Origin of the sequence: Pseudogulbenkiania subflava DSM 22618, assembly GCF_900177275.1 — a bacterium.
GTDB lineage: Bacteria > Pseudomonadota > Gammaproteobacteria > Burkholderiales > Chromobacteriaceae > Pseudogulbenkiania > Pseudogulbenkiania subflava.
This window is the reverse complement of sequence record NZ_FXAG01000007.1, coordinates 1-56,960: the sequence shown is the minus strand read 5'-3', so window position 1 is coordinate 56,960 and position 56,960 is coordinate 1. Positions and strand designations below refer to the sequence as shown.

Here is a 56,960-nt window from a genome sequence, read left to right as displayed (position 1 = left end):
CCCCCAACGCCACTCTCATGCAACCGCCTTCATGACCACTCCCAGACCCACCGCCAGCGACACCAGGACCACGTTATCGGATGTCCTCCAGCGGTAAACCCTCAACTGTACCCCATCCGGCGCCGGTAACGCCATGGCTTCGGCCATGAGACTGCGCCAGGCACTTCGCGTGCACGGCCGCGTCGCCGCCAGCAACTGCTCCGCATACGAGAGAGTCAAGCATAGGCGCAAGGCAAAGCGTTCCGATGACAGGCCCACCCAGCGCAAGGGACGCAGGAGAAACAGCAGGCCAGCCAGCACCCCATCCCGGCCCACCGCCAACCAGATGCCACGAATCAGCCAGACCAAGATGAGCAACCGCAAGACATGACGCGCACCTTCGGCCAACCCCTCGCACGTCGGCGCCCAAGCGGTATCGAACAAGGCATCACCCGGCACCGACCACCCCATGGTCAGCCACAACGTCAGCAACAGCCAGCGCATCCGGCGCAGCGACTGCCCGACCCCGGTACGCTCTTGCACATAGAGCTGCATCGCAGCGACCAAGGCCAAGAACGACAACGGCACCAGGGGTAGAAACTGCACCACCAGTGCCGCCATCAGCCAACACAACAAGATTGCCGCGGGATGGAACCTCTCGGTCAGATCAAGCCGAATCTTCAGACTCCTTCAACAAGGCCTTGGCCGCCTCAGTATCCCCCATCTCCATGTACAGCCGCGCCAGTTCCTGTTTGTCCGAAGCCGATTGAGATACCTCGGCGGCCAGGGGAGCCTCAGCGGCAAGGGAGGACTGGGTCGGCACAGCCGCTCCATCGCCAGCCACGGCCTCGGGAGCCGCTACTCTCGCCACCGCACCAGCAGCCGGAATAGACGCAGCGGCCGGCACCCCGGCGCCTGCTACGCTCGCGAGTGGCTCCATGTCAAACAATGGATTCCCCGGCAGGGTTACCCGCCCCAGCTCGCAGACACGCTGCCACAAGGTACTATCCTTGCCAAACACGCCTTTCGCTGCCGTCGCCTCGAGGATGAAGGGCTGTTTGTCCGGCAGGGAGGACAAGGCTTCCAGCAATTTGAACCGTACATCCTGCCGCATCGGCTCCCGCGTCAGTCCTTCTCGCAGCAGGGCCAAGGCCTGATCGGTACGGCCGTAAGCAAGATAGACCTCAGCCTCGGCCACCAAGTCAACCGGGCTCAAGTCGATTCCCCCACCCTGCTTGCCGCCCGCCATCAATGTGGTGAGCGGCCCCATCGTCAGCAGGGACGGATTGGCACCAACGCTCAACGCCGTGACAAGCCCGTTCGCACTGTTTGCTTGCCGATTTCGACGACGCCGCAGCCACCACCACCCCCCACCCAACAGCATGACACCCGCGGCGGCGGCGGCAGTGTAGAGATAGGGGGAGTTGTCGCCCAATGCCCTGCCCAGGCTCTCCATTGCCCCGGGCTCTGGGCCGGCAGCGTTTTTGACGGGCTCGGCCTTGGTGGTGGGCGCCTTGACCGGGACTGGATGGGCTGCCTCTTGTTGCAAAGCATTCAGCCGTTGCTGCAGCGCCTGCAGGCGCTGCTCCGCCACCGCGAGCAGCTGGTCCTGCTGCTGGAGTCGGCGTTTTAACTCCCCCTCCCTCCGCGCCTCCTGGCTGGGCGGTACAACCTTATCGCCCGCCGCCGACACCGCCGCTGCCACAGGTGGAGCGGCTACGGTAGCGGTTGCTGACACGGGTGCCGCAAGCTGCGCGGGAGCGGCAGAATGCTCTCTCACGGCAACCTTCTTGCCAGCCGGCGCCGCCTCGGCTATACGCCAATTTGCCGGATAGGCCAGTTGCGCCCCGGCTTTCAGCCTGTCGACATCCCCGGCGATAAAGGCTTGCGGATTGGCGGCATGCAGCCGGCGAATCACCTGCTCCACCGAGTCCGCGCCCTCGGTGCGCTGCGCGATAGCCCCGAGCGTGTCCCCGCGCCCGACCCGATAGACCTTGGTCTTTGCCGCATGATGCCCCACGTCAGCGCTCTCTTCATGAGAAGCGCGGCCAATCTGACGGGCAGTTTCAGGGGGGTCGAACAACAGCGAATAGTTTCTCGCCAGTTTGATGGTACCGACTCCGACCTCAAGCCGCAGCGAGAGCATGGGTTCCTGGACGATTTGACTGGAGAAGAGCCGCAGCACCGTCTTGCCACTCGCTGACTTGACGAACTCGTAGCCTATCGATGCCAGCAACTGAACCTGCTGCGCTCCCACCGCACCACTGGGCAGCACCACGGCAGAAAGCTGCTTGTGTTCGGCAGGAGGCCGCCCCAGCACCTCCACTTCGGCAAGCAAGGGCTCACCGATAAAGGATTGCACCTTGAGCTCACCAAGTCCCAGCGGTGTTAGCCGGGCATGATGATCAGCCGTGACCGCAGCTTTCTTGCCTTCATCATCCGGCATGGGGCTGCGCTTTGGGTGGCGCGGCCCATCGCGGTGGTAATCCACGTCGAATTCGCGCACTAGGCGCCCGGCCGGCCAGCTGATTTCCACAGCAAAATGCAGCGTGGGCTCATCGAAATTGGCCGGGCCGGCAACACGTACTTTCGAGAGCATTCCATCAGCCTGCCGCACCAGGGAGAACTGGAGCTTGCCGACTGATGGCGTATACGGGGAGATCAGAGGGTAGTGATTGCGGTCGGCCAGTCCAATCGACGCGTTGTTGCCAACGGCTTCATCGACCAGGGGAATTTCCGCCTCAAAGGGCTCCCCGTCCGAGGATAGCACCTTGATCGGTCCCAACCCGGCATGGGCCTGCACCGCGACCCCCAACGAGGACAGCAAAGCGGCAATCGCCGTCATTCTGATGACAGAGTCCATTCTGTTCATTCCCTGCCTAGCAAGCCTCCGGGGAGCCGAAACGAACCAGCCCTCGAAGGAGGGCCGGAGTTTCACGATCATGAACCTATTTTGGCCAGCAATTGCTCCGCCTCCACCTTCAGCCCACCCTGGGCTTCAGAAAGCAGATCTTCCAGCACTTCCTTGGCGCCGTCCTTATCCCCCATATCCAGATAAACCTTGGCCAGATCGAGTTTGGTGGACAAGGGATCGTCATTGACCGACAAACCCTCCAGCGAGGCGGCCTCCGGTGCCGACTCGGCCCCCAGCATGCCTTCGTAGAGGGCGTCAAAACCGGCCGAACCAGTCTCTTCCAGTCCCAGATCGGGAGCCCCACCGGCTTTGCCCTGCTGCCCAGCGCTGCCGGACGGCTCGCTCAACATCGAATCGAGGTTGAAGTCGAAATCGAGCAGATTTTCCTGCATCGCCGCCGAGGCTGCCGGGTCATCCTGTGTGGCGTCCGCCTTCGGTTTCTTGGCAGAGAGGTCAAAAGCGGCATCCAGATCGAAATCGAGCATACTCCCCGGACTGGTCTCCTCGGGAACCCCGGAGGATGGCGCTTCGGCAAACAGAGCAGCACGCAACGGGTCGTCGTTTTCGGTCGGAACGGATTGCGTAACAGGGGCGCTCGGCGCCTTTTCTTGCTCCCGGGGCGCAGCGACGCTTTCTGTCTGCCCCGATGGGGAAGCCGGAGCCGAGGGCTGCCCGAACAGTTCGTGATCAAGGTCGATCGTCGTCGCCGGTGCCACAGTCGGAGCGCTCGCCCCCGGGGCAGAGTCAAGCAGCTGATACAGTGGATTACCGGGGTCGAGCACCGCCCCCATCGCCGCCGCCTTGGCCCAATGCGGGCCCTTGCCGTCGAATGCTGCATACAGTTCGCGCGCGAGCGACTCGAAACCTTCTTTGTCCTGCCGCGCGGCGTGGATTTCCATCAATTTCAGACGTACTTCGTGGCGTGACGGATCGCGACTCAGCGCATCCTTGAGAATCTCCTCAGCCTGCGCATCCCTGCCATAGGCGATATACACCTCCGCCTCGGCAATCGGATCAACTTCGGCCGTGTCGATAGCCCCCACCGACTGCGTGAAGTTGGCCATGAAAGAATGCCCAGCACCGATGGCCGATGCCCCGCCCTGGAGGTTGATGTTGGAACTGCTTGCGCCACTACCGAGCACGGCGCCGGCATTGCCGGACGAAAGCTTGAGCGCAGAAGACAAGGACGAAGCCTGACGGCGACGGCGCGCCACCACCACGCCCAAGGCAGCCAACAGTGCAACGGCGGCGCCACCGCCGACCAGAGGCAGATTGTCCAACAGCGAATCGACCCACGACGGCCCAGCCGCCGCATCCCCGGCCTTGGCGGCGCTACCGGCCGCCGGCTTGGCAACCTCATGGCCGTTCTGCAACGCTTTGATTTGAGCCTCGAGTGTAGCGATGCGCTTTTCAGCATCTTTCAATGCTTGCTCACGGCTGGCCACTTGCTGCTCCACCTCGGACAGCTTTTCGTCCGTGGGTGCCGACGTTTCCGGCGCCATCAGTTTCAGCACTTCCCCACCCTTGACCGGCTGAGCCGCCTGCGAGGCAGAGGCAGCCGGCTTGAGCGCGGCTGCCGGCGGCGGCTCGGAACTGGCTTGTGTCGCGGGGGGCGTTGCATTGGCAGCGAGCGCAGAGGCCGGAGCCAGCAGATTACGAGCCTCGGCCGGAGCAATGGCGCGAATCTTGACCGCCGGGGGCACCTTCAGGTTGACGGCAGCCTTGATGCGGTTTGGGTCCCCCGCGATGAAAGCAGAAGGGTTGCTCTTGACCAAGGCCGCCATGGTTTGTTCGAGTGTGGCGCCTTGTGGCCGCACCTGAGCCGCCAGCGTATTCAGCGTCGCCCCCGGCGCCACGTAAAGCGAATCGGCAGGGGCACGCCTTGGTGCTACCGCACCCTCGCGGGCCACGTTGCCACGGTATTGGCTTGCAAGGCTAGGCGCAGCCTTCGGCAAGGACTGAACAAAGGAAGGTTTGTTGCTGACCTGATAATCGATCGGGTCGAGTAAAACGGTGTACTCGCGCACCGAACGCCCGGAACTGGTTCTCGCCTCCACCACAAAGCGCAAATACGGCTCGTTGATAGGGGCAGAAGACGAAACGCGAACGATGGCACCTCTTCCACTCGGCTCCACCGAGAACTTCAGGGAACTCAGAATGCCTGAATAATCGACGTTAAGGTCGCGAAAAGTATCCATTCCGGCCAAGCCGACCCGTGCCGAGGACAGTTCGGCGGCATTAACATCGGTCAGATTGATCTCGGCGCGAAATGTTTCACCCAGATAGGATCTGACATTGATTTTCCCCAGCCCCGCCCAAGCGTTTGCGGAAAAAAGCACCGCAACGGCGAGAGCGCTCAGCTTCATTTTTGCCCGATTTGTCACAGTTCACCTTCCGGCAACAACCTGCTTAGATGTTTTTTTCAACAACTACCCCATAGTGAAGGTAGTCCTTTATCAGTGCCATCTTAGGCTTTAACAAGCTCTTTAGCTAGATTTCATACCAAGAAAAAAGGCGGCAAAAATCTGCCGCCCGGTTTCTTTACCCGAAGTGCCCTGCATTTTGCAAAGCTTCAGCCACGGTAACGCAACTCATTGCCGCAGCCGCTTTGACGTTGTCGGCCGTAAGCCAGAAGCTGAGCGTCTTTCCGGTGCGACGGACACGACTTACCCAGACACGATCGTTGCCGGCAACTTCCATTGGCGTGGCATAGCCATCCGCCTGCTGCGGCTGGTCCACCACGTGCAGCCCGAGCGATGCAAACAGGTTCCGGGCACGCGAAGCCTCCACTTCGGTATCGGTTTCCACCGTAACCGACCACGCATGGCCAAAGAACACCGGCACCCTGACGCAGGTAGCCTCGACGGCAAACTCGTCGCTGCCGAACAGGCGGTGCAGTTCATTGACGATGGACGACTCTTCTTCGGTCGCGCCACTCTCGTCGGCATCGCCGATCTTGGGCAGCAGGTTGTAGGCGATGCGCTTGGCGTAGACTTCGCACTCGGCCTCGCGCTGGGTGAACAGAGCCGTGGTCTGATTGGCCAGTTCCTCGAGCGCGGCCTGGCCGCTTCCGGATACGGATTGGTAGGTGGACACCGTCACCCGTTTCAGACCATGCTCAGCCAGCGCCTTAAGCGCGATGGCCAGCGGCGTGACCGTACAATTGGGAACGGCGATCAGGGCGTTCTCCGGCAGGTCGGCCACCAGGCTGCCGTTCAGAGCAGGAACGAGCAGCGGCACTTCATCATCCTGGCGATAAGCCGAGGTGAAATCGATGACGGTGGCACCGGCCTCGCGCGCCAGCGGCACGTACTGCCGAGAGATTTCACCACCTGCCACGAAAATGGCCAGCGGCGTCACCTCGAAGCCAAACTCGTCGACTGGGTGAACATTCAGCTCAAGGTTACCAAAGGTGACGGTTTCTCCATCGTGATCCTGGGTATCCACGGCGAACACGCGACTGGCCGGAAAGTCACGGCTGGCGAGCAGGTCGAGCACGGCCTGGCCGACGAGACCGGTTGCGCCAACGACGGCGACCTGAATGGGATGAGACATGATGAATTCCTGTTAGAAATGCATAAAGGGCGCAAAGCGCCCTTTGGGAAAAACGGAACCGGCACTCAGGCCGGTTCGAGCGACGAGCGTATTTTAACGCTCAATCAGGATGCGCAGCATGCGGCGCAGAGGCTCGGCAGCCCCCCACAACAGCTGATCGCCGACGGTGAAGGCGGACAGGTAGTCGCCACCCATGGCCAGCTTGCGCAGACGACCCACCGGCGTGGTCAGCGTGCCGGTCACGGCTGCCGGGGTCAGATCACGCATCGAGGCTTCGCGGGTGTTGGGCACGACCTTGGCCCACGGGTTGGCGGCAGCCAGCATCGCTTCGATCTCGTCGAGCGGCACGTCCTTCTTCAGTTTGATGGTCAGGGCCTGGCTGTGGCAGCGCATGGCGCCGACGCGAACGCACAGACCATCCACCGGCACCGGGTTGGCCGAACGGCCGAGTATCTTGTTGGTTTCGACGCCGCCCTTCCACTCTTCCTTGGATTGGCCATTGCCGAGATCCTTGTCGATCCACGGGATCAGGCTGCCAGCCAGCGGCACGCCGAAGTTCTGGCTCGGGTATTCGTCCGAACGCAGGAAATCGGATACCTTGCGATCGATGTCGAGGATGGCGGAGGCCGGATCGGCCAGCTTGTCGGCTACTTGGCCATGGATGGCGCCCATGCCGGAGATCAGCTCGCGCATGTTCTGCGCGCCAGCGCCCGATGCCGCCTGGTAGGTCATCGAGGTGACCCACTCGACCAGGTCGTTCTGGAACAGACCGCCCAGCGCCATCAGCATCAGCGACACGGTACAGTTGCCGCCGACGTAGTTCTTCACGCCATTGGCGAGGCCATCCTTGATCACGTTCATGTTGACCGGATCGAGGATAATGATGGCGTCGTCTTCCATGCGCAGCGTGGAGGCGGCATCGATCCAGTAGCCTTTCCAGCCGGCTGCGCGCAGTTTCGGGAACACCTCGGAGGTGTAATCGCCGCCCTGGCAGGTGACGATGGCGTCCATCGCCAGCAGATCATCAATATTCTTGGCATCTTTCAATGCCGGCACGTCACGGCCGATATCGGGACCCTTGCCGCCGACGTTGGAAGTGGTGAAGAACACCGGCTCGCTGATCTGGGCAAAATCGTTTTCTTCACGCATGCGCTGCATCAGCACGGAACCGACCATGCCGCGCCAGCCAACAAAACCTACTCGCACAATAAATATCTCCTGAATGTCGTCGGATAGTGGAAGCTATTTCGCCGGCCTGCTCATCGAGGCCGGTCTTATCTGGTGATCAACCCCATTGTGCAGGGCAACAGCTGCTCACACAATGGGGTCGGCGCGTTTTATTTGAACCGCATTTACCACATCACTAGAGTCGCCAACAAAACCTAGCGCAGCGGTCTTGCCCAGGCGCGCGGCTGCAGAAAACAAGGCGTAGCCAAAGTTTCTGCGAAGCTACAGTACAACTAGTGCGACAAGAGCTTGCTGAGCGAATCTCTACGAGAGATTCGCACGCGAGCGCAACAACGCCAAGAGGGTTTTGTTAGCGGCTCTTACAGCGCGGCGACCACGGCGTCGCCCATACCCGAGCAGCTGACTTTCTCGCAACCCGCCTCGAAGATATCGGCGGTGCGGTAGCCCTGCTTCAGCACCGTCTTCACCGCGTTCTCGACGCGCAGGGCAGCCTCTTCCTGGGCGAAGGTATAGCGCAGCATCATGGCGGCGGAGAGGATGGTGGCCAGCGGGTTGGCGAGGTTCTTGCCGGCGATGTCCGGGGCGGAACCGTGGGACGGCTCGTACAGACCCTTGTTGTTCTGGTCGAGCGAGGCCGACGGCAGCATGCCGATCGAGCCGGTCAGCATCGAGGCTTCGTCGGACAGGATGTCGCCGAAGATATTGCCGGTGACCATCACGTCGAACTGCTTGGGGTTACGCACCAGCTGCATCGCGGCATTGTCGACGTACATGTGGCTGAGTTCCACTTGCGGGTACTCGCGCGCCACGTCGATGAAGATTTCTTTCCAGAACTCGGTGGTTTCCAGCACGTTGGCCTTGTCCACCGAACACAGCTTCTTGTTGCGCTTCATGGCGATGCCGAATGCCACGTGGGCGATGCGGCGGATTTCGCTCTCGCTGTAGCGCATGGTGTTGTACGCCTCGCGCTCGCCCAATTCGTTGACGGCGATGCCGCGCGGCTGGCCGAAGTAGATGTCGCCGGTCAACTCGCGCACGATCATGATGTCGAGGCCCGACACCACTTCCGGCTTCAGCGTGGAAGCGTTGGCGAGTTCGGGGTAGAGGATGGCCGGACGCAGGTTGGCGAACAGGTTGAGATCCTTGCGGATCGCCAACAGGCCGCGTTCCGGGCGCAGCGGACGGTCGAGGTTGTCGTACTTCGGACCACCGACGGCCCCCAGCAGCACCGCATCGGCGGCACGGCAGAGCTTCTGCGTGGATTCAGGATAAGGCTGACCGAAGGCGTCGTAACCAGCCCCGCCCAGCGGCGCTTCTTCCATTTCGAGCGGCAGGCCATCCTGACGCAATACATCCAGCACGCGGCGCGCCTGGGCGATGATTTCCGGACCGATGCCGTCACCGGGCAATACTGCAATCTTCATAATCGTATCCCTTGCTTTCTCTTGAGCATAGCGGGCGGCCAAGCCGCCCGCTCCGGTTCGGTTCAGATCAGGCCAGAAGCCAGGGCTTCTCAGCCTTGAGTTTTTCTTCGTAGGCGCGAATCTTGTCGGACTGAGCCAGGGTCAGCCCGATTTCGTCCAGACCGTTGAGCAGGCAGTGCTTGCGATGCTCGGTGATGTCGAAGGCGAAGGATTGGCCGGACGGGGTGGTCACGGTCTGTGCCGCCAGATCGATGGTGAGGCGGTAGCCTTCGGCCGCGACGCTTTCCTTGAACAGCTGATCGACCGTCTCGGCCGGCAGCACGATCGGCAGCAGACCGTTCTTGTAGCAGTTGTTGAAGAAGATGTCGGCAAAGCTCGGGGCGATGACAACGCGGAAGCCGTAGTCTTCCAGCGCCCACGGCGCATGCTCTCGGCTGGAACCGCAGCCGAAGTTCTCGCGCGCCAGCAACACCTGGGCACCGGCGTAGCGCGGGTAGTTCAGCACGAAGTCCGGGTTGAGCGGGCGGACGCTGTTGTCCATGCCCGGCTCGCCGTGGTCGAGATAACGCCATTCGTCGAACAGGTTCGGACCGAAACCCGAGCGCTTGATCGATTTGAGAAACTGCTTGGGGATGATCGCATCGGTGTCGACATTGGCGCGATCGAGCGGGCACACGAGCCCGTTCAATGTAGTAAATGCTTTCATTATTCCTGTAAGGGCCAAGCCCTCTCCCAATACGTTAGTTGCCTTGCGACGTCGTGCCGTTGACCACCGGGGCCGGCGGACTCGGACGCGTCGCATCGTCTATCTTGTTGCCCACGCGCTTGGCGGTATCCGATACCGCTTCACCGCCGCGCTGCACGGCGTGGCCGACCGCCTCGCCACTGCGATGCAGCGCCTGCCCGACGGCCTCGCCACCCTGGTGGATGTCCTGGCCCAGGCCGTGCACGGTGTTGCAAGCGCCAAGCAGCAAGACGCTGGTCAGCGGTAGCAAACGGCGCAGCGCGCGCTTAGAAATGGCGAACATCGACGAAGTGGCCTGCAATCGCGGCGGCCGCGGCCATGGCCGGGCTCACCAGGTGGGTACGTCCGCCCTGTCCCTGGCGGCCCTCGAAGTTGCGGTTGGAGGTCGAGGCGCAACGCTCGCCCGGCTCCAGACGGTCGGCGTTCATCGCCAGACACATCGAGCAACCCGGCTCGCGCCATTCGAACCCCGCCGCAGTGAACACCTTGTCCAGTCCCTCGGCTTCGGCCTGCGCCTTCACCAGACCGGAACCCGGCACCACCATCACCAGCTTCACGTTACCGGCCTTCTGGCGGCCCTTGATCACAGCGGCGGCGGCGCGCAGGTCTTCGATGCGCGAGTTGGTACAGGAACCGATGAACACCTTGTCGATGGCGATCTGTTCGATCGGAGTGTTGGCTTCAAGCCCCATGTAGGCCAGGGCGCGCTCGATGCCTTCGCGCTTGACCGGGTCCTTCACCTGAGCCGGGTCCGGCACGATGCCGGCGATTTCGGTCACCATTTCCGGCGACGTACCCCAGGTCACTTGCGGCTGGATGTCGGCGGCGGCGAGTTCCACCACGGAGTCGAACTGCGCGCCCTCGTCGGACACCAGCGTCTTCCAGTACGCCACGGCCTTGTCCCAGTTCTCACCCTTCGGCGCAAACGGACGGCCCTGAACGTAGTCGATGGTTTTCTGGTCGACCGCCACCAGGCCGGAACGGGCACCGCCCTCGATCGCCATATTGCACAGAGTCATACGGCCTTCGATCGACAGATCGCGGATCGCCGAACCGCCGAACTCGATGGCGTAGCCGGTACCGCCGGCGGTGCCGATCTTGCCAATGATCGCCAGTGCCACGTCCTTGGCGGTGACGCCCTCACCCAATTGCCCTTCGACCTTCACCAGCATGGACTTGGACTTCTTCGCCACCAGACACTGCGTAGCCATCACGTGCTCGACCTCGGAGGTGCCGATGCCGTGCGCCAGCGCACCGAAGGCGCCATGAGTGGAGGTGTGGCTGTCACCACACACCACGGTCATGCCCGGCAGCGTGGCGCCTTGCTCCGGCCCCATCACGTGGACGATGCCCTGGCCTTTGTCCTTGAACGGGAAGTAGGCCAGCGCGCCGAATTCCTTGATGTTGGCATCCAGCGTCTCGACCTGCTGGCGCGAGATCGGGTCCTTGATGCCTTCGTCCCAATGGTCGGTCGGGGTGTTGTGATCGGCGGTCGCCACGATGGACGACACTCGCCACGGTTTGCGGCCAGCCAGTTTCAGGCCTTCGAACGCCTGCGGGCTGGTGACTTCGTGCACCAGGTGGCGATCGATATAAAGCAGCACGGTGCCGTCGGCTTCTTCAGTCACTACATGGCTGGACCAGAGCTTGTCGTAAAGGGTCTGCGCGGTCATGTCTCTCTGTCTTATCCTGTCGAAATCTAGCGATGGCGAAATAGCGTAAAATCCATTCTGGCATAGCGTTTACCCCTGATTCAAGCAAACCCTGCCGCAATGCAAAAACGCCAGTTTTAAACGATCGAAGAAGCGGAAAAGCACCTTGGCGCCCTTAGCCTCCGCCACTTTCAGGACAGTCATCGACACGGGGAGTTTCATTACCCCCAACTCACGGCAGCCAACCAAGGGCCCTGAAGACTGCCTGCTGACCATCCTCTGAGTGACAGAATAAGAAGCGATGGATACTGGAACAAGACCCTGTTTTATCCTAGTATAAATACCTACCAGTCTTCTCCACCACGCCTTCATGCCACCCCACAATCTAGGTCAGTTCATCCGCAAACATCGTGAACGTTTGCAACCCGAAGAAACCGGCTTGCGCACCACCGGCCGCCGCCGGACACCCGGCCTGCGGCGCGAGGAATTGGCGCAACTCTGTGCAGTGAGCCCCACCTGGATTACCTGGCTGGAACAGGGACGGCCGGTGTCGGCCTCGACGGAGGTATTGGCACGCCTGGCCGAGGTGCTGCAGCTGACGGCGGCGGAACGGCATTATCTGTTCACCCTGGCGGGCAAGCTGGATCTGGCCACAGAGCAAAGCGACGCGAGTGCGGCCGACGCCATCGTGGCCAGCGTGGCACACATCACTTCACCGGCATACGTGCTGGACCGCCAATGGAACGCCCGCGCCTGGAACCCGGCGGCACAGCAGTTGTTCCATGGCTGGTTGGATACCGAAGAGGCCGGGCCGCGCAACCTGTTGCGTTTCACCTTCCTGACCCCTCAGGCCCGGGAGTTGATCGACAACTGGTCATACCGGGCCAAACGGCTGGTGGCCGAGTTTCGCGCCGACTGCGGCCGCAGCGTGGACGATGCGGAAATGCAGCCCTTGATTACCGAGCTGTGCCAGAACAGCACCGAGTTCGCCGCTTTCTGGCAAGACTATGAGGTAACGGGGCGAGAGGGCGGAATACGCGTGTTCCAGCACCCGCAACGCGGACAACTGGTGTACGAACAAGTCACGTTCTACCCCGCCACCCGGCGTGACCTGAAACTGGTGATGCTGTTGCCGGCACCGGCCGACCTTTGACACCGCCCGCCATCATCACGAGCCGTTCTTGAAGCGCTGGATCTCGCGGCGATCCTTCTTGGTCGGACGCCCGGCACCGTGCGGGTAGGAGACCCGTTCGGCCTTGAGCAGCGCCTGCTTTTCCTCCCGCGCCACGCGTGACTCCTCGCTTTCCCGATAGAGCAGCTGCGCCTCGCTGGCCGAGCGGCGCTGCGACGTCAAGGCGAGCACTTCGATATCGTAGTCGAGCTGGTTGATCCGCAAGTGCAGGCGGTCGCCCACCTTGACCACGCGCGACGCCTTGACCCGCTCGCCACCCACCTCCACGCGCCCCAGCTCCAGCGCTTCGTGCGCCAGTTGCCGGGTTTTGTAGAAACGCGCAGCCCACAGCCATTTATCCAGCCGGACCTTGCCCTCATCCTCGCCGACTGCTGCGCTTTGACGGCTCATTCGGCCACACTCCACTCGGCCGATACCAGGCCATGCAGATCCAGCTGCAGGCGATCGCCGGGTTTAACGGCCGCCACACCTTCCGGTGTGCCGGTATAGATCAGATCCCCTTCGCTCAAGCCGTAGACCGTCGACAGGTAATGGATGATGGCGGGTACCGGGAACAGCATCAGGCGGGTATCGCCCTGCTGATGCGTCTCGCCGTTGACCTGCAGGGAAAACTCGAGGAGCCCCGGGTCTGCCACCCGTTCTGCGGGAACGAAGGCCGAGACTGTTGCCGCACCGCGGAAGCCCTTGGCCTTGGTCCAAGGCAGACCCTTTTGCTTGGCAATGCTCTGGACGTCGCGCGCGGTCATATCGAGGCCGATGGCATAACCTGCCACATGCTGTAGCGCCGCAGATTCAGGGATGTCATGCCCACCCCTGCCGATCAGCAGTACCAGTTCACATTCGTGGTGGACATCGCGGGAATAGGCAGGCAGGTGTAACGGCTCGCCTGCGCCGGCCAGTGCCGACGTTGGCTTCAGAAACACCAGCGGCTCCGCCTCCACGGCATTGCCGAGTTCCGCCGCGTGCGCGGCGTAGTTCCGGCCGATGCAGAACACATTGCCCACGCGGATGTTCTGTCCGTTCAGTTGAACTACCGCCATACCTTGACACCCCTCTGGTTAAACGCCGCTATCGGCAGCCCTCAACTATAGCGCCGAAGCCCTACGGGCGGCAGTACCCCCATACGCGTCGCCGTCCGCAGATTGCACGTGACAACGACCACGGCGTCATATATTATTTTGCTGCACTGCAACAATTGCTGGTCTGCAACAAAACCTCTGGCGTGAATGACCGTTTCGTGTGAAATTGTCATTTGCCACTGTTAGAGTTTGCCAAAACCAGCAGCACCCTCAGGGGGCCCGCGCGTCAGGACAAGCTGATCGGCGGACTGCCCCGACAGATACGCGCAAGGAGAGTACATTGAGCCAGGAAGCACCCATCTCGCTTGAGAAGTTTTTTGCCAGCCTCTCCGAGGCCAATCAACAGTGGATGCAGCAGTTCGTCAATTCCCTGACGCTGGGAGGCACCATGGGCGCTCCTGTCGATGGTGCGGCCAACCCGTGGGCAGGCATGATGAACCATGCCAACCAACTGTTTGCCATGCAGAGCCATCTCTACCAGCAACAGATGGGCCTCTGGATGAAATTCCTCGGCCAGGGCAACGCCTCTGGCGACGAAGCCCCCGCCCAGAGCAGCGACCGCCGCTTTGCCGCGCCGGAGTGGAACGATCACCCGTTCTACAGCCTGCTCAAGCAAAGCTACCTGGCCACCTCGAAGTGGATGACTGAACTGGTCGACCAGGCCCAGCTGGACGCGGAGGCCAAGGACAAGCTGACCTTCATCACCCGGCAATACATCGACGCCATGGCGCCGACCAACTTCATGCTGACCAACCCTGAGGTGATCAAGCGCGCCATCGAGACCAAGGGCGAGAGCCTGTCCGAAGGCATGAAGAACATGATGGAGGACATCAAGAAGGGCCACATCTCGATGTCCGACGAAAGCAAGTTCGAGATCGGCGTCAACATCGTGACCACTCCCGGCGAGGTGGTCTTCCGTAATGAACTGATCGAGCTGATCCAGTACACCCCGACCACGGAAAAGGTCTACGAAAAGCCGCTCTTGATCGTTCCGCCCTGCATCAACAAGTATTACCTGATGGATCTGCAGCCGGACAACTCGATGGTGCGCCATTTCGTGGCCCAGGGTTACCGCGTGTTCCTGATTTCCTGGCGCTCGGCCACCCCGGAGATGAAGCAGTTCACCTGGGAAACCTACATCGAGAAGGGCGTCATCGCCGCCGCCGAGGCGGTCAAGAAGATCACCCGCCAGACCTCGATGAATGCACTGGGCTTCTGCATCGGTGGCGTCATCCTCACCACGGCGCTGTGCGTGATGCAGGCCAAGGGCATGAACTGGATCGATTCCGCCACCTTCATGACCTCGCTGCTCGACCATACCGATCCGGGCGAGATCAAGGTCTTCATCGACGAGAACGTGGTGCGCAGCCGCGAACAGAAGCTGGCCAGCGGCGGCATTATCAGCGGCAAGGAGCTGGGACGCACCTTCGCCTCGCTGCGCGCCAACGATCTGGTGTGGAACTACGTGGTGAACAACTACCTGCTGGGCAAGACCCCGGCGCCGTTCGACCTGCTTCACTGGAACAACGACGCGGTCGACCTGCCGTTGCCGATGCACACGTTCTTCCTGCGCGAGATCAACCTCAAGAACTCGCTCACCAAGCCGGGTGCCATCACCCTGTGCGGCGTGCCGATCGACGTGTCGAAGATCAACATCCCGGTGTACATCTTCGCCGCCCGCGAAGATCACATCGTGCTGTGGACCTCGGCCTACTCCGGCGTGAAATACCTGACCGGCACACCGAGCCGCCGCTTCGTGCTGGGCGCTTCCGGCCACATCGCCGGTTCGATCAACCCGGTGACCAAGGACAAGCGCAACTACTGGGTCAACGAAGCCCTCCCGGAAGACCCGGAAGACTGGCTGGAGACCGCAGAGAGCCGTCCGGGCAGTTGGTGGAAGGACTGGGACGCGTGGCTCGCCCCGCAATCGGGCAAGCAAGTGGCCACCCCCAAGACCATGGGCAACAAGGAGCTGCCCCCGCTCGAGCCGGCACCGGGGACTTACGTTCGCGCCAAGGCCCTGCCGGCGGTGGTGGCCTCGCTGCAATGATCCGTACCCGGTCCCGAGCGACTCGGGACCGTTTTCAACATGCCATTGTCGGCCCAAGATGCTGACAATTTTAGTCCAATGAACGGAGAAGACTGATGGAAGAGATCGTTATCGTCGCTGCTGGTCGTACCGCTGTCGGCAACTTTGGTGGCTCGCTCGCGAAGATTCCTGCTACGGAACTGGGCGCCACGGTAATCAAGGCCCTGCTGGAAAAGACCGGCATCGCCCCGGAACAGGTCTCCGAAGTGATCATGGGTCAGGTGCTGACCGCCGGCGTCGGCCAGAACCCGGCGCGTCAGGCGCTGATCAAGGCCGGCATCCCGGTCCACGTACCGGCCATGACCATCAACCAGGTGTGCGGTTCCGGCCTGAAAGTGACTCACCTGGCCGCTCAAGCCATCGCCTGCGGCGATGCCGAGATCGTGATTGCCGGTGGCCAGGAAAGCATGAGCCTGTCCCCGCACATTCTGCCGGGTTCGCGCGACGGCTTCCGCATGGGGCCCGCCACCCTGGTCGACACCATGGTGTACGACGGTCTGACCGACGTCTACAACCAGTACCACATGGGGGTCACTGCCGAGAACATCGCCGCCAAGTACGGCATCTCGCGTGAAGAGCAGGACGCCTTCTCCGCAGCCTCGCAGAACAAGGCAGAAGCCGCCCAGGCCGCAGGCAAGTTCGCCGAAGAGATCATCCCGGTGATGGTGCCGCAACGCAAGGGCGACCCGGTCGCTTTCGCCACCGATGAATTCATCAAGGCCGGCGCCACCGCCGAAGGCCTGGGCAAGCTGCGCCCGGCCTTCAAGAAGGATGGCACCGTGACCGCCGGCAACGCATCCGGTGTCAACGACGGCGCCGCCGCAGTGATCATGATGACTGCCAAGAAGGCTGCCGAACTGGGCCTTAAGCCGCTGGCCCGTATCAAGGCCTACGCCTCGGCCGGCGTCGAGCCGTCGATCATGGGCATGGGCCCGGTACCGGCAACCCAGCGTGTGCTGGAACGCGCCGGCTGGTCTCTGGGTGAAGTCGACCTGATCGAAGCCAACGAAGCCTTCGCTGCCCAGGCGCTGGGCGTGGCTCGCGAACTGCAGTGGGATGCCGACAAGGTAAACGTGAACGGTGGCGCCATCGCCATCGGCCACCCGATCGGCGCTTCCGGCTGCCGCATTCTGGTCAGCCTGCTGCACGAAATGCAGCGCCGTGACGCCAAGAAGGGCCTGGCCACGCTGTGCATCGGCGGCGGCATGGGCGTGGCGCTGGCAGTCGAGCGCGATTAAGCCCTCTGCAAGATCGAAACACAAGCCGGGAAGCTTTCCCGGCTTTTTTCATGCTTGCGTAACACTGCACCGGTGCTGTACTACCCGACAGCAACATTATCATTCTCGAGGGAGCTGGAATTATACTTGGGCCAAACCAGACTGGATGGCCATGATTCTTGCTGCATTTCCTCTTCGCTTCGTTCCCACTTCCCTCCCCCGCCAGAGAAGGCTGGCCCGCTACATCGCCACTGTCGGCGTGTTGCTGATAGCGGCCGGCGCCATGGCGGCCCCGAAGCTGAGCTTGTACACGGAGGAATGGCCTCCGATGACCTTCACCAGCGGCAAGGGAACGCCTGACGGCATGGCGGTCGAGGTGGTGAACGAGCTTCTGCACCGTACCGGACAGAGCAACAGCATTGCCGTGGTACCGTGGATGCGCGGCTACAAGCTGTTGCTGACCCGCCCCAACGTGATGCTGTTCACCGTCGGCCGTAACGCCGAACGCGAGCGCAACATGACCCTGCTGGGGCCGATCGCCATGTCGAGCACCGTGCTGCTGGCGCGCAGCGAAGACGTCCTGGCATTGCAGGCACTCGGCAGCGACATCCTGAAACGGGAAGTGGCCGCCTACCAGGGCAGCATCTTCGAGAGTACTGCGCGCAACAAGGGCTTTTCCAGCACCCGGGAGACCGGGAGCAGCGAGGAAGGCGCGCGCATGCTGCTCGCCAAGCGGGTGGATCTATGGGTGGAAGGGAATATCGCCGTCGCCCAGACCCTGCAACGGCTCGGCATTGCGCCGGACCGCGTGAGCCGGGTGATGACGCTCGACTCGCTCGATCTCTACCTCGCCTTTTCTCGCGGCACCGACCGCAACACTATCCTGCAATGGCAGACCGCCTTGCGCGACATGAAGAAGGACGGGACCTTCCAGGCGATTCATCAGCGCTGGTTCCCCGGCGAACCGGCCCCTCCTCAGGTAGTGCGCATCGGGCTGGAGCCCTGACGGACGCAAAAAAGCCCAACGCACGATTGGGCTTTCTGTTGCAACGGGCGGGGCCGATTACATTGCGTCCAGTACTTCGATACCCAGAAGACCCAGGCCGCTCTTGAGAGTCTTGGCGGTGAGGGCCGCCAGTTGCAGGCGGCTGGCGCGCACTTCGCCTTCGCTCTTGAGGATCGGGCAGGCCTCGTAGAAGCGCGAGAACAGGGTGGCCACATTGTACAGATAGCCGCACAGGTGGTGCGGCTGGCTGCTGTCGGCCACGGCGAACACCATGTCCTCGAACTGCGCCAGCGCGACCGCCAGCTGCTTTTCCGCCGCCTCGGTAATCACTACCTTGGCCGCCGGGTCGAAGTCCTCGGCCTTGCGGAACACGCTCTGCACACGGGTGTAGGCGTACTGCAGGTATGGCGCGGTGTTGCCCTCGAAGCTAAGCATGGCATCCCAGTCGAAGATGTAGTCGGTATTGCGGCTCTTGCTGAGGTCGGCGTATTTCAGCGCGCCGATGCCCACCACCGCGGCAATCTGACGGCGCTCGGCTTCCGGCAGCTCCGGGTTCTTGCTGGTGACCAACTGGAAAGCGCGTTCCACCGCCTCGTCCAGCAGTTCGACCAGTTTGACGTTCTCGCCGGAACGGGTTTTCAGCGGCTTGCCGTCCGGCCCCATGATGGTGCCATGGCCGATGTGCTGGAAGTCGGCGCTTTCCGGCAGCCAGCTCGCCTTGCGTGCGGTGCTGAACAGCTGCTGGAAGTGCAGGCTCTGGCGCGAATCGACCACGTACAGGCAGCGATCCAGCTCCAGCTTGTTCACACGGAAGCGAATGGCGCCGAGGTCGGTGGTGGCGTACAGGTAGCCACCGCCCTGCTTCTGGACGATGAAGGCAGCCGGCTCGCCTTCCTTGTTCTTGAATTCGTCGAGGAAGACGACTTGCGCGCCCTGGTCTTCGACGAGCAGGCCTTTCTGGCGCAGCTCTTCCACCAGTACCGGTAGGTCGTCGTTGTAGAAGCTTTCGCCGCGCACGTCGTCGTCATTCAACTGCAAGCCGAGCTTCTGGTAGATGGCGTTGCAGTGGGTCAGCGACAGCTTGACGAACTGCTGCCACAGTTTCAGCACCTCGGCATCGCCGGACTGCAGTTTCACCACGTAATCGCGGGCGGTGTCGGCAAAAGCCGTATCTTCGTCAAACCGCTTCTTGGAGTGCTTGTAGAACGTGTCGAGGTCTTTGAGCTCGAGGTCGGCCTGTCCGCTCTTGCTGATTTCCACCATGTAGGCCACCAGCATGCCGAACTGGGTACCCCAGTCTCCCACATGGTTCTGGCGCACCACATTGTGGCCGATGAAACTGTTCACACGGACCAGCGCGTCGCCGATGATGCCGCCGCGCAGGTGACCAATGTGCATTTCCTTGGCGAGGTTGACCGAGGAATACTCTACCATGACCTTCTTGGCGTCGACCTTGGCGATGCCCAAGGCCTCATCGGCCAGCGCCGTTTCGGCGCGGCGGGCGAGGAAGGCCGGGTCGAGGTGGATATTGATGAAGCCGGGGCCGGCGATTTCCAGCTTGCTGGCGATGCCGTCGAGATCGAGCACGGCCAGTACTTTCTGGGCCAGTTCGCGCGGGTTGGTCTTGAGCTGCTTGGCGGCGGCCATCACGCCGTTGGCCTGGTAGTCGCCGAATTCCGGCTTGCTGGCCGGCTGGACGTTGGCCGAAGCGTCAGGCGCGCCGGCGGCGGCGAGTGCAGCCTGCACCCGCGCGGAAATCAGTTGCAAAATGGTCATGTCGGTCCCGAAAGGTCTGGCGCAAGCGGCTCGCGGCCCCTGCGTGATATCAGGGTGAAATTGTAAGCGCTCGCCGCTGGCCAGGGCAAACTTTGCCGCAGTGCAGCGTGCGGAGTTCAAAGCAAAGCGCGGCGTCCCATCAAAAGAACGCCGCGCCTTCGGTCAAGCTACGCTGCCGGCTCAGATCAAACGAGCGATCAGTGCCTTCTCCATCCCGGCCATGCCCGGAATCTTGACCTTGACGCCATTGCCCGGCGCCACCTCGGTGGCCGCGCCGTCACGGGTCATGGTGGTGAGATCGACGATGCGGTTGCCGCTCGGGTGGATGATTTCCAGCTTGTCGCCGACGGCGAAGCGGTTCTTCACGTCAATCAGCGCCCAGCCCTCGGCATCGACCTCCAGCACTTCGCCGACGTACTGGCTGCGCTTGGCCTGGGAGTGGCCGGTAAGGTAGTTCTGGTATTCCTGAGTCTGGTGACGCTCGAGGAAGCCCGGGGTGTAGCCGCGGTTGGCCAGGCCTTCGAGATCGGCCAGCAGGCTGTAGTCGAACGGGCGGCCGGCGACGGCATCGTCGATCGCCTTGCGGTAAGCCTGAGCCGTGCGCGACACGTAGTAGATGGACTTGGTCCGTCCTTCGATCTTCAGCGAGTCAACACCGATCTTCACCAGTTTCTCCACCTGCTCGATGGCGCGCAGGTCCTTCGAGTTCATGATGTAGGTGCCGTGCTCGTCCTCGATGATCGGCATCAGTTCGCCCGGACGGCTGCCCTCTTCGATCAGGTAGGTCTTGTCGGCCAGCGGGTGGCGCTCGGCTCCGCCACAGGCGGCGAAGCTCTGGTTGGCTTCTTCCAGCGCCTTGTTGAAGTCGAACTTGATGGTCTGCACGTCACCAGCGTCGTCGCCCTGGGTGTCGTGCATCTTGTAGTCCCAACGGCAGGCGTTGGTGCAAGTGCCCTGGTTCGGGTCGCGGTGGTTGAAATAGCCGGACAACAGACAGCGGCCGGAGTAGGCAATGCACAGCGCGCCGTGCACGAACACTTCGAGCTCCATGTCCGGGCATTCCTGACGAATCTCGGCGATCTCGTCGAGGGAGAGTTCGCGCGACAGGATGATGCGGGTCAGCCCGATCTTCTGCCAGAACTTCACGCCCATCAGGTTAGTGGTGTTGGCCTGCACCGAGAGGTGGATATTCACCTCCGGCCACTTCTCGCGCACCATCATGATCAGGCCGGGATCGGCCATGATCAGCGCGTCCGGCTTCATGGCGATCACCGGCTCCATGTCGGCGAGATAGGTCTTGAGCTTGGCGTTGTGCGGCAGGATGTTGCTGGCTACGAAGAACTGCTTGCCGCGCGCGTGCGCCTCTTCGATACCCTGGCGCAGTTCTTCCAGCTTGAATTCGTTGTTGCGGGCGCGCAGCGAGTAACGCGGCTGGCCGGCGTAGACGGCGTCGGCGCCATAGTCGTAGGCGGCGCGCATCTTGTCGAGCGAGCCGGCGGGGAGCAGCAGTTCCGGGGCTTTCATCAGGCTTTTGGTTCCAATTTTTCAGTGCAGCATGGCGCTGGCGGGCAGCGGCTTGAGGTCCGGCGCGACAAAGGCTTTGCGGGCGGTCTCGTCATGCAGTTTTTCTTCGGAATAGTGTTGCCGCAGCAGGTTTGGCAGGTCGTTCTTCAGGTCGGGACAGGAGGCCAGGAAGGCAGGCCAGTCGTCCAGCAGTTCCGGCTTGGCGTCGAGGCGGCTGTACAGGATGGCCAGCGCCGCCATGGTCAGCGTGTGGTGGTACTTGTGCGCCGCTCCCTTGGCCATGGCGTAGCGCGACAGGGTGCGGGCGCACCGCGCCGCCGCCTCGCGTGCCGGGTACTGGCGCCGGTAGGCCCAGGCCGCCAGCAGATGGGCTTCGTGGTTGAAGTCGGCTTCAGGCAGCGCCAACGTTTCCAGCTGTCGCAGCAACCCGTGGTGGTCCATGACGAGGAACACTCCTGAAGAGAGAAAAAAGAACAAGGCCCCACCGGCAGTGGAGCCTTGTTTTCGATCTATTGTGCGGCGCGATTATGCGCCCCGCCCTGGCCACAGTCAACTGTGATCAACCCCAACCCACGGGGTTTAAGATGCTGTTTTGAATGCCATTTTTACTTCATGGTTTTTTCATCAGCGCCACCAGCGCGGTGAACTGCCCCACCACGCCGACCACCATCAGCGCGGACCAGAGCAGCGACGGCAGCAGGCCGTTCGCCGAGGACGACTGCATGCCGGCGCCGGCCAGCGCCAGCAACAGGGTGGACAACAACAGCACCAGGATCGCGAGGCGGCGGTCCTGACGCAGGCGGCGGAAAAACAGTTGAAGCATGGCATGGCACCTTGTGATGAAACGGTCTCGGCCCGACCACCATGGGGAGGCGGCGCGCCTTGTACAGCCCCCGATTGTAATACGACGGCCGGCCTTGTCGCGCCTTGGCACCCCGTACGGATTTTGCCCGCCGGGCGATCACCCATCGGGCATAATGAGCAACCAGGCCCCCGTTAGGCGCCAACCATGCTATTCAGATCGAGCTTGCTGGGCGAAGTCGAGGTGAACGAAGCCACCACCCTGCTCTTCCCCCATGGCATTCCCGCATTTGAAAACTGCACCCGCTTCCAGTTGTTTCACGATCAGGACAAGGCCGAGCCCAGCGTGTTCTGGATGCAGTCGCTCGACAACCCCGACGTCCTGTTCAGCGTGGTGCCGCCCACTGAATTGGGACTGCGCTACGAAATCGAGCTGAGTGAAGACGACGCGACCGCACTCGAATTGAGCCGCCCGGAGGATGCGGCCATCCTGCTGATGGTGTACAAACCGCAGGAGCAGGCGGACGAGGCACACCCGGTACTGGCCCCGCTCTGGGCCAACGTGCGCAACCCGCTGGTGATCAACCTGGCGGCGCGCCGTGGTTTGCAGAAGGGCGGACTGGGGTGTGACATCCTGTTCCACAACCACGGCTGAAGGCCTGCTTCATTAGCCGGCTGCGCCTTCGCATCTTGAGTTCCGGCGGTACTGCCTGCCAATCCATCGCTGGGCAAATTCCTGCGTGCCAATCTTCGATTGGCTCAGCGATGGATTGGCACGCAGAGATTGGCTCGGCGATACGGAATTCTCATGTACTTCATGTACATTCCGCTTCCTGTGCGCTGGCGGCACTCAACCTGCCTTGGCTCGCTCGGCTACTGAACTAGGCCCAATCCAACCATTCACTATACAAAACGGCCGTCCTATTACGGGCGGCCGTTTTCATGGTCATGGGGAGCGGATCGTTAGCCCTTCAGCACCTCGGCCATGGCATCCGCCACATACTCGACGTTGCGGGTGTTGAGGCCGGCCACACACATGCGGCCGGAGCGCACCAGGTAAACCGCGAATTCTTCGCGCAGGCGGTCGACCTGTTCCGGGGTCAGCCCGGTGTAGCTGAACATGCCACGCTGCTTGATGAAGTAGCTAAAATCGCGGCCCGGCACCTTGGCGGCCAGCACCTCGTACAGCTTCTGGCGCATGGCCTTGATGCGCTCGCGCATTTCGGTGACCTCGCCCTCCCATTCCTGGCGCAGCACTGCGTCGTTCATCACCATGGCGGTGACCTGGCCGCCGTGGGTCGGCGGGCTGGAATAATTGCGGCGCACCGTGGCCTTCATCTGGCCCAGCACGCGCCCGGCTTCTTCGGCGTCCTGGCACACCACCGACAGACCGCCGCAGCGCTCGCCGTAGAACGACAGGTTTTTGGAGAACGAGTTGCTGACGAAGAAGCTGATACCGGCGTCGGCCATGGTGCGGATGGCGTAGGCGTCTTCGTTCAGCCCGTCGCCGAAGCCCTGGTAGGCGATGTCGAGGAAGGGGATCAGCTCGCGCTCTTTGACCACGGCGATCACCTCGCGCCACTGCGCGTTGGAGAGATCGACACCGGTCGGGTTATGGCAGCAGGGGTGCAGCAGCACCACGGTCTTGGCCGGCAGTTGCTTGAAGCAGGTGATCATCTCGTCGAATTTCACGCCGCCGCTGACTGCGTCGTAGTAGGGATAGTCGCGCACCACGAAGCCGGCGCCTTCGAACATGGCGCGGTGGTTGTCCCAGGTCGGGCTGCTGACCCAGACTTCGCTCTCGGGGAAGTAGCGCTTCAACAGATCGGCGCCGATCTTCAGCGCACCGGAGCCGCCGATGGTCTGAATGGTGGCGATGCGGCCGGACGTGACGGCCTCGTGTCCGGCACCGAACAGCAGCTCCTGCACCGCCTGACGGTAGTTGGCGGCGCCTTCCATCGGCAGGTAGGAGCGCGGGCCGGCGGTTTGCACACGCGCCACCTCGGCCTTCTGCACCGACGGCAACAGCGGGATACGGCCTTGTTCGTCATAGTAGAGGCCGATGCCGAGGTTGACCTTGTTCGGGCGCGGGTCGTTATTGAAGGTTTCGACGAGGGTGAGGATCGGGTCGCCGGCGTAGGCGTCAACGTGTTCGAACATGGTGCGGGCCACAGTCTCGTAGTGTTGGTTGATGAGCGAAACAAGCAGGCGCTAACCGTACCATGAAACGGCCGCCGAGGCGTAGTGCGGGACGGCGCGCTTCGAGATCGAACCGCTCTCCCCGCCTGGGCCCCATGAATGAAAAAACCGCCGGCGACCGACGGTCGCAGGCGGTGGGGAGAGACGAGGATGTCCGCTTAGAACGAGTGCTTCAGGCCAACACCGAAGCCGGTCGGGTTGGAACCGGCACCGACGCCGATGGCTTTACCAGTGTTATCGTAGTTTGTCAGACCCGCGTTACCGAAGGTGCGGGTACCGTTGTCGTCGTTGGCGATGCGGGTGTAGTAGGCGTAGGTCTGAGTGCGCTTGGACAGGTCGTAGGTCGCGCCCAGGGTCCACTGCTTGGCACCGTCCTTGGCGTCGGACTTGGACTCTTGCAGCTTGGCGTAGGCCAGGCTCACGCCGAAGTTGCCGAATTTCTGCTCGGCGCCGACGGTCCAGGCATTCTGCTTGGTATCGCCGGTGGACTTGTCGTTACGTTCCTGCTCGAAGCCGGCGCCGATCTTGGTGTCGCCGAACTTGTAGCTGGCGGCTACTTTCCAGAAGGACTGGTTCAGGTTGGTATCGCCGGCCACGGCGTTCTTGTCGTTGCGACGGTCGTAGCCCACGCCGACATTGAAGCCGTCGATCGAGTAGGCCGCGGCCAGGCTCCAGACGTCCATGTTGGTACGGTCACTGCCGTCGGCGCTGAGTGCCTTGCGAGTTTCGTCGGTGCCGTAGGACACGCCAGCCTGGAAGCCGGCGAAGTTCGGGGTGTAGTAATGCACCGAGTTGGCCAGACGCGCGTCGCCATGGCAGAACACCGACTTGTCGGTGCAGATTTCGGCGATGGTGTCAGCCATCGGGTTGACCAGGATCGGCTTGAGCAGCGCCTTGTAGGCGCTGTCGTTGTAGCCCATGAAGGCCTTACCGAAGGCGCCGTCCAGGCCGACGAAGCTGTTGCGGGTCGCGAAGGTGCCCTTGCGGGTGCCGCCATCGTCAACGGAGATTTCCTGCTCGACCTGCCAGATGGCTTTCAGGCCGTCGCCCAGGTCTTCATTGCCCTTGAAGCCCAGCTTAGACACGTTGGAGCTGATGCGGGTGGTGGACTTGATGTCGTTGGCGGAATTGGTCGAACCGGTGGCCTTGACTGACTCGATCGACTCGCTGATGGTGCCGTAAAGGGTGACGTCGGCCAGGGCGGCCGGGGCGATCAGGGCGGAGGCGACCGCCAGGGCAAGCAGATTCTTCTTCATTGCGATAACTCACTAGGGTTGTTGTATTTCACGCTTCGTCGGGTGAAACGTGTGGCGGAATATAGACACTCAATGTGTCTTGCCTATTACGGTGATGTTAAATCGCTACACCCACTGGCGCAATGTTGTGTTTAGGAAGCACTGGATGCCACCTGGGTTCAAGCCCTTCGAAGACCCGCCCTACCCCGACGTCTGGGTAGGCGAGCCCCCTGGACAATGCTTGCTGGCTAATTGCGGAACACCCGGAATAAACGGGAAACCTCACTCGTTTTATACAACGAAGCCGCTTCCAAGATGGGGCCTGTGTACCGTGCAGCACCCCAGGGGAGGCTTTGTGCTTCCGCCATTCCATTCATCGGAATCAGGAAGCCCTTTCGATATGGCAGGCCATTTCGCGACGCCAGAAAGTGAGTAATGCCATGACCCCACTCACATCCCATGCGGGAAAGAAGATCGTTCCAACACAATCAGCAAGCTTGATTGGAGCCCTGTTCGCCGTAGCACTTGGTTTTCCCTGCGCTGTCTACGCACGACAGCCCCAGCCCCCGGCTCCGTGCCACCCCAACTCTCACGCAGCGGAGGATATGTCGACGACCCTGAGTCGCGGCGACATCCGCCAGTTGCCAGCTCCGCTACGCAATCGGCTCGGGGAGCTAGCCGCCCGGCCGCACAGCCAGTTGCCGACGCAGGCTTACGCGGAGGCCGACGGGCCAAGCCAGCTGTTTCAGTATTATCTGCTCGATACCGGCGGCTTCGAACCCAACGCATTCACCAGCCTGATCCCGGGTATCAACGACACGGCCATGTTGACGGCGACGGGGCCTGACTGCGGCTTGCCGACGCTCGGCTCTGTCCGCGTCGTGCTGGAACCGAAACCCGGCCTACCCACTGACCCGAACGATGTTCGGGCGTTCATCGACATCTTTACCGACGTTGCCGGCTTGTTCGTGATCAATAACGAGAGCGGCTGGTATGAGGGGTGGATGATCCATGACCTGCGTGTCGCCCCGCCCGCCGCACCTAACCCCGACGGCGGCCCACAGTTTGGCACGATCACCGCGGCCGATGCGGCAGCACTTCAAGCCATGGGAGATCATCACAACGTGGCTGGAGTACGCTTCACCACTGACGGGAAGACGGAGCATTTCCCTGCCAGCACCGATCATTTCCCCGATCACCAGACCAACCTGGTACCGATTCAACTGAGCATGGGGGCATGGAACACGCTGCAGCAGAGCGACGGCCATGCCTACTGGGAATTCAACTACACCACCAACTGGATACACCCCTTGTATGAGCTGCCGTTCACCGGGGGCATACCCGGCAGCTTCGAGGCCGGGCAGGTAGGGGCGCTCTCGTCGATCGTTCCGGGCTCGGGGCCATCGGGGGTGAAGAACGATCCGGTGCGCTACGGCGACAATCCGAACACCCAAGGCGTGATCCAGGCCTCCGGCCCACGCGACCCGGACAAGTTCGACGCCGAAGACGACTCGCAGCGCGAGTTCCGCCAGCGCTTCATTCCCAGCGGCCTTGCCAAGGAAATTTACCTGGACGTGTATGAGCGGGTGACGTCTTTTGAAGCGGGCATTACCGACTTCACGCAGCGCCTGTTTGACGCCTACGCTGCCGAAGTGGCGCGAGTGGATGCTAACGGCGACGGCGTGATTTCCGCTGCCGAGGGCGATGTGGATTCTGCATCGGATGGCTTTGCGGACAATAGCCGCCTGTTTATCCCGGCAACGGAGTTTGACCGCTTCGCGGTGACCCGCGAGATCAACGATGGTTTGCTGGCACCCCGTTTCGCACCCAGCCAGAAAGCCTGGGTACTATCCGGGTTCCTGGCACCAGTGAGCCCGGCGGTACCGGCTTCTGCAGGTCGGGATAGCGACGACCGTTAAGCAAGGGGGGGGCTGATCGCCGTGCTCGTCGATCAGGGAGGGGGCGGACCACCGTGAAGGAGTTAAGTGATCCGCCCTTATTTCGTGGCGCGCACTTTGCTCCTCGGGAGTCCCCTCTCGGCGAAGGGCCAGGTTCAGGGCGGGGGCCACGCCCATACCGCCCTGCTTCATGGTCTGCCTGGCTAAGCTACCTTACAGGCCTGCTCCAGCTGCGGCTGCAGTGCAGCCAGGCTGGCCACTTCGCCCAGCACGATGACGGCCGGGCTGGCCAAGCGCGCAGCACGTACGTCGTCGGCCAGACGCGAAATAGTGGTGACGATGGCGCGCTGTTCGGGACAGCCGACACGGTGCACTACCGCCACCGGCAGGTCGGCAGCGAAACCGGCCGCGCGCCATTCGGCGGTCAGTGTCGGCAGATCGCTCATGCCCATGTAACACACCACGGTGAGGCCGGATTGCGCCAGTGCGGCCCACGGCAACGAGCTGCCGTCCTGGGTGTGCGCGGTGACCAGCGTCACGCCGCGGCTGAGGCCGCGATGGGTCAGCGGCAGGCCTAGCGCCGGGCCGACCGCGAGACCGGCGGTGAGGCCGCCGACGGCTTCGACCGCAACGCCACGTTCGGCCAGCCACTGCCATTCTTCACCGCCGCGACCGAAGATGAAGGGGTCGCCTCCCTTGACACGTGCCACCACTTTGCCCTGGCGGGCGTAGCGCAGCATCAGGCGGTGGATGAAGTCCTGCGGCGTGGAGCGGCAGCCACCGCGCTTGCCGACGTGCACGATGCGCGCGTCGGCGCGGGCAAAGCCCAGCACCTCGCGGCTGACCAGGTCGTCCACCAGCCAGACGTCGGCAGCCTGAAGGGCCTTCACCGCCTTGAGCGTCAGCAGTTCCGGATCGCCCGGGCCCGCCCCGATCAGATAGACCTTGCCTGTATGCATCTCATGCTCCCTGGGCCGCCTGAGCAGCAGCCACCATCCTCGTCAATTCTGGTACACAGGAACCGCAGCCACTGCCGCAGCCGAGTCCCGATTTCAGCCCTTCAACATCGCAACCGGCGGCGATCGCCTGGACGATGGCGTCCTCGCGTACCCCGGTGCAGGCGCATACTACACGCGAACGGTGGACCAGAGTGCCTCCGCCCATCAAGAGCCGCGCCAGGCTGTCCGGTGTTTCGCCATCGTCGAACCAGTCGGACAGGGCCTCCTCGGCACGCACATCGCCCGCCAGAAGGTAGGCGCATGGTGTCTTGCCGTTCAGCCACACTCTTCTAAGCACACTTCGTGCCGGGTCGTCGAAAGCGGCGAGCATGGCATCGGCCGGCGTCACCGAGTCTGCCAGTGCCTCAAGCAAGCTGGCCTCGGGAGCGGATTCCGCCGCGAGCTTGAGCCGCACCGCGGCGCCGCCAGCGACCACCGACAGCAGCACGGCGTAGGGGAAGCGCGCCAGCCATGGGGTCAGCCGCTGGCGCAGCTCGGCCACGTCGCCCTTGACCAGCAGCGTCAGCCGCCACGGCAGGCGCGCCGGCTCCAGCGTGATGGCGGCGTGCTTCAGCTCGGGCTGGCGCGACACCGGGTCAACCTTGCCCAAAGTCAGGGCATTGACGCCGTTGCCTGCCATGTACGCACCACCCCAGTGCATCGGCAGGAAGGCCATGCCAGGACGCAGATTGTCGTCGGCTTCCACCGGCAGCACGATGGCGCCGCGCCGCGACTTGATGCGGGCCAGGTCGCCGTTCTTGAGATGGAAGCGGTCGAGGTCGCGCTGGTTGAGCGACAGCACCGGTTCTTCGACGTGACGGGTCAACCCCGGCACCAGCGCGGTGCGGCTCATGGTGTGCCAGTGGTCGCGCAAGCGGCCGGTGGTCAGGCGCAGCGGGTATTGTGCCGAGACGTTTTCGGCCACCGGACGGTAGCCGATGTCGACGAAGCGGGCGCGGCCGGACGGTGTAGCGAAGCGGCCGTCCTGATAGAGCCGCGCCTTGCCGCTGGTGGCGCCGGCCGGGAACGGCCATTGCTGCGGGCCGATCTCGTCGAGTACGGCGTAGCTGAGGCCAGTGATGTCGAGATCGCGCCCGGCCGTGGTGACAACGTGCTCGGCGAACACCTGGGAGCCATCGTCGTAGGGGAACAGGGTTGGCCGAAGCGGCCGCAGGCGCGCTTCCAGCGCCTGTGCCACGTCGCGCGCGATGATCCAGTCGTGACGCGCTTCCCCCGGTGCCGGCAGAGCAGCGCGCACGCGGCTGATGCGGCGTTCGGAGTTGGTGACGGTGCCGTCCTTCTCAGGCCAGGTGCTGGCCGGCAGCACGAGGTCGGCATATGGCAGGGTTTCGGAGCCGGCGAAGGCTTCCTGCACGATGACGAAGTCGACCTTTTCCAGCGCGCGGCGTACCAGCGCCTGATCCGGCAGCGATTGCGCCGGGTTGGTGCAGACCACCCACAGCACCTTGATCTGGCCTTTGGCCGCCGCCTCGAACAGTTCGATAGCAGGCAGACCGGGCTCGGCCGGGATGCTGTCCACACCCCAGATCGCCGCCACTTCGGCGCGGTGCTCGGGGTTGGCGAGGTCGCGGTGCGCCGACAGCAGGTTGGATAGTCCCCCTACTTCGCGCCCGCCCATGGCGTTGGGCTGGCCGGTGAGCGAGAACGGGCCGGCGCCGGGCTTGCCGATCTGGCCGGTGGCCAGGTGCAGGTGGATCAGCGCGGCGTTCTTGTCGGTGCCGGCGGCCGATTGGTTGAGGCCCATGGTGTAGAACGACAGCGCCGCGCCGGCGCGGCCGAACCAGCGTGCGGCGGTGACGATGTCTTCTTCGCTGATGCCGCAGATGTCGGCGGCGGCGCGCGGGGTGAATTCGCGCAGCCGGTCCTTGAGCTTGGCGAAGCCTTCGGTGTGCTGCTCGATGTAGTCGCGGTCGAGCAGGTCGTCCCACACCAGCACGTTGAGCATGGCATGGAACAGCGCCACGTCGGTGCCGGGCAGGATCGGCAGGAAGAGGTCGGCGAGGCTGGCGGTGTCGGTGCGGCGCGGGTCGATCACGATGACCTTCATCGCCGGATTGGCCGCCTTGGCCGCTTCGAGCCGGCGGAACAGCACCGGGTGGGCGTAGGCCATGTTGGAGCCGGCGATCAGCACCACGTCGGCCTGGTCGATGTCTTCATAGCAGGCCGGCGGCGCATCGGCGCCGAGCGTGGCCTTGTAGCCGGCCACGGCGCTCGACATGCACAGCCGCGAGTTGGTGTCGACGTTGTTGGTGCCGACGACGGCGCGCGTCAGCTTGTTGAAGACGTAGTAGTCCTCGGTCAGGAGCTGGCCGGAGAGGTAGAACGCTACCGAGTTGGGGCCATGTTGGGCCACCGCTGCCGCGATGCGGTCGGCAGCGGTTTCGATGGCGTCGTCCCAGGCGACGCGCTGGCGCGGTGCATCCTTGGCGAGCCGCTGTTCCGGGTACAGCAGGCGCGCTCCCGGCTTGCCGGTGGTGTCGGCCAGGGTGCGGCCCTTGCTGCACAGCCGGCCGAGGTTGGCGGGGTGCGTCGGGTCGCCTTCCACCGAGGTCAGGCGCTGGCCGTCGGACTGGATCAGGACGCCGCAGCCGGTGCCGCAGTAACAGCAGATCGAGGAGACAGTCTTGTTGCGTCCCGTGGTTTCTGTCATGTGATGTCTCCCAATGCGATCAATCTTGATGGAGCCTTGTCGTAGGGCGGAAGCCCTGACTGAGCGAGGCAAGCGTGACTGAGCAAGGTAGCGCAAGCGTTGCGAAGGAATACGTCGCGAAGGAATAACAGGGCGTTCTGAGTGAGCGCGGCACACCCACTTCGGCGGAACGCCCCGCTAGACGGGGCTTCCGCCCTACGTCAGTTCGTTTCGGCCAGGCTTCGGCGGAACGCCCCGTTACGGCTCATTTCAGTTCCAGCGATACCTTGCCGTCTTCGATGCGCACCGGGATGTGACCGGTACAGCCGACATCGGGGGCGCAGGCTTCCCCGGTCTTGAGGTCGATCACCCAGTTGTGCAGCGGGCAGGCGACGGTGTGGCCGGAGACGATGCCTTGCGACAGCGGGCCGCCCTTGTGCGGGCAGCGATCGACCAGGGCGAACACGTAGTCGTCCTCGGCGCGGAAGATGGCGATGTCGTCCTGTCCTTCGCGCTTGAGCACACGGGCGCCCTGCTTGGGGATGTCATTGATGGTGCAAACGGTTTTCCAGTTCATGCTGATCTCCTTGTCCTTTCGTGCGGGGAGCGAGCGTGGCGGCGTTCAGGGCCTGGTGCTCGCTCCCGCTGCGGTCTGGAATTACACGGTGAGCGGTTCGAATTCGTGACGGGCGACACCTTCCTTGACGCGCTCGGTCCACGGGTCCTTCTCGAAGGACAGGGCGAAGCGCAACCGCTCGTACAGTGCCTTGCGGTTTTCGAGGTTGTCGACCACCTGGGTCTTGATGAAGTCTAGGCCGACGCGGTGCAGGTAGTGCACGGTGCGCTCCAGGTAGAAGGCTTCCTCACGGTAGAGCTGCAGGAAGGCGCCGGTGAGTTCCAGCACTTCTTCGCGCGTCTTCACCTTGGCGAGGAACTCCGCCACCTCGGTCTTGATACCGCCGTTGCCGCCGACATACAGCTCCCAGCCGGAATCGACACCGATGATGCCGACGTCCTTGATGCCTGATTCGGCGCAGTTGCGCGGGCAGCCTGAGACCGCCAGCTTGACCTTGGCCGGGCTCCACATGCCGGTCAGGTCCTTTTCCAGGTCGATGCCCATCTGGGTGGAGTCCTGCGTGCCGAAACGGCAAAACTCGGAACCGACGCAGGTCTTCACGGTACGCAGGCTCTTGCCGTAGGCATGGCCGGACGGCATGTCGAGGTCGGCCCAGACCTTGGGCAGGTCTTCCTTCTTTACGCCCAACAGGTCGATACGCTGGCCGCCGGTGACCTTCACCATCGGGATGGCGTACTTGTCGGCCACATCGGCGATGCGGCGCAGTTCGGAGGCGTTGGTGACGCCGCCCCACATGCGCGGGATCACCGAGTAGGTGCCGTCCTTCTGGATGTTGGCGTGCACACGCTCGTTGATGAAGCGCGACTGCGGATCGTCCTTCGCCTCGCCCGGCCAGGTCGAGATCAGGTAGTAGTTCAGCGCCGGGCGGCAGGTGGCGCAGCCGTCCGGGGTGCGCCATTCGAGGAAGTCCATCACCTGGCGCAGGCTGGTCAGGTGCTGTTCGCGGATCACCTTGCGCACGCCGCCGTGGTTGTGGTCGGTACAGCCGCACACCGGCTTCTCGGACTTGGGTTTGACGTCGGCGGCGCCGCCGACGCAGTTGATCAGAATCTGCTCGACCAGGCCGGTGCACGAGCCGCAGGAGCTGGCGGCCTTGGTGTGCTTCTTGATCTCATCGACGGTGAACAGGCCCTTCTCCTGGATCGCCTTGACGATGGTGCCCTTGCACACGCCGTTACAGCCGCACACTTCGGCGTCGTCCGGCATGCCCACGACCTTGCTCTGGCCGGAGTGGCCGACATCGCCCTGACCGCCTTCACCCAGCATCAGCACGTCGCGCATCTCGGCCACCGACTTGCCTTCGCGGATCAGGCGGAAGTACCAGGCACCGTCGGCGGTGTCGCCGTACAGGCAGGCGCCGACCAGCTTGTTGTTCTTCAGCACCAGCTTCTTGTAGATGCCGCCCATCGGGTCGGACAGGGTGATCGCCTCGGTGTCGTCGCTGCCCATGAAGTCGCCGGCGGAGAACAGGTCGATGCCGGTGACCTTGAGCTTGGTCGAGGTGGCGGCCGGCACGTAGCGGCCGATGCCGTAGTGCGCCAGGTGGTTGGCGGCGACCTTGGCCATGTCGAACAGCGGGGCGACCAGGCCGTAGGCCACGCCGCGGTGGCTGACGCATTCGCCGACGGCGTAGACGCGCGGGTCGTAGGTCTGCATGGTGTCGTTCACCACCACGCCGCGGTTGCAGTACAGGCCGGATTTTTCGGCCAGTTCGTAGTTCGGGCGGATACCAACGGCCATCACCACCAGCTCGGCCGGGATTTCCTCGCCGTCGGCGAAGCGCAGGCCGGCGACGCGGCCGGAACCGCCGTCGAGCAGCGCGGCGGTCTGCTTCTGCAGGTGGAAGGTGATGCCGCGGTCCTCCAGGCTCTGCTGCAGCAGCTTGGCGGCGGCGCGGTCGAGCTGGCGGTCGAGCAGCCATTCGCCGAGGTGCACCACGCTCACGTCCATGCCGCGCGCCATCAGGCCGTTGGCGGCTTCCAGGCCCAGCAGGCCGCCGCCGATCACCACCGCCTTCTTGTACTTCTGGCTGGCTTCGATCATCAGGTTGACGTCGCGGATGTCGCGGAAGGTCACCACGCCGTCGAGGTCCTTGCCCGGCACCGGCAGGATAAAGGGGTTGGAGCCGGTGGCCAGCAGCAGGCGGTCGTACGGGGCCTCGGTGCCGTCGGCGGCGCGCACCACGCGCTTGACTCGGTCGATCTCGGTGATTTCCTTGCTCATATGCAGAGTGATGCCGTGCTCGGCATACCACTCCACCTCGTTGAGCATGATTTCCTTGATCGTCTGTTCCCCCGTCAGCACCGGCGACAGCAGGATGCGGTTGTAGTTGGGGTGCGGCTCGGCGCCGAACACGGTGATGTCGTAGAAATCGGGCATCAGCTTGAGCAGTTCTTCCAGCGTGCGCACGCCGGCCATGCCGTTGCCTACCATGACGAGTTTCGGTTTGTTCATCGGGATCTCCTTAGCATCGTGGCTACGCCGCATTCACCCTTGCCGCAGCGAGACCAAATAAAAAAAGTCCGTTCCCATGGATTCCCCCATGCTGAACGGACCTCTTTGTCCTTACCCGCTTCACCGCCATTGGCAAACCGGGCAACATTGTCTGCTGCCTTACTAGCAAGTGCCGTGCCAGCCTTTTTCCGCCCTTCCGATGCGGTTTACCGCCTTTTTCGACGTCTCCCTTCTTGTTTGCAGTGCACAACCGCACCAAGACCGTGCATGGCACCCATGGGCATTACTTCTGCACCATCAGCCACAACCCGGTAAGACTCACCATGGCCCCACCCAGACGCAGCAGCGAGGGCTGTTCGCGAAACAGCAGGAAGCCCAGCGGCAGCAGCACCAGGGTGCTGATCACGTTGGCGCTGAGCGAGGCCACGCCCATCTGCCAGCCGGCGCGGTAGGCCAGCAGAAAACCCAGCTCGATGCCGAGGATGCCGAGCGCGACACCGCTGCTGCTCCAGTTCACGGCCAGCAGGCTGCGGCTGCCCGGGCTGAACAGCATGCCGACGAGGCACAGCAACATGGCCAGGCCGTAGCTCACGGCCAGGGTCAGGAACGGATTCACCGCCTGCGGCACGTGCTTGAGCGACAAGTGGTAGATCACCGAGCCGGCGACCGCCAGCAGCAAGGCAGATAGATACATGATGGACTCCCGAAAAGTGGATGCCTCCATGCTATCGACCCGTGCCAGATATAGGTAGACTGTCGTTTACTATGCCGGCTATAAGAGATGTTTATGACTATGGACCTGGACACCGCACTGCTGCGCGCCTTCGTCAGCGTGGTACGCAATGGCAGCATCAACCGCGCAGCCACCTTGCTGCAGCGTACCCAGCCTGCCGTCAGCCTGCAGATCCGCAAGCTGGAGCAGCAGCTGGGCCAGCCCCTGCTGGAGCGTTCACCACGCGGCATCCGGCTGACCGGGGCCGGAGAAGCCCTGCTGCCCTACGCCGAGCGCTTGCTGACGCTGACCGACCAATTGGTGCCGGGTCTGGGCGGCCTGCCGGCCTGCGAGCAGCACCGCCGCATTGGCATCATGGAGGACTTCACCGGCACCCGGCTGCCTCGCGTGCTGGCGGATTTCGCCAGCGTGCATCCGGGGTTGCGCCTGTCGGTCACGGTGGGGATGAAGGTGGAGTTGTTCACCGCGATGAACGCGGGCGAGCTCGACGTGATGGTGAGTTCACCACTGGCCGACAGCAGCCTGCTGCCGAAGCCAGACGCCCAGTTTATGTGCCCGCTGGCCTGGTTTGCCGCACGCGGCAAAGTGCTGACGACGTCCCCCTCCTTGCCGCTGGTGATTTTCAGCGCGCCATGCTCGTGGCGCGAGCAGACGCTGGCGACCCTGAACCGGGCCGGGCAGCCTTGGCATATCGTGTTCGAAAGCGCCAGCCTGACCGCCATCCAGGCGGCGGTGGAGGCCGGCCTGGGGGTGGCGGCGATGCTGGCGGACACGCCGCCCGCCCACAGCCGCTGCGTCAACGACGGCAGCCTGCCGCCACTGCCCGGCATGCCGGTCGGCGTCTACCGGCAAAGCGGCGACAACGACCCGCTGACCCGGCGGCTGGCGGAATTGTTCTGCCGCGAGCTGGATGCGCCGATAGCGACGGCAGCCTGAGCCGCTTAGAACCTGTTTACGATCACGCGAGCTAGAGCGAGACAAGGCGAAAACGCCTGAGGAAGCGGAGTTTACAAGCGGTAAATGAGCATTCCGAAGTCGTTTTTAACGCCGTATCGCCGAAGCGCAGCAGATCGTAAACAGGTTCTCACCGCTCACAACACCAGCAGCAAGTACACCAGCACCAGGTTGAGCAACAGCGATACCAGCGCGATGGCACGCCACAGCTTGAGCGGAGCGCGCTCGGCCCACGGCACGCGGCGGCGCACGGAAACCGGCTGCGCGTCGCCCTTCTCCAGCGCCAGCAGCAGTTCTTCCGCGGTCTCGAAACGGCGCGCCGGGTCGCGCTCGACTGCCTTCAGCAGCACGTTCTCCAACCACAACGGCAGGTCCGGGCGGTAGCGCGTCGGCAGTTCGGGGGCGCCGAAGCGCGGGTGCTGGAACGGTTCCACCTCGCCGTAGGGGTAGTGGCCGGTCAGCAGCCAGTACAGTGTCACGCCGGCGGCGTAGAGATCGGTCTGCACGCTGGCAAAGGCGCCGTCGAACAGTTCCGGCGCCATGTAGCTCGGCGTGCCCGGCATCGCCCCGTCCTTGTCGACGGTCAGCCCCGGGCAGTACGCCACGCCCAGGTCCAACAGGCGCAGCTTGTCGTCGTGGTCGATGTGGACGTTTTCCGGCTTGACGTCGCGGTGCAGGATATTGAGCCGGTGCAGCGCCGCCAGCGCACGCGTCAGCCGGAGGCCGATCTTGACCACCTCGCTCGGGCTGATGCTGGCGCCCTCGCGCCGGCGCCGTTCGGCCAGGTTTTCGCCGTTGTACCAGCGCAGCAGGTAGTAGAGGTGCTGGCGCGCCGGCAGCGGCTTGATCTCGGCAAAGTAGTGTGCGGTCAGGCGCTTCTGCAGCCATTCTTCGACCAACAGCGCCTGCTCGGCCTGGCTGTCGCCGGCCAGCGTCGGCGGCAGCGTCTTCATCACCCAGCGCCGTCCGGTGGCGTCCAACACGCGGTAGGCGAGCCCGGACGGCCCGTCGTTCAGTACCGCCTCGACGGTCAGGCCGTCGAACTCCTGCCCCGGCTTGAGGCGCGGTGGCAGCGACTGGAAGGCGCCGCGCGCCAGCTCGTCGCCGAGGTTGGCCGAAGGCAGGTCGTCGACGCGCAATACGATGGCCGACAGATTGTCACCGGAACCAGCGGCGATGGCCTCGTCCACCAGCACCTGGGCCGCGCGCTGCGGGTCGACGTGCAGCCGCAGCACTTCGTCCAGGCGCTTGTCGCCCAGCGGCCCCCACACGCCATCGCTGACCAGCAGGAACACGTCGCCCTCGGCCACGTCGCCGTCGAGGAAGTCGGCCATCACGTGTTCGTCCAGCCCCATCGCCCGCTTGAGCACGTGGCGCATCGACGGCTCGTCCCACACATGGTCGGTGGTGAGGCAGAACAGCCGGCCGCCGGTCAGGCGATAAAGCCGGCTGTCACCGACGTGCGCCACGGTAAAGCGCCGGCCACGCAATACCAGCGCGGTCAGCGTCGCCACCAGCGTCTTGCCTTGCGAGCGCAGCCAGCGGTTGTGCGCGGTTAGCAGGCGGTCGAGCGCGGTGCCGACCTCCCAGGTTTCCGGCGTGGCGTAGTAGTCCGCCGCCACCGCGCGCACGCTGGACTGGGCGGCGAGCTTGCCGTCGGCGCAGCTCGACACCCCGTCGGCCAGCACGAACAGCGCCCCCTTGCTGGTCAGCAGTTCGGCTTCCGGCGTCACGCAGGCCAGCGCGTCCTCGTTGCGCGGCTTGGGGCCGGTTTCGGTGACGTGGCCGACGGACAAGGCAAGCGCCATGATCTCTCCTAAGAACCTGTCCACGATCTTGCTGCGCGTCCCTGATTGGGGCTCATGTGCTGCTCGAAATCCTCATGTACTACTTGTACATTCCGGTTTCTGTGCTGCTCTTCACCCCGCTGAGGGCCGCTCGCGACAGATCGTGAACAGGTTCTAAGCCTGTTTACCATCGTGCGACGAGCCCCGGATCGGGGCTCAGACGCTGTTACAAACATAGGATGAACGGGGCGCTGCCGGCTCATCGCGCCGAACAACACCCCGCGTCATCCCTCTCACGATCCGCTTGCGACAGATCGTAAACCGTTGTTACACCCGTGCCGAGGTGGCGTTGGCCGAGCCCCAGGTGGTGCGCCAGCGCAGCTTCACGCTGTGCAGGCCGAACCAGGCCAGCAGGCCAAGGCTGGCGAACAGCCACAGGCCGATCTGGTAGTTGCCGGTGGTCTGCTTGACGAAGCCCAGGCCCGCCGCGAGCAGGAAGCCGCCGATGCCGCCGGCCATGCCGACCAGGCCGGTCATCACGCCGATCTCCTTGCGGAAACGCTGCGGCACCAGCTGGAACACCGCACCGTTGCCGCAACCGAGCGCCAGCATGGCGCCGATGAACAAGGCCAGCGCGGCGTAGGCCTGCGGCAGGTTGAAGCCGACCACGCCCAGCAGCAGCGCGGCGACGGTGTACATCACCAGCAGGGTGCGGATGCCGCCGATGCGGTCGGCCAGCGCGCCGCCCAACGGACGCATCATCGAACCGGCGAACACGCAGGCCGCGGTGTAGTAGCCGGCGGTCACGGCGTTCAGGCCGTACTGGTCGTGGAAGTAGCCCGGCAAGGCGCCGGCCAGGCCGACGAAGCCGCCGAAGGTCATGCTGTAGAAGAACATGAACCACCAGCTATCCTTGTCGCCCAGCACCTTCAGGTAGTCGGCCATCGACTTGGCCGGCGCGCGGTTCGGCGCGTTCTTGGCCAGCAGACAGAACACCACGAACACGATGGACAGCGGGATCAGCGCGAAGCCGAACACGTTCTCCCAGCCGAAGGCGGCGGCCAGGCCGGGCGCCAGCAAGGCGGCGAACACCGTGCCGGAGTTGCCGGCGCCGGCGATGCCCATCGCCTTGCCCTGGTGCTCGGGCGGATACCACTGCGACGCCAGCGGCAGCGACACCGCGAACGAGGCACCGGCCACGCCGAGGAACAGGCCCAGCAGCAGCGCCTGGTGGAAGGAGTGGATGCCGAAGTGCCAGGCCACGCCCAGCGCGGCGATTACCACCACCTGACCGATGATGCCGGCGGTCTTGGGCGACAGGCGGTCCACCATCAGACCGATGGCGAAGCGCAGCACCGCGCCGGCCAGGATCGGCGTGGCCACCATCATGCCGCGCTGCTGCGCGGACAGAGACAAGCTGTCGGCGATCTGGATCGCCAGCGGCCCGAGGATGTACCAGACCATGAAGCTCAAGTCGAAGTAGAGAAACGCGGCCAGCAGAGTGGGCCAGTGCCCGGCCTTCCAGAAACTCTTGTTCATGTACCTTCTCCCGATATCGATGCGAACGAGTCGCCGCGCAAAAAAAAAGCGTCCGCTGCCGCGCAGTGTTCACTGCGGGTAGCGGACGCCGTTGTCCGAGTCAGGCGAAGACCTGCGTCGGCCTCCCCTGCGCCCCGGCAAGCGTGGCCGTCGTTGGCCGGGCTCGCCGGGTTTAAATTGTTCAAAGGGGATATAGCAACTAGCGTGCCAGCCCTGCTAGTCGTCTCTGGAGGCCCTGGGAGCCTCATCCGGCCTGGCGCGCGGCGCTGACGCACTGCACAAGTGCGCCGATGCACCAGCCAGGAACATCGCCCCGTCCGGGGCATGAAAAAAGCGGGGAAGACTCGCGTCTTCCCCGCCTTGCGTTACCACCACGTACCACATAGATAGAACCTGTTTCAGTAGGCCAGCGAGCCAAAGCAGGTTGAGTACCGCCAGCGCACAGGAACCGGAATGGTCATGGAGTACATGAGGATTCCTGATCGCTGAGCAAATCCCTGCGTGCCAATCTTCGATTGGCTCAGCGATGGATTTGCACGCAGTACTGCCGGCGCTCAAGATGCGCAGGCACAGCGGCCTAATGAAATAGGTTTACGCCGCCGGTCGCAAATGCTTCTGATACAAAAACTCCAGCACCGCGCTGCGATAGCCGTGGTAGGCGCTGTCGTTGGCCAGCGCCAGCCGGTCACGCGGACGCGGCAGCGCCACCTCGAGGATCTCGCCCACGGTGGCGGCCGGGCCGTTGGTCATCATCACGATGCGGTCGGAAAGCAGTACCGCCTCGTCCACGTCGTGCGTCACCATCACCACGGTAGCCTGGGTGGCCTCGACGATCTTCACCAGCTCGTCCTGCAGGTTGGCGCGGGTGAGCGCGTCGAGCGCACCGAAGGGCTCGTCCATCAGCAGCACCTTGGGCTCCATCGCCAGCGCACGGGCGATGCCGACGCGCTGCTTCATGCCGCCCGACACCTCGTGCGGGTACTTGTCGCTGGCGTGGCTCAGGTTGACCAGCGCCAGCGCCGCCTCGCAGCGCGCCTTGAGCTGGGCCTTGTTCTCGCGTTGGCCGAACACCTTCTCCACCGCGAGGTAGATGTTGCCGTAACAGGTCAGCCATGGCAGCAGGCTGTGGTTCTGGAACACCACGGCACGCTCCGGCCCCGGGCCATCGATCTCACGCCCGCCGCACAAGGCGATGCCGGCGTTCGGGTCGTACAGCCCGGCGACGATGTTGAGCACGGTGGACTTGCCGCAGCCGGAGTGGCCGATCAGCGACACGAACTCGCCCTGGCGGATGGTCAGGTTGACGTCGCGCAGCGCCACAAAACGGCCCTTGCGGCTATCGAAGCTCTTGCCCACGCCTTGCAATTCGACGAATTTTTCCATGACTCACACTCCCTGACCGAAGCTGAAGCGGCGGGCCAGCAGGATCAGCGCCTGTTCCAGCAACAGCCCCACCAGACCGACGACGAAGATGGCGATGATGATGTGCTCGACGTTCAGGTTGTTCCACTCGTCCCACACCCAGAAACCGATACCGACGCCGCCTGTCAGCATCTCGGCCGCCACGATCACCAGCCAGGCCACGCCGATCGACAGGCGCACCCCGGTCAACACATGCGGCAGCACCGACGGGAACAGGATGGTGGTGAACACCTTGAGCTCGGAAAGCCGCAACACACGCGCCACGTTGAGGTAATCCTGCGGCACCGCGCGCACCCCGGCAGCGGTGTTGAGGATCATCGGCCACACGCTGGAGATGAAGATCACCCAGATCGACGCCGGGTTGGCGGCCTTGAACACCAGAAGGCCGATCGGCAGCCAGGCGAGCGGCGAAACCGGGCGCAGCAGGCTGATCACCGGCGCGAACATCGCCGAGACGAAGGCGAAGCGGCCGAGGATAAAGCCGGCAGGGATACCCACCAGCGCCGCCATGCCGAAGCCGATGCCGACGCGGCCGAGCGAGTTGAGGATGTTCCAGCCCACGCCCTGATCGTTCGGACCGTTCTGGTAGAACGGATCGGCGAACAGCAGCTTGGCCGACTCCCAGGTGGACAGCGGCCCCGGCAGGCCGCCGCGCGACTTGGCGACCACCGCCCAGACCAGCACCAGCAGCGCCAGCCCCAACAGCGGCGGCACCACGGTCTTGATCGCCTGCACCAGAAGGCGTACGGCGGGCGAGGTATCGGCCGATTCCAGCGACGGGAAACGGCGTTTGGACGCGGCACGTGCCGCCAGTTTCTGTTCCACGGTCTTGCCCTCCGTGCCGCTCACGACACTGGCTTCATGCTTGATGGCTTGCATGATGGTTCTCCCCTAGCCCGGCACTCAGGCGCGAATCTTGAACGAAGCGGCGTAGCCTTTCGGGTCTTTGCCGTCCCACACCACGCCGTCGATCAGCTTGGCCGAACGCAGGTCCGAGCGCGGCACGGCCACCTTGGCCAGCGCGGCGGCTTCCTTGTAGAGCGCGATCTGGTTCACCTGCTTGGCCACGCCCAGGTAGTCCGGGTCGGTCTTCAGCAAGCCCCAGCGCTTGTGCTGGGTCAGGAACCACATACCGTCGGAGAGATACGGGAAGTTGACCTTGCCCTCGTCGAAGAACTTCATCAGGTTCGGGTCTTGCCACTTCTTGCCCAGACCGTCTTCGTAGGCGCCGAGGAAGCGACCCTCGATGACCGGTTCCGGTGCGTTGACGTAGGCCTTGTCGGAGATCAGCTTGGCCACACTGGCGCGGTTTTTGACGTCGTCGATGTAGCGCGAGGCTTCCAACAGTGCCGCGGTCAGCGCACGCGCGGTGTTGGGGTTCTGCTTCACCCAGTCGCCGGTGGTGCCCAGCACCTTTTCCGGGTGGCCGGCCCAGATCTGCTGGGTGGTGGCCACAGTGAAACCGACGTTGTCGGCGATGGCGCGGGCGTTCCACGGTTCTCCAACGCAGTAGCCATCCATGTTGTCGACGCGCATATTGGCCACCATCTGCGGCGGCGGTACCACGATGGTCTTGACGTCGCTCATCGGGTTGACGCCGTGCGCGGCCAGCCAGTAGTAGAGCCACATGGCGTGGGTGCCGGTGGGGAAGGTCTGGGCGAAGGTGTATTCGCGCGGTTCGGCCTTGATCAGCTTGGCGAGCGCCGGGCCGGTGGTCACCCCCTTGGCCTTGAGCTGGTTGGATAGCGTGATGCCCTGGCCGTTCTGGTTCAGCGTCATCAGCACCGCCATGTCCTTCTTCGGCCCGCCGATGCCAAGGTGCACGCCGTACATCAGGCCATAAAGCACATGCGCGGCATCCAGTTCGCCGTTGACCATCTTATCGCGCACGGCGGCCCAGCTCGCCTCCTTGGATGGCACGATGGTGATACCGTATTTCTTGTCGAAGCCCATCTTGGAGGCCACGATCACCGAGGCGCAGTCGGTGAGCGGAATGAAGCCGACCCTGACTTCGGTTTTTTCCGGCTTGTCACTGCCGGCAGCCCAGGCGCTGGTGGCGATACCAGCCGGCAAGGCGGCCAGCAAGGTGGTGGACCCCATGACGGACAGTGCTCCCTTGAGAAAATCACGACGTTCCGGCACAGCCGGCAAACTGGTATTGATCGATGTGCGCTTGCTATCCATTTCCTTCTCCCTCATTGCAGAAAAAAACAGTCGAAAAACAAAAAGCGCCTGTCGTCCCGCTCCATTGATAGGAGCCAGGTCGACAGGCGCCGTTGCCCGTCTGGGTAGCGCCGCCGCCATTGGCGACTTACCCGGTGATTGCGTCAACGCAACTACCGTGCCAGTCGCCAACTTTCTGATTTAAAAGGAAAAGTAACTTACCCCCATCATTTTTGTGCACTGCACACGTGCAACTTGCACCATCGCACGCTCAACCTTTGAGCCAGTTTGCCAGCTCCACCACCTCGCGCGCCACGTCGCCCAGCTTCTTCTGCGACTTCATCGCGCGCTCGCGCAATTGACGGTAGGCCTCGTCCTCGCCGATACCCTTCATCTGCATCAGCAGGCCCTTGGCCTTCTCCACCACCTGACGGTCGGCCAGGCGCTGGCGCATGTCGTCCATCTCCTCGCGCCGCTCCTTGTCCAGCGAATAGCGCTCTATCGCCACTTCGAGCAGGGGCTGGATGCGCTCGGGCACCACATCCCCCACCACGTAGGCGGCCACCCCGGCCGCGAGCGCGGCGCGGATGGTGTCGCGGCGGGTGTCATCGGTGAACATCACTACCGGCCGCTCGCTATGCGCGCTGACGACACAGACATGCTCCAGCATGTCACGCGATGGGGCATCGGAGTCGATCAGCACGATGTCGGGACGGATGCTGTCGATCATCTCGCCCAGCCGCAGCGACACCTCCACCTCCGCGATCACGCGCACGCCAGCCTGCGTCAGCGCCTCCTTGAGCGCGGCCGCCTTGCCCGACCCATCGTTAACCAGCATTACCGTCAGCACTGTCATCTCCCTATTGCACAGAAAAGGTGAAGCAAGCACCATGCCGGGTCGACACACTTTTCATGCAAACTACCTGTCCACGATCTGCGCGCAGCCCGTTTCGGGCCAAAAAAACGGCAAACGGCTCGGTGCCGGGAAGGCACAACGCAGCGTGGGCTTACTTTAAGGTTGGCCGAAGACCATGATTACTGCAACGCGCTGTCCGTGGTGCGGCGATGACCCGCTCTACGTGGCCTACCACGACCTAGAATGGGGCGTGCCGGTACACGACGACCGCAAGCTATTCGAAATGCTGGTGCTGGAAGGCGCCCAGGCCGGGCTATCGTGGATCACCATCCTCCGAAAGCGCGAAGGCTACCGCGCGGCGTTCCACGGCTTCGACCCGGCACGCGTCGCGGCGATGGACGAGGCCGACGTCGAGCGGCTGCTGCAGGACCCGGCCATCGTGCGCAACCGGCTGAAGATCAACAGCGCCATCCGCAACGCCCGGGTATTTCTGGAACTACAGCGCCGGCACGGCAGCTTCGCCGCCTGGCTGTGGGCCAAGGTGGACGGGAAACCGGTGGTCAACCGCTGGGCCGCCCTCGCCGAGTGCCCGGCCTCCACCCCCTTGTCCGACACCATCAGCAAGGAGCTGAAGAAGGCCGGCATGAACTTCGTCGGCAGCACGGTGATCTACGCCTTCCTGCAGGCCACCGGCGTGGTCAACGACCACCTGATCAGCTGCCATCGCCATCCAGAACAGCACGGCTGAGCGCAGCAAAAAGCCGGTGCCGGGAACCCCGGACACCGGCTTCGCGCCTTGCTGACACAAGCGATTCGATGCGGCTTTTTAGCTCTTAATCGTCGTAACGATGGTGGTGGTGGCGGTGTCCCCGCTTCCAGCCGCGCTCTTCGACATAACGATGTTCTACGATGGTGCGACGCGGTTCGGGCCGGGTCGCAACACCGGTACCGATGGCGGCACCGGCCGCCGCGCCGATCATCGCGCCATCCCGCCCACCCAACGCCGAACCGACCGCCGCGCCGGCACCACCACCCAGCGCACCGCCGAGCACGGCGTTGCTGTCCATGGCGTAGGCCGAGCCGGTCAGCAACAGGCTGCCGGCCAGCAGGGCGACCATCCAACGATTCTTGTTCATGGCTGTATTCCTCAGGCTAGTGCAGTAATCATCAACGGCGGCATCATAACCAAGATCGCGGCGGGGTGCTGTCAAGAAGTACTAACAATTGTTAAGCCTGATGTTTAGAGCCTGTTCAAGGTCTTTTCCCGGCTGCGCTGGCCCGGTAAACGGTCAGCTGCTAGGCGGACGGCGCAGACCTTAGTCATTCTAAGGTCAAGTCGTCCAACGCCGCAGATGGCCGTTTACCGGGCCAGCCCTTCGGGGCCGGCTCGGCCGAAGGTCTCTCGCCTGACCCCCTGGCGCACGGCGTCATCGTCAGACCAGTCCTTCCAGTTTGATGTCGCAACACAGCACCCGCAGTCCCTGCGCCAACGGCACCGTCAGCGACAGCGTCACGCACAAGCTGGAGTTGGCGACCGACAGGTAGGGGCTGCTGACTTGCAACTGGCCCGGGTGGGCCAGGGCACGGTAGTGGTAAGGTTTGCGCGCCCAGTTGGCGCCCTGCGCCTCCTCCAGCGGGGCGAAGCGTGAGGACGCCGGCTCGTGGTCGGCACGCAGCACACTGGCGCCGATCTGCACCCCGTCCACACCGATCAGATAACAGCGGTCCACTTGCGGCATCGCCAGCAGCTCGGCACAGGCCGGGGCCAGGCCCTGCTCGGTCCACAGCCGCTGCGCCACACGCTGGAAGGCGCTGGCGTAGACCTGCAACTCCTGGCGCTGACGCGCCGAGGCCTGTGCCGCGGCGTGCCGGGCGGACAGCGCAGCGATGCCGCCGTCGCCCTGGCGCAGCGGCTGCGATGCCGGCCGCGCAAAGTGAAAGCCCTGCACCAGGTCGGCATCGCTATCCAGCGCAATGGCGGCCTGCTCCTCGTTCTCGACCCCCTCGATCAGCGCCAGGCTGCCCGCCTCGTGGATCAGCGCCACCGTGGCCGGCAGCACGCGCCGTGCCCGCAGCGAGTGCTCGGCGGCGGCGATCAGTTTGCGGTCGAGCTTGACGATGTCGGGCGCGGCACGCCAGATGCGTTCGATGTTGGAGGCATCGGCACCGAAATCGTCCAGCGCCACCAGGCAGCCCATACGGCGGTAATTGGCCACCGCCTCGCTCAGCAGCGACTGGTCGGAAATGGTGCCCTCGAGGATTTCCACCACCACGCGCCGGGCGGGAAAACCGCTGTGCGCCAGCAACTCGGCGAAGAACGGCTCGGACTGGCCGGTACGCACCACCACCTGGGTCGACACATTGAGGAACAGCCAGGTCTGAGCGTCGTCCCGTTCCCCGGCGCTCTGATAGTTGGCGAGGTGCAGGGCACGGCACAGCCGGTCGAGAAAGACCCGCTCCTCGTCACCCCGCGCGCTGGCCAGCGCCTGCAGCGGCCCCACCGGACTGCCGTCGGACTGCCGCGCCCGCAGCAGCGCCTCGTGGCCGACGATGCGGCTGTGCGCCAGGCTGTAGATCGGCTGGAAGTGGCTGTCCAGGCTCAGCTCACGGAAACGGCCGATGGCACGGCCGGCTTCGGGGAGGATGGCGCGCGTGATGTCGCCCAGCGGCAGGCACAGGCTGGACGACGACAGCGGCAAAGCGGAGAGTGATTGCATAGTGGCAAAAAAAGGCGCCCCCGGGCCGGTCAGCCCCGGGGACGCCGTTGTCCCTTTCAAGTGCGGACCGCCGTTGATCCGCCCGCCGGTTATTTAGCAATCGCTGTGCCAGCGCCCCGCACCACCATGCCATCAAAATGGCGGGATAGCACCCTCCACTCGCCCGGCATTGGCGCACATTGCACTGCAACAGTGCATTCCCCCCACCTGCGCCAGGATGCAAAAGACCCCCGGCCCTGACGACACGTCGAGAAACACGTCGCCGAACCGGGGGTCCACACCACCCGCCTTCAGGCGGGTGGTCGCATGCTCACTCGAACACGATCTGGCCCGCGCGGGCGTCCACCAGCACCGTCGCCTTGGGCTCGTAGCGGCCCGCCAGGATGGCCTTGGCCAAGGGGTTCTCGATGTCGGACTGGATCGCCCGCTTCAGCGGCCGCGCCCCGTACACCGGGTCGAAACCGGCCTCGGCGATGGCATCCAGTGCCGCGTCGGTGACCTGTAGCGACAGCTCCAGCTTGGCCAGCCGCCGCTCCAGCGACTTGAGCTGGATGCGGGCGATGGAGCGGATCTGCTGGCTCGCCAGCGCGTGGAACACCACCACCTCGTCGATGCGGTTGATGAACTCGGGGCGGAAGTAGCCCTTCACCTCGGCCATCACCGCCAGCTTGATCACCTGGTAGTCGTCGCTGCCCATGGCCTGGATGTGCTGGCTGCCGATGTTCGAGGTCATCACCACCACGGTGTTCTTGAAGTCCACGGTACGGCCCTGGCCGTCGGTCAGACGGCCGTCGTCCAGCACCTGCAGCAGAATGTTGAACACCTCGGGATGCGCCTTCTCCACCTCATCCAGCAGGATCACGCTATAGGGCTTGCGCCTCACCTGCTCGGTCAGCTGACCGCCCTCCTCGTAACCGACGTAGCCCGGAGGCGCGCCGATCAGCCGCGCCACCGAATGCTTCTCCATGTACTCCGACATGTCGATGCGGATCAGGTGGTCTTCGCTATCGAACAGGAAACCGGCCAGCGTCTTGCACAGTTCGGTCTTGCCCACCCCGGTCGGGCCGAGGAACAGGAAGGAACCGTACGGCCGGTTCGGGTCGGACAGGCCGGAGCGGCTGCGACGGATGGCGTCGGACACGGCGCGTACCGCCTCGTCCTGCCCCACCAGGCGCTCGTGCAGCACCTCTTCCATCTTGAGCAGCTTCTCGCGCTCGCCCGCCAGCATCTTCGACACCGGTATACCGGTCATACGCGACACCACCTCGGCGATCTCCTCGGCGCCGACCTGGGTGCGCAGCAGACGGTTCGGTTTCTGGGTGCCAGCACCCGCCGCCTCCGCCTCCTTCAGACGCGCTTCCAGCTGCGGCAGCTTGCCGTACTGCAATTCGGCCAGCTTCTGCCAGTCACCCTGGCGCTTGAGGTCTTCCATCTCCACCTTGAGGCGGTCGATCTCCTCCTTGATGCTCTGGCTGCCCTGCGCCGTCGCCTTTTCGGCCTTCCAGATTTCCTCCAGGTCGGCGTATTCGCGCGACAGCCGGTCGATCTCGTCCTCGATCAGGCCCAGCCGCTTCTGCGAGGCCTCGTCGCTCTCCTTCTTCACCGCCTCGCGCTCGATCTTGAGCTGGATCAGGCGGCGGTCGAGCTTGTCCATTTCTTCCGGCTTGGAATCCAGCTCCATCTTGATGCGGCTGGCGGCCTCGTCGATCAGGTCGATCGCCTTGTCCGGCAGGAAGCGGTCGGTGATGTAGCGGTGGCTCAACTCCGCCGCGGCGACGATGGCCGGGTCGGTGATGTCGACGCCGTGGTGAATCTCGTATTTCTCCTGCAGTCCACGCAGGATGGCGATGGTGTCCTCCACCGAGGGCTCGTCCACCAGCACCTTCTGGAAGCGGCGCTCGAGCGCGGCGTCCTTCTCGATATACTTGCGGTATTCGTCCAGCGTGGTGGCGCCCAGGCAGTGCAGCTCGCCGCGAGCCAGCGCCGGTTTCAGCATGTTGCCCGCGTCCATCGCCCCTTCTGCCTTGCCGGCACCCACCAGGGTGTGGATTTCATCGATGAAGATCAGCGTATTGCCTTCGTCCTTGGCCAGGTCGCTCAGCACCGCCTTCAGGCGCTCCTCGAAATCGCCACGGTACTTGGCACCCGCCAACAGCGCCGCCAGGTCGAGCACCAGCAGTTTCTTGTGCTTCAGGCTTTCCGGCACCTCACCGTTGACGATGCGCTGCGCCAGTCCCTCGACGATGGCGGTCTTGCCGACGCCGGGCTCGCCGATCAGCACCGGGTTGTTCTTGGTGCGGCGCTGCAGCACCTGGATGGCGCGACGAATCTCGTCGTCGCGGCCGATGACCGGGTCGAGCTTGCCCTGACGGGCGCGCTCAGTCAGGTCCAGCGTGTATTTTTTGAGCGCCTCGCGCTGGCTCTCGGCGTCCGGGCTCTCCACGTTGGCGCCACCGCGCACCGCATCGATGGCGGCGTTCAGCGCGTTGGCGGAACCCCCGTTTTCCTTGAGGAGACGGCCGGTCTCGCCCTTGTCGTCGAGCAGCGCCAGCAGGAACAGCTCGCTAGCGATGAAGGCGTCGCCGCGTTTCATTGCCGCCTTGTCGGTCAGATTGAGCAGGTTGCCCAGGTCGCGCGACACCGTGATTTCGCCCCCGGTGCCCTGCACCTTGGGCAGGCGATCGATGGCGGACTTGAGCCCGCCACGCAAACCCGCCACGTTGACGCCGGCGCGCGCCAGCAGGCTGCCGACACCGCTATCGGCGTCGTCCAGCATCGCCGCCAAGAGATGCTGCGGCTCGATGTAGGCATGATCGTGAGAGAGCGCCAGGCTCTGTGCATCGGCCAGGGCCTGCTGGAATTTGGTGGTCAGTTTGTCGAATCGCATGAGGGACTCCTGAATCGCTGTTAATCCCTATTTTGGGCGGGGTTTTGGCGATTTCAAGAGCGCATGCCCACCTCTTTGATATGGCTTCGGCTTCTCATCAGCATTTTCCAGTCACCAGGAAGCCCGTCGTCCCCCCCACCTTGCATCACCGTCTTCTCCCACCGTTATCGGCATAAATTTATTTAATACATTTGCCATTATCAGAATGAAATGTGTATTGAAATAACTTAAACAAATTCAGATAACTAAAAAAAGAGGAGGACCCAAATGAACGCACCCCACCTTGCCCTGCTCGCCCTACTTGCTAGCGGTGTTGCTGCCGCCGAAGAGTTCTCGGTACTGAGCTATGGAACGGCCAACCCGGGTTACTGTGAAGCGAGCCCGGTCTACTGCAGAACGCTTAAAGCCTCGACACCGGGGCTGGGTTTGGAATGGACCTACCCGGACCAAGAGGGGGAGAGCAACTGGATCAGCCGGGTGAGCAGTTACCCTGGTGCGCTCGATAAAACGATCTACTTTGCAGGTGCGGGCTGGCGCAAGGAATGGCCGGTTGGAGGGCCGATATCCGGCGGCGTCACCCTGCTGACCGGCTACCTTAACGGCCCGTCCGGAAGCGAATTGATGACTCTGCCACTGCTCTCGCTGGGTTCCAAGGAAGTCAAGCTGGAAGTAGGCTATCTGCCGGGGCTGAACCTGATGGAAGTGCTGATGAATTCGAAGAATGTCTCCATGGCCATGAGCTGGATACCCAACATCAGCGCCGGACAAAACAAGGGGAAGACCACGATTACGACATTCAGCCTGCGCGGAGCCTTCTGACGGCGGCCCCGTGATGTGACGGGCCGGGCACTTCAAAAGTGCCGACGTCAGCCCTTTGGTTTATGTAGCGAACGCACCACCGCCGTGACCACGCCCCACACGTCGAAACCGGCCTCCAGGTTGGCGCGCAGCGCCGGATAATCGGGATGTTCCGGCACCAGCCAGGGGCCATCCGCACGCAGCTCCAGCCGCTTCACCGTGAGTTCGCCCGCCACCACCGCGATCACCACGTCGCGGTGACGCGGCCGCAGCAGGCGGTCGACCACCAGCATGTCGCCGTCGAAGATGCCGGCGCCGCTCATCGATTCACCGGACACCCTGACGAAGAAGGTCGATTCGGGGTGGCGAATCAGGTAATCGTTGAGATTGAGCGAGGCTTCCAGGTAGTCGTCGGCCGGCGACGGGAAGCCCGCCGGCACGTGCGAGGCGTAGAGCGGCAGCTCGGTCCCGGAGAGTACCGCCGCCGCCCGGAACACCTGGAGCGGAAAGCGCGCAATCAAGGCATCCAGCGCCTCGCGCCCTGGCGGCACAACCCGGATGCCGTCAGCGCTGCCGCAGGAGCGTGGCTCGGCCATGACTCAGCGCACGTCGATCAGCGGCTCGCCCTGACGCAGCGAACCGATCACCGCGGCGTAACCGAAGCCGCGCTCCTTGAAACGGGCCAGCACCGCGTCGGCCTGCTCCGGCGCCACCGCCACCAGCAGCCCGCCGCTGGTCTGGGGGTCCGCCAGCAGGCGCCGCTGCCACTCCGGCACCGCGTCGGCGAAACGGACGTGGGCGCCGAAACTCGCCCAATTGCGCTCGATGGCACCGGGACCATAGCCCTGTTCGGCCAGCGGACGCGCCTCGGCGATCACCGGCACCGTGGCCATCTCGACCTCGGCCGTCAAACCCGAGCCCTTGCAGATTTCAAGCAGATGGCCCAAGAGGCCGAAGCCGGTGACGTCGGTCAGCGCGTGCACCCCGGACAAGGCCGCGAGCTCCGCGCCGACGGTATTGAGCTGGGTGGTGGAGCCGATCAGCGCGGCATAGCCGGCGTCGTCCAGCACACCCTTCTTCATCGCCTGCGCCAGCACGCCCACCCCTAGCCCCTTGCCGAGGATCAGCACGTCGCCGTCGCGCGCGTCGCAGTTGCGCTTGAGCTGGTCCGGGTGCACCACACCCAGCGCCACCAGGCCGTAGATCGGCTCCGGGGCGTCGATGGAGTGGCCGCCGGCGAGCGGAATGCCGGCCTCGCGGCACACCGATTCGCCACCGTCGAGGATGTCGCGGATGGTCTCGAGCGGCAGCGAGTTCACCGGCATGCCGACGATGGCCAGCGCCATGATCGGCGTGGCGCCCATGGCGTAGATGTCCGACAGCGCGTTGGTGGCGGCGATGCGGCCGAAATCGCGCGCATCGTCGACGATAGGCATGAAGAAGTCGGTGGTGGCGACGATGGCCTGGCTGTCGTTGAGCTTGTACACCGCCGCGTCGTCGCTGGTTTCGGCGCCCACCAGCAGGTTGGGGAACGGCATTTTTTCCTTGGCGCCGGACAGGATGGATTCCAGCACCGACGGGGCAATTTTGCAGCCGCAGCCGCCGCCATGAGACAATTGGGTCAATCGTATTTCAGCCATCGGCTCTCACCACATACCATGTATTTCAAGGTCGCGAACGTATCACAGCTCACCGGGTTTGACGAGATCATCGACGTGCGCACCCCGGCGGAATTCGCCGAGGACCACATCCCCGGCGCCATCAACTGCCCCGTGCTGGACGACGAGGAGCGCATCCGCGTCGGCACGCTGTACAAGCAGGAATCGCCGTTCGCCGCGCGCAAGGTCGGCGCCGCGCTGGTAGCGAAGAACATCGCCCGCCACATCGAGGAACGCTTCCACGACCGCCCCAAGTCGTGGAAACCGCTGATCTACTGCTGGCGCGGCGGGCAACGTTCCGGGGCGATGGCCATCGTGCTCGCCCAGGTGGGCTGGAACGCCCACCAGTTGGGGGGCGGCTACAAGACCTACCGGCACCAGGTGCTGGAGGAACTGGCCGAGCGCCCGGCAGCATTCAACTTCCGCGTGCTGTGCGGCCCGACCGGCTCGGGCAAGAGCCGTCTGCTGGAGGCGCTGGAGGCGGCCGGCCACCAAGTGCTCGATCTGGAGAGTCTGGCCCGCCATCGCGGCTCGGTGCTCGGCCTGCTGCCGCGCCAGTCCCAGCCTTCGCAGAAAGGCTTCGACAGCCAGTTGGCGCTGCAGTTGCGCCAGCTCGACCCGGAACGCCCGGTCTACATCGAGGCGGAGAGCAAGAAGATCGGCCAGATCGCCCTGCCCGATGCGCTGTTCAAGGCGATGCACCAGGGCGAGTGCCTGCGCCTCGAGGTGCCGCTCGCCGAGCGCGTGCGCTTCCTGCTGGAAGATTACGACTTCTACGTCGCCGAACCGGAGCGCCTGCTGGAGCAACTGAACTTCTTGAAGAACGTGCACTCGCGTGCCCAGCTGGACAGTTGGGCCGAGCTGGTGCGTGGGGGCCGCTTCGACCAGCTGGTCCAGGAACTGCTGGAGCAGCACTACGACCCGCTCTACCACCGCTCGCAGGGCAATCATTACCAGCGCCTCGACCAGGCGCTCGACATCCGGCTGCCGAACCTGTCGCCGGCCGTGCTGGCGACGACCGCCCGTGCCCTGCCCCACTGAGCCGCTCTTCGGCCAACCTTGAACGCCTGACCCGTACTTGAAGAACCGGATGACGCACCACGCCCAACTCGACTGGCACGACGGCCAGCCCTTTTCCCGCGCTTTCGGCGACGTCTACTTCTCCCGCGCCTCGGGGCTGGAGGAGACGCGCCACGTCTTTTTGCAGCACAACGCGCTGGCCGAGCGCTTCGCCGCCCTGTCCGAGCACGGTCAGTTCTGCATCGGCGAGACGGGTTTCGGCACCGGCCTCAACTTCCTGTGCGCCTGGCAATGCTTCGAGCAGCACGCTCCGGCCACGGCGCGGCTGCACTTTGTCAGCACCGAAAAATTCCCGCTGGCGCCCGCCGACCTGCAGCAGGCGCTGGCGCTGTGGCCCGAGCTGGCGTCGTATTCCGGCGAGTTGCTGGCCCAGTACGACATCCTGACGCCAGGCTGGCATCGCTTCGTGCTGCGCGGCGGGCGGCTGACGCTGACCCTGCTGGTCGGCGACGCGCTCGACACCCTGCCCGAGCTGGACGCCCGCATCGACGCCTGGTGCCTCGACGGCTTCGCCCCGGCCAAGAACCCCGAGATGTGGCAACCGGCGCTGTTCGAGCAGATGGCCCGGCTGTCAGCCCCCGGCGCCACCTTCGCCACCTTCACCAGCGCGGGCGCGGTGCGTCGCGGCCTGATCGCCGCCGGTTTCGTCGTGGAAAAAGTGCCGGGCTACGGCCATAAGCGCGAGATGTGCCGCGGCCACCTGGAGAACGCGCCGGAACGCGGCTGGCAGGCACCATGGTTCGCCCGGCCGGCCATTCCACCGTCGGAACGCAGCGCCATCGTCATCGGCGGCGGCATCGCCGGCGCCGCGAGCGCCGCCAGCCTGGCGCGCCGCGGCTGGCAGGTCACCCTGCTGGAACGCCACGGACAACTGGCGCAGGAAGCCTCCGGCAATCCCCAAGGCGTGCTGTACACCAAGCTGTCGCCACACTTTCCGCCGCTGACGCGGCTGGTGCTGGCGGGCTACGGCTATAGCCTGCGTACCCTGCACACGGAACTGCCGCAGGGCGAAACCACCTGGCAGGCCTGCGGCGTGCTGCAGCTGCCGCACGAGGGCGACAGCCCGCAAAAGCAGGCCGAACTGGCCGCGGCCGGCTGGCCGGACGGCTTCCTGCGCACGCTCGGCCAGCGTGAAGCCAGCGAGCTGGCCGGGCTCGACCTGCCCAGCGGCGGCCTGTTCTTTCCGCAGGCGGGCTGGCTCAATCCGGCACAGCTGATCGCCCGTCTGGCCAGCCACCCCAACATCCGCCAGGTGCTCGGCGCGCAGGTCACCGAGCTGGACTGGAACCCGGTCGAGCGGCTGTGGACGGCCTACGGGCAGGATGGCCCGCTCGCCATCGGCGCGGTGGTGGTGATCGCCGGCGGCGCCGAAGCGGCCGCCTTCGATCTCACCCAACACCTGCCGCTCAAGCGTATCCGCGGCCAGGTCACGGTGGCGCCGGCCACGGCGGAGAGCCGCAGGCTCAAGACCGTGCTGTGCGGCGAGGGCTACATCTCGCCGGCACGCCACGACAGCCACTGCTTCGGCGCCACCTTCAAGTTCAACACCGACGATCTCAGCGTCCAGCCGGACGAGCACCGCGAGAACCTCGCCATGCTCTCCGGCCTGAGCCCGTCGCTGTACCGGGCCTTGGGCGGCGATGGCCTGGCCGAGCAGCCCCTGGGAGGGCGTGCCGCGTTCCGCTGCACCAGCCCGGACTACCTGCCCATCATTGGCCCGGTGGTCGACCGTGCCGCCTTCCTCGAACGCTACCGGGCGCTGGGGCAGGATGCCACGCGCCGGCTCGACAGCCCGGCGCCGTGGGTGGAGGGACTGTATGTCAACACGGCGCACGGCTCGCGCGGCATGATCACCGCGCCGCTCTCAGGTGAAATCCTCGCTGCTTACCTGGAGGGCGAGCCCTCACCGCTGCCCAAGCCGCTGCTCGACGCCATCCACCCCAGCCGCTTCCTGTTGCGCGGTCTGATCCGGCAGAAGCTCAAGGCCTGAGCCCCCGGCCCGCCCGGCCGCTCGCTACGCCGTGCGCGGCCGCCGCCTCCCGCGCGCCTCTGGACGAGGCAACGGCCGATCCGCCGCTTGGCTCAGGTCGCCACACCCTCGCCACTGATCGCGGCGCGGATCGGTTCCGGGATGCGCACCGTCTGTCCGCTGCGGTAATCCACCCACACCAGCGCCGCCTCGGCCTCGGCATACACCGTCTCGTCATCATCGTCGCGGAAGAAGCGATGGCGCAGCTTGAGACTGGAGTTGCCGAGCTTCTCCAGCTCGATGGTCACCACCACCGTGGCCGGGTAGACCAGCTCCTTGCGGTACACGCAGGAAGTACTGGCCAGCACCGGGCCGATGCCATCAGGGTTGATGCCGTGCCCCAGTTCATCCAGCCACTCGATGCGAATCTGCTCCAGGTAGCGGAAGTAATTGGTGTTGTTGAGATGGCCGACGGCGTCCATATCGCCCCAGCGCATGGCAATGGTCCGGCGGTCGATCACCGGGAAGCGGTTTTCCATATGCGCACCTTACGTTAACGTAATGACACGTCATCATAACCGCATCGCCGGGCCTCGTCATACCCCGCGCATAGCGCCGCCCCTCTCTGCCCGGTTCGGCGCCACCGCAAAAAAAACCAGCCCGGAGGCTGGCGCAAAACTACGCAGAGGAAATCGATCGGCCCCGGCACCCGCACCAGGCGCCTCGGCATTCGCGACGCCCTCCCGTGCGGCCCGTGCGGCGCATCACGCCCGTGCCATCAACGCAACAGGAAGCCGCGCCCGATCTCGTCACCCGGCTCCAGTAACCAGCGGGCGCGGCCGCTGTAATGGGCGCGCCCGCTGACACGCACGGTCACCGCGTGGTGGCCAGACAGCACGGCCGGACCGTTCACACTGGCGCCGAAGCGCGCACCGGTAATGCTCTCGAACACACAGGCTTCGCCACTGTCCACCAGGCCGCACGCGTGACGCAGCGCCATGCGGGTGGTGACGCCGGAGCCGGTGGGGCTGCGATCCACTTCGGCGTCAGCGAACACGCAGACGTTGCGGCTGGGGCCGCCCGCCGGCGCGCTCGCGGCCATCGGTGGGGCTGCGACCTGGTCAGCTTGTGCGTGCACGACGTTACCCACGGAAACCAGGCTCCTCCTCGGACTATGGTTATCCAGCGAAAAACACAGCAACCCGTACAATTTGAGTTAAGCGAGCAAGAGAAGGAGGTCCGTGTTCCGCAGTCGTTGCCCCGGAATAGCCAGCACCTCGCGGATCACCCCGTCCCGTTCGGCCTTCACCGCCACTTCCATCTTCATCGCCTCCAGCGTCAGCAGCGTGTCGCCCTTGGCCACCGCCTGGCCCGGCTTGACCGCCACCGTGCTCACCATGCCCGGCATCGGCGCGCCGACGTGGTGCGGGTTGTCCGGGTCGGCCTGCGGGTGGCTGTGCGCCGCCTGCACGCCGTCCTGCGCCACCTTGATCAGGCGCGGCTGGCCGTTGAGCTCGAAGAACAGCTTGGTGTGGCCGTCGCCGGTGTCGGCGCGGCCGAGCAGCTGGATCACCAGGGTCTTGCCGCGCTCCAGTTCGATGCTGACTTCCTCGCCCTCGCGCAGGCCGTAGAAGAACGCGGTGCTCGGCACGGCGGAGACGTCGCCGTAGCGCGCCTGGTGCTCGGCGAAGTCGCGGAACACCTTGGGGTACATCAGGTACGAAGCCAGTTCCGGCTGGCTGAGCGGGCGGCCAGTCTGCTGCTCGACCTTGGCCTGCTCGGCGGCGAGGTCGACCGGCGCCATCGTTTCGCCGGGGCGGCCGGCCAGCGGTGCCTGGCCCTTCAGCACCTTGCGCTGCAACTCGGCCGGGAAGCCGTGCGCCGGGGTGCCCAGTTCGCCCTTGAACAGGGACACCACCGACTCGGGGAAGTCGATCTCGCGCGCCGGGTCGAGTACGTCGGCCGGGGTGAGGCCGTTCGACACCATGAACAGCGCCATGTCGCCGACCACCTTGGAGGTCGGCGTCACCTTGACGATGTCGCCGAACAGCAAGTTGACCTGGGCGTAGGCTTCCGCCACCTCCGGCCAGCGCGCCTCGATGCCGAGCGAACGCGCCTGCTCGCGCAGGTTGGTGACCTGGCCGCCGGGCATTTCGTGACGGTAGACCGCCGAGGTGCCGGCGCG

The 56,960-nt window shown here is 64.2% G+C and carries 49 protein-coding genes (1 of these 49 running past the window's edge); 11 read left to right on the top strand and 38 right to left on the bottom strand.

The genetic code is table 11. The annotated features are described in order from the left end of the window. The 11 genes from truA to B9N72_RS21585 all read right to left on the bottom strand — a co-directional run. Positions 1-19: the 5' portion of a tRNA pseudouridine(38-40) synthase TruA gene (gene truA, locus B9N72_RS08215; RefSeq protein ID WP_085275938.1), read on the bottom strand. Its footprint begins 770 nt before the window's first position; only the first 19 of its 789 coding nucleotides appear in the window; its start codon is at positions 17-19; the stop codon falls past the left edge of the window. After that, positions 16-600: a hypothetical protein gene (locus B9N72_RS08210; RefSeq protein WP_085275937.1), complete on the bottom strand. Its 585-nt coding sequence runs from the start codon at positions 598-600 to the stop codon at positions 16-18. The genes truA and B9N72_RS08210 overlap by 4 nt, the downstream gene beginning before the upstream one ends. Positions 601-646: 46 nt before the next feature. Next, the gene (locus tag B9N72_RS08205) at positions 647-2,923 is read right to left on the bottom strand and encodes a FimV/HubP-related protein (protein WP_234985924.1); all 2,277 of its coding nucleotides are present in this window, start codon (positions 2,921-2,923) and stop codon (positions 647-649) included. Beyond that, positions 2,920-5,259 (bottom strand): motility hub landmark protein FimV, encoded by a 2,340-nt coding sequence (locus tag B9N72_RS08200; protein WP_085275936.1) that lies wholly within the window; start codon positions 5,257-5,259, stop codon positions 2,920-2,922. Before B9N72_RS08200 ends, B9N72_RS08205 begins: the two co-directional genes overlap by 4 nt. 175 nt (positions 5,260-5,434) lie before the next feature. Further along, a complete protein-coding gene (locus B9N72_RS08195) occupies positions 5,435-6,448 on the bottom strand; it encodes an aspartate-semialdehyde dehydrogenase (protein WP_085275935.1) in 1,014 nt (337 codons plus the stop codon). A 93-nt stretch (positions 6,449-6,541) separates the two neighbouring features. Then, positions 6,542-7,654: an aspartate-semialdehyde dehydrogenase gene (gene asd, locus B9N72_RS08190; protein ID WP_085275934.1), complete on the bottom strand. Its 1,113-nt coding sequence runs from the start codon at positions 7,652-7,654 to the stop codon at positions 6,542-6,544. A 341-nt stretch (positions 7,655-7,995) separates the two neighbouring features. Continuing rightward, complete coding sequence (leuB, locus tag B9N72_RS08185) at positions 7,996-9,060, bottom strand: 3-isopropylmalate dehydrogenase (protein WP_085275933.1); 1,065 nt, start codon at positions 9,058-9,060, stop codon at positions 7,996-7,998. A 67-nt stretch (positions 9,061-9,127) separates the two neighbouring features. Further along, positions 9,128-9,766, bottom strand: a complete 639-nt coding sequence (leuD, locus tag B9N72_RS08180; protein ID WP_085275932.1) for a 3-isopropylmalate dehydratase small subunit — start codon at positions 9,764-9,766, stop codon at positions 9,128-9,130. 34 nt (positions 9,767-9,800) lie between these two features. Next, complete coding sequence (locus B9N72_RS08175; protein WP_085275931.1) at positions 9,801-10,088, bottom strand: entericidin; 288 nt, start codon at positions 10,086-10,088, stop codon at positions 9,801-9,803. Then, positions 10,072-11,478: a 3-isopropylmalate dehydratase large subunit gene (leuC, locus tag B9N72_RS08170; RefSeq protein WP_085275930.1), complete on the bottom strand. Its 1,407-nt coding sequence runs from the start codon at positions 11,476-11,478 to the stop codon at positions 10,072-10,074. Before leuC ends, B9N72_RS08175 begins: the two co-directional genes overlap by 17 nt. A gap of 69 nt (positions 11,479-11,547) precedes the next feature. Continuing rightward, a complete protein-coding gene (locus B9N72_RS21585) occupies positions 11,548-11,679 on the bottom strand; it encodes a hypothetical protein (RefSeq protein ID WP_268808242.1) in 132 nt (43 codons plus the stop codon). 148 nt (positions 11,680-11,827) lie between these two features. On the opposite strand from B9N72_RS21585, the gene B9N72_RS08165 reads away from it, so the two are divergent. Further along, complete coding sequence (locus B9N72_RS08165; protein ID WP_085275929.1) at positions 11,828-12,610, top strand: helix-turn-helix transcriptional regulator; 783 nt, start codon at positions 11,828-11,830, stop codon at positions 12,608-12,610. A gap of 15 nt (positions 12,611-12,625) precedes the next feature. Here the strand turns inward: B9N72_RS08165 and B9N72_RS08160 are convergent, their stop codons facing one another. Both B9N72_RS08160 and B9N72_RS08155 read right to left on the bottom strand, forming a co-directional pair. After that, a complete protein-coding gene (locus tag B9N72_RS08160; protein WP_085275928.1) occupies positions 12,626-13,039 on the bottom strand; it encodes an RNA-binding S4 domain-containing protein in 414 nt (137 codons plus the stop codon). Beyond that, a complete protein-coding gene (locus B9N72_RS08155; RefSeq protein WP_085275927.1) occupies positions 13,036-13,689 on the bottom strand; it encodes a fumarylacetoacetate hydrolase family protein in 654 nt (217 codons plus the stop codon). Before B9N72_RS08155 ends, B9N72_RS08160 begins: the two co-directional genes overlap by 4 nt. A gap of 319 nt (positions 13,690-14,008) precedes the next feature. Here B9N72_RS08155 and B9N72_RS08150 point away from each other — a divergent pair, with 319 nt between their 5' ends. From B9N72_RS08150 to B9N72_RS08140, 3 genes are all read left to right on the top strand, one after another. Next, on the top strand, positions 14,009-15,778 hold the full coding sequence (locus B9N72_RS08150; RefSeq protein WP_085275926.1) for a PHA/PHB synthase family protein: 1,770 nt from the start codon (positions 14,009-14,011) through the stop codon (positions 15,776-15,778). Between the two features lie 95 nt (positions 15,779-15,873). Beyond that, positions 15,874-17,055 (top strand): acetyl-CoA C-acetyltransferase, encoded by a 1,182-nt coding sequence (locus B9N72_RS08145; protein WP_085275925.1) that lies wholly within the window; start codon positions 15,874-15,876, stop codon positions 17,053-17,055. A 145-nt stretch (positions 17,056-17,200) separates the two neighbouring features. Continuing rightward, entirely contained in the window at positions 17,201-18,040 is an 840-nt protein-coding gene (locus tag B9N72_RS08140) for a substrate-binding periplasmic protein (RefSeq protein ID WP_327078286.1), read from the top strand. 57 nt (positions 18,041-18,097) lie between these two features. On the opposite strand, the gene argS is transcribed toward B9N72_RS08140, so the two are convergent. From argS to B9N72_RS08120, 4 genes are all read right to left on the bottom strand, one after another. Next, positions 18,098-19,816 (bottom strand): arginine--tRNA ligase, encoded by a 1,719-nt coding sequence (gene argS, locus B9N72_RS08135; protein WP_085275924.1) that lies wholly within the window; start codon positions 19,814-19,816, stop codon positions 18,098-18,100. A gap of 180 nt (positions 19,817-19,996) precedes the next feature. After that, positions 19,997-21,340: a prephenate-dependent tRNA uridine(34) hydroxylase TrhP gene (gene trhP, locus B9N72_RS08130; protein ID WP_085275923.1), complete on the bottom strand. Its 1,344-nt coding sequence runs from the start codon at positions 21,338-21,340 to the stop codon at positions 19,997-19,999. Positions 21,341-21,361: 21 nt separating this feature from the next. After that, on the bottom strand, positions 21,362-21,781 hold the full coding sequence (locus B9N72_RS08125) for a hypothetical protein (protein ID WP_085275922.1): 420 nt from the start codon (positions 21,779-21,781) through the stop codon (positions 21,362-21,364). 169 nt (positions 21,782-21,950) lie between these two features. Next, on the bottom strand, positions 21,951-22,163 hold the full coding sequence (locus B9N72_RS08120; protein ID WP_085275921.1) for a hypothetical protein: 213 nt from the start codon (positions 22,161-22,163) through the stop codon (positions 21,951-21,953). 186 nt (positions 22,164-22,349) lie between these two features. Here B9N72_RS08120 and fliW point away from each other — a divergent pair, with 186 nt between their 5' ends. After that, the gene (gene fliW / locus B9N72_RS08115; protein ID WP_085275920.1) at positions 22,350-22,796 is read left to right on the top strand and encodes a flagellar assembly protein FliW; all 447 of its coding nucleotides are present in this window, start codon (positions 22,350-22,352) and stop codon (positions 22,794-22,796) included. A 308-nt stretch (positions 22,797-23,104) separates the two neighbouring features. Here fliW and B9N72_RS08110 read toward each other — a convergent pair whose 3' ends face one another. Beyond that, positions 23,105-24,301, bottom strand: coding sequence for an amino acid aminotransferase (locus B9N72_RS08110; protein ID WP_085275919.1), 1,197 nt, complete (start codon positions 24,299-24,301; stop codon positions 23,105-23,107). Between the two features lie 197 nt (positions 24,302-24,498). Then, positions 24,499-25,596, bottom strand: a complete 1,098-nt coding sequence (locus B9N72_RS08105) for a porin (protein ID WP_085275918.1) — start codon at positions 25,594-25,596, stop codon at positions 24,499-24,501. A 584-nt stretch (positions 25,597-26,180) separates the two neighbouring features. Here B9N72_RS08105 and B9N72_RS08100 point away from each other — a divergent pair. Then, positions 26,181-27,494, top strand: a complete 1,314-nt coding sequence (locus B9N72_RS08100; protein WP_200810905.1) for a hypothetical protein — start codon at positions 26,181-26,183, stop codon at positions 27,492-27,494. 182 nt (positions 27,495-27,676) lie between these two features. Here the strand turns inward: B9N72_RS08100 and cobA are convergent, their stop codons facing one another. The 5 genes from cobA to B9N72_RS08075 form a co-directional block, all read right to left on the bottom strand. Next, the gene (gene cobA, locus B9N72_RS08095) at positions 27,677-28,432 is read right to left on the bottom strand and encodes a uroporphyrinogen-III C-methyltransferase (protein WP_085275916.1); all 756 of its coding nucleotides are present in this window, start codon (positions 28,430-28,432) and stop codon (positions 27,677-27,679) included. A gap of 1 nt (position 28,433) precedes the next feature. Further along, positions 28,434-31,142, bottom strand: a complete 2,709-nt coding sequence (locus tag B9N72_RS08090) for a nitrate reductase (RefSeq protein ID WP_085275915.1) — start codon at positions 31,140-31,142, stop codon at positions 28,434-28,436. Between the two features lie 244 nt (positions 31,143-31,386). Further along, positions 31,387-31,698: a nitrite reductase small subunit NirD gene (gene nirD / locus B9N72_RS08085; RefSeq protein WP_085275914.1), complete on the bottom strand. Its 312-nt coding sequence runs from the start codon at positions 31,696-31,698 to the stop codon at positions 31,387-31,389. A gap of 81 nt (positions 31,699-31,779) precedes the next feature. Then, positions 31,780-34,212, bottom strand: a complete 2,433-nt coding sequence (nirB, locus tag B9N72_RS08080; protein ID WP_085275913.1) for a nitrite reductase large subunit NirB — start codon at positions 34,210-34,212, stop codon at positions 31,780-31,782. A gap of 283 nt (positions 34,213-34,495) precedes the next feature. Further along, on the bottom strand, positions 34,496-34,906 hold the full coding sequence (locus tag B9N72_RS08075; RefSeq protein WP_085275912.1) for a hypothetical protein: 411 nt from the start codon (positions 34,904-34,906) through the stop codon (positions 34,496-34,498). A gap of 93 nt (positions 34,907-34,999) precedes the next feature. On the opposite strand from B9N72_RS08075, the gene B9N72_RS08070 reads away from it, so the two are divergent. Next, positions 35,000-35,881 carry a LysR family transcriptional regulator gene (locus tag B9N72_RS08070; protein ID WP_085275911.1) on the top strand — a complete coding sequence of 294 codons (882 nt, stop codon included), beginning with the start codon at positions 35,000-35,002 and terminating at the stop codon, positions 35,879-35,881. 155 nt (positions 35,882-36,036) lie between these two features. Here B9N72_RS08070 and B9N72_RS08065 read toward each other — a convergent pair whose 3' ends face one another. The 6 genes from B9N72_RS08065 to B9N72_RS08040 all read right to left on the bottom strand — a co-directional run bounded on the left by B9N72_RS08065 (position 36,037) and on the right by B9N72_RS08040 (position 43,666). Beyond that, on the bottom strand, positions 36,037-37,707 hold the full coding sequence (locus tag B9N72_RS08065) for a bifunctional protein-serine/threonine kinase/phosphatase (RefSeq protein WP_085275910.1): 1,671 nt from the start codon (positions 37,705-37,707) through the stop codon (positions 36,037-36,039). Positions 37,708-38,013: 306 nt separating this feature from the next. Beyond that, entirely contained in the window at positions 38,014-39,225 is a 1,212-nt protein-coding gene (locus B9N72_RS08060) for a nitrate/nitrite transporter (RefSeq protein ID WP_085275909.1), read from the bottom strand. A 591-nt stretch (positions 39,226-39,816) separates the two neighbouring features. Continuing rightward, positions 39,817-40,608 carry an ABC transporter ATP-binding protein gene (locus tag B9N72_RS08055; RefSeq protein ID WP_085275908.1) on the bottom strand — a complete coding sequence of 264 codons (792 nt, stop codon included), beginning with the start codon at positions 40,606-40,608 and terminating at the stop codon, positions 39,817-39,819. Between the two features lie 3 nt (positions 40,609-40,611). Further along, a complete protein-coding gene (gene ntrB / locus B9N72_RS08050; protein WP_085275907.1) occupies positions 40,612-41,526 on the bottom strand; it encodes a nitrate ABC transporter permease in 915 nt (304 codons plus the stop codon). Between the two features lie 24 nt (positions 41,527-41,550). After that, entirely contained in the window at positions 41,551-42,831 is a 1,281-nt protein-coding gene (locus B9N72_RS08045) for a CmpA/NrtA family ABC transporter substrate-binding protein (RefSeq protein ID WP_085275906.1), read from the bottom strand. A 250-nt stretch (positions 42,832-43,081) separates the two neighbouring features. After that, entirely contained in the window at positions 43,082-43,666 is a 585-nt protein-coding gene (locus tag B9N72_RS08040) for an ANTAR domain-containing response regulator (protein WP_085275905.1), read from the bottom strand. Between the two features lie 175 nt (positions 43,667-43,841). On the opposite strand from B9N72_RS08040, the gene B9N72_RS08035 reads away from it, so the two are divergent. After that, the gene (locus B9N72_RS08035; protein WP_085275904.1) at positions 43,842-44,414 is read left to right on the top strand and encodes a DNA-3-methyladenine glycosylase I; all 573 of its coding nucleotides are present in this window, start codon (positions 43,842-43,844) and stop codon (positions 44,412-44,414) included. 85 nt (positions 44,415-44,499) lie between these two features. On the opposite strand, the gene B9N72_RS08030 is transcribed toward B9N72_RS08035, so the two are convergent. From B9N72_RS08030 to clpB, 3 genes are all read right to left on the bottom strand, one after another. Further along, positions 44,500-44,802: a hypothetical protein gene (locus tag B9N72_RS08030; RefSeq protein ID WP_008953678.1), complete on the bottom strand. Its 303-nt coding sequence runs from the start codon at positions 44,800-44,802 to the stop codon at positions 44,500-44,502. A 297-nt stretch (positions 44,803-45,099) separates the two neighbouring features. Next, entirely contained in the window at positions 45,100-46,383 is a 1,284-nt protein-coding gene (locus B9N72_RS08025) for an EAL domain-containing protein (protein ID WP_085275903.1), read from the bottom strand. Between the two features lie 310 nt (positions 46,384-46,693). Then, on the bottom strand, positions 46,694-49,270 hold the full coding sequence (gene clpB / locus B9N72_RS08020) for an ATP-dependent chaperone ClpB (RefSeq protein WP_085275902.1): 2,577 nt from the start codon (positions 49,268-49,270) through the stop codon (positions 46,694-46,696). A gap of 267 nt (positions 49,271-49,537) precedes the next feature. Here clpB and B9N72_RS08015 point away from each other — a divergent pair, with 267 nt between their 5' ends. After that, positions 49,538-50,089 carry a hypothetical protein gene (locus tag B9N72_RS08015; RefSeq protein WP_085275901.1) on the top strand — a complete coding sequence of 184 codons (552 nt, stop codon included), beginning with the start codon at positions 49,538-49,540 and terminating at the stop codon, positions 50,087-50,089. Between the two features lie 47 nt (positions 50,090-50,136). Here the strand turns inward: B9N72_RS08015 and B9N72_RS08010 are convergent, their stop codons facing one another. After that, positions 50,137-50,664 (bottom strand): LexA family protein, encoded by a 528-nt coding sequence (locus B9N72_RS08010; protein WP_085275900.1) that lies wholly within the window; start codon positions 50,662-50,664, stop codon positions 50,137-50,139. Between the two features lie 3 nt (positions 50,665-50,667). Next, positions 50,668-51,708: a selenide, water dikinase SelD gene (gene selD, locus B9N72_RS08005; protein ID WP_085275899.1), complete on the bottom strand. Its 1,041-nt coding sequence runs from the start codon at positions 51,706-51,708 to the stop codon at positions 50,668-50,670. Between the two features lie 18 nt (positions 51,709-51,726). On the opposite strand from selD, the gene mnmH reads away from it, so the two are divergent. Together mnmH and mnmC are read left to right on the top strand one after the other, a co-directional pair. Continuing rightward, complete coding sequence (mnmH, locus tag B9N72_RS08000; RefSeq protein ID WP_085275898.1) at positions 51,727-52,767, top strand: tRNA 2-selenouridine(34) synthase MnmH; 1,041 nt, start codon at positions 51,727-51,729, stop codon at positions 52,765-52,767. Between the two features lie 49 nt (positions 52,768-52,816). Next, positions 52,817-54,796 (top strand): bifunctional tRNA (5-methylaminomethyl-2-thiouridine)(34)-methyltransferase MnmC2/FAD-dependent 5-carboxymethylaminomethyl-2-thiouridine(34) oxidoreductase MnmC1, encoded by a 1,980-nt coding sequence (gene mnmC / locus B9N72_RS07995; RefSeq protein ID WP_085275897.1) that lies wholly within the window; start codon positions 52,817-52,819, stop codon positions 54,794-54,796. Between the two features lie 92 nt (positions 54,797-54,888). On the opposite strand, the gene B9N72_RS07990 is transcribed toward mnmC, so the two are convergent. The 3 genes from B9N72_RS07990 to B9N72_RS07980 all read right to left on the bottom strand — a co-directional run. Further along, positions 54,889-55,314, bottom strand: a complete 426-nt coding sequence (locus B9N72_RS07990; protein WP_085275896.1) for an acyl-CoA thioesterase — start codon at positions 55,312-55,314, stop codon at positions 54,889-54,891. A 239-nt stretch (positions 55,315-55,553) separates the two neighbouring features. Beyond that, positions 55,554-55,913, bottom strand: coding sequence for a proline racemase family protein (locus B9N72_RS07985; RefSeq protein WP_234985921.1), 360 nt, complete (start codon positions 55,911-55,913; stop codon positions 55,554-55,556). A 78-nt stretch (positions 55,914-55,991) separates the two neighbouring features. Then, on the bottom strand, positions 55,992-56,960 hold a 969-nt coding region (locus B9N72_RS07980; protein WP_143477783.1), incomplete at its 5' end, for a biotin/lipoyl-containing protein.

What these genes read in the sequence shown, in the direction of transcription:
- B9N72_RS08035 (WP_085275904.1), top strand. Translation starts at nt 43,842, where the DNA reads ATGATTACTGCAACGCGCTGTCCGTGGTGCGGCGATGACCCGCTCTAC.
- B9N72_RS08040 (WP_085275905.1), bottom strand. Translation starts at nt 43,666, where the DNA reads ATGACAGTGCTGACGGTAATGCTGGTTAACGATGGGTCGGGCAAGGCG.
- B9N72_RS08075 (WP_085275912.1), bottom strand. Translation starts at nt 34,906, where the DNA reads ATGTATCTATCTGCCTTGCTGCTGGCGGTCGCCGGCTCGGTGATCTAC.
- nirB (WP_085275913.1), bottom strand. Translation starts at nt 34,212, where the DNA reads ATGAACAAACCGAAACTCGTCATGGTAGGCAACGGCATGGCCGGCGTG.
- nirD (WP_085275914.1), bottom strand. Translation starts at nt 31,698, where the DNA reads ATGAACTGGAAAACCGTTTGCACCATCAATGACATCCCCAAGCAGGGC.
- B9N72_RS08125 (WP_085275922.1), bottom strand. Translation starts at nt 21,781, where the DNA reads ATGGACCACCACGGGTTGCTGCGACAGCTGGAAACGTTGGCGCTGCCT.
- B9N72_RS08110 (WP_085275919.1), bottom strand. Translation starts at nt 24,301, where the DNA reads ATGTTCGAACACGTTGACGCCTACGCCGGCGACCCGATCCTCACCCTC.
- B9N72_RS08065 (WP_085275910.1), bottom strand. Translation starts at nt 37,707, where the DNA reads ATGGCGCTTGCCTTGTCCGTCGGCCACGTCACCGAAACCGGCCCCAAG.
- ntrB (WP_085275907.1), bottom strand. Translation starts at nt 41,526, where the DNA reads ATGCAAGCCATCAAGCATGAAGCCAGTGTCGTGAGCGGCACGGAGGGC.
- B9N72_RS08055 (WP_085275908.1), bottom strand. Translation starts at nt 40,608, where the DNA reads ATGGAAAAATTCGTCGAATTGCAAGGCGTGGGCAAGAGCTTCGATAGC.
- cobA (WP_085275916.1), bottom strand. Translation starts at nt 28,432, where the DNA reads ATGCATACAGGCAAGGTCTATCTGATCGGGGCGGGCCCGGGCGATCCG.
- B9N72_RS08145 (WP_085275925.1), top strand. Translation starts at nt 15,874, where the DNA reads ATGGAAGAGATCGTTATCGTCGCTGCTGGTCGTACCGCTGTCGGCAAC.
- B9N72_RS08105 (WP_085275918.1), bottom strand. Translation starts at nt 25,596, where the DNA reads ATGAAGAAGAATCTGCTTGCCCTGGCGGTCGCCTCCGCCCTGATCGCC.
- B9N72_RS21585 (WP_268808242.1), bottom strand. Translation starts at nt 11,679, where the DNA reads ATGAAACTCCCCGTGTCGATGACTGTCCTGAAAGTGGCGGAGGCTAAG.
- B9N72_RS08070 (WP_085275911.1), top strand. Translation starts at nt 35,000, where the DNA reads ATGACTATGGACCTGGACACCGCACTGCTGCGCGCCTTCGTCAGCGTG.
- argS (WP_085275924.1), bottom strand. Translation starts at nt 19,816, where the DNA reads ATGACCATTTTGCAACTGATTTCCGCGCGGGTGCAGGCTGCACTCGCC.
- B9N72_RS08100 (WP_200810905.1), top strand. Translation starts at nt 26,181, where the DNA reads ATGTCGACGACCCTGAGTCGCGGCGACATCCGCCAGTTGCCAGCTCCG.
- selD (WP_085275899.1), bottom strand. Translation starts at nt 51,708, where the DNA reads ATGGCTGAAATACGATTGACCCAATTGTCTCATGGCGGCGGCTGCGGC.
- B9N72_RS08060 (WP_085275909.1), bottom strand. Translation starts at nt 39,225, where the DNA reads ATGAACAAGAGTTTCTGGAAGGCCGGGCACTGGCCCACTCTGCTGGCC.
- mnmC (WP_085275897.1), top strand. Translation starts at nt 52,817, where the DNA reads ATGACGCACCACGCCCAACTCGACTGGCACGACGGCCAGCCCTTTTCC.
- B9N72_RS08120 (WP_085275921.1), bottom strand. Translation starts at nt 22,163, where the DNA reads ATGCTTCAACTGTTTTTCCGCCGCCTGCGTCAGGACCGCCGCCTCGCG.
- B9N72_RS08010 (WP_085275900.1), bottom strand. Translation starts at nt 50,664, where the DNA reads ATGGCCGAGCCACGCTCCTGCGGCAGCGCTGACGGCATCCGGGTTGTG.
- B9N72_RS08195 (WP_085275935.1), bottom strand. Translation starts at nt 6,448, where the DNA reads ATGTCTCATCCCATTCAGGTCGCCGTCGTTGGCGCAACCGGTCTCGTC.
- trhP (WP_085275923.1), bottom strand. Translation starts at nt 21,340, where the DNA reads ATGAAAGCCCCGGAACTGCTGCTCCCCGCCGGCTCGCTCGACAAGATG.
- B9N72_RS08090 (WP_085275915.1), bottom strand. Translation starts at nt 31,142, where the DNA reads ATGACAGAAACCACGGGACGCAACAAGACTGTCTCCTCGATCTGCTGT.
- clpB (WP_085275902.1), bottom strand. Translation starts at nt 49,270, where the DNA reads ATGCGATTCGACAAACTGACCACCAAATTCCAGCAGGCCCTGGCCGAT.
- B9N72_RS08030 (WP_008953678.1), bottom strand. Translation starts at nt 44,802, where the DNA reads ATGAACAAGAATCGTTGGATGGTCGCCCTGCTGGCCGGCAGCCTGTTG.
- B9N72_RS08045 (WP_085275906.1), bottom strand. Translation starts at nt 42,831, where the DNA reads ATGGATAGCAAGCGCACATCGATCAATACCAGTTTGCCGGCTGTGCCG.
- B9N72_RS08160 (WP_085275928.1), bottom strand. Translation starts at nt 13,039, where the DNA reads ATGAGCCGTCAAAGCGCAGCAGTCGGCGAGGATGAGGGCAAGGTCCGG.
- leuB (WP_085275933.1), bottom strand. Translation starts at nt 9,060, where the DNA reads ATGAAGATTGCAGTATTGCCCGGTGACGGCATCGGTCCGGAAATCATC.
- B9N72_RS08205 (WP_234985924.1), bottom strand. Translation starts at nt 2,923, where the DNA reads ATGATCGTGAAACTCCGGCCCTCCTTCGAGGGCTGGTTCGTTTCGGCT.
- mnmH (WP_085275898.1), top strand. Translation starts at nt 51,727, where the DNA reads ATGTATTTCAAGGTCGCGAACGTATCACAGCTCACCGGGTTTGACGAG.
- leuC (WP_085275930.1), bottom strand. Translation starts at nt 11,478, where the DNA reads ATGACCGCGCAGACCCTTTACGACAAGCTCTGGTCCAGCCATGTAGTG.
- B9N72_RS08140 (WP_327078286.1), top strand. Translation starts at nt 17,201, where the DNA reads ATGGCCATGATTCTTGCTGCATTTCCTCTTCGCTTCGTTCCCACTTCC.
- fliW (WP_085275920.1), top strand. Translation starts at nt 22,350, where the DNA reads ATGCTATTCAGATCGAGCTTGCTGGGCGAAGTCGAGGTGAACGAAGCC.
- B9N72_RS08165 (WP_085275929.1), top strand. Translation starts at nt 11,828, where the DNA reads ATGCCACCCCACAATCTAGGTCAGTTCATCCGCAAACATCGTGAACGT.
- B9N72_RS08155 (WP_085275927.1), bottom strand. Translation starts at nt 13,689, where the DNA reads ATGGCGGTAGTTCAACTGAACGGACAGAACATCCGCGTGGGCAATGTG.
- leuD (WP_085275932.1), bottom strand. Translation starts at nt 9,766, where the DNA reads ATGAAAGCATTTACTACATTGAACGGGCTCGTGTGCCCGCTCGATCGC.
- B9N72_RS08210 (WP_085275937.1), bottom strand. Translation starts at nt 600, where the DNA reads ATGGCGGCACTGGTGGTGCAGTTTCTACCCCTGGTGCCGTTGTCGTTC.
- B9N72_RS08015 (WP_085275901.1), top strand. Translation starts at nt 49,538, where the DNA reads ATGAACGCACCCCACCTTGCCCTGCTCGCCCTACTTGCTAGCGGTGTT.
- B9N72_RS08175 (WP_085275931.1), bottom strand. Translation starts at nt 10,088, where the DNA reads ATGTTCGCCATTTCTAAGCGCGCGCTGCGCCGTTTGCTACCGCTGACC.
- B9N72_RS07990 (WP_085275896.1), bottom strand. Translation starts at nt 55,314, where the DNA reads ATGGAAAACCGCTTCCCGGTGATCGACCGCCGGACCATTGCCATGCGC.
- B9N72_RS08025 (WP_085275903.1), bottom strand. Translation starts at nt 46,383, where the DNA reads ATGCAATCACTCTCCGCTTTGCCGCTGTCGTCGTCCAGCCTGTGCCTG.
- B9N72_RS08200 (WP_085275936.1), bottom strand. Translation starts at nt 5,259, where the DNA reads ATGAAGCTGAGCGCTCTCGCCGTTGCGGTGCTTTTTTCCGCAAACGCT.